The 56,637-nt window shown below is 64.3% G+C and carries 55 protein-coding genes, 1 tRNA gene and 1 riboswitch (1 of these 57 only partly in view); of the genes, 29 read left to right on the top strand and 27 right to left on the bottom strand.

All coding sequences use genetic code 11. The annotated features are described in order from the left end of the window. The 4 genes from D6T63_RS00005 to D6T63_RS00020 form a co-directional block, all read left to right on the top strand. A partial coding sequence (locus D6T63_RS00005; RefSeq protein WP_120147001.1) for a sensor histidine kinase occupies positions 1 to 1,052 on the top strand: 1,052 nt, incomplete at its 5' end. Positions 1,053 to 1,352: 300 nt separating this feature from the next. Then, positions 1,353 to 1,691 carry an ArsR/SmtB family transcription factor gene (locus tag D6T63_RS00010; protein WP_120147002.1) on the top strand — a complete coding sequence of 113 codons (339 nt, stop codon included), beginning with the start codon at positions 1,353 to 1,355 and terminating at the stop codon, positions 1,689 to 1,691. Between the two features lies 1 nt (position 1,692). Beyond that, on the top strand, positions 1,693 to 2,337 hold the full coding sequence (locus D6T63_RS00015; RefSeq protein ID WP_120147003.1) for a dihydrofolate reductase family protein: 645 nt from the start codon (positions 1,693 to 1,695) through the stop codon (positions 2,335 to 2,337). A gap of 8 nt (positions 2,338 to 2,345) precedes the next feature. After that, on the top strand, positions 2,346 to 2,807 hold the full coding sequence (locus tag D6T63_RS00020; protein WP_120147538.1) for an SRPBCC domain-containing protein: 462 nt from the start codon (positions 2,346 to 2,348) through the stop codon (positions 2,805 to 2,807). Between the two features lie 150 nt (positions 2,808 to 2,957). On the opposite strand, the gene D6T63_RS00025 is transcribed toward D6T63_RS00020, so the two are convergent. From D6T63_RS00025 to thiE, 4 genes are all read right to left on the bottom strand, one after another. Further along, positions 2,958 to 4,091 (bottom strand): glutamate--cysteine ligase, encoded by a 1,134-nt coding sequence (locus tag D6T63_RS00025; protein WP_120147004.1) that lies wholly within the window; start codon positions 4,089 to 4,091, stop codon positions 2,958 to 2,960. A gap of 335 nt (positions 4,092 to 4,426) precedes the next feature. Further along, a complete protein-coding gene (locus D6T63_RS00030) occupies positions 4,427 to 5,827 on the bottom strand; it encodes a M20/M25/M40 family metallo-hydrolase (protein ID WP_120147539.1) in 1,401 nt (466 codons plus the stop codon). A gap of 510 nt (positions 5,828 to 6,337) precedes the next feature. Then, positions 6,338 to 6,411, bottom strand: a tRNA-Met gene (locus D6T63_RS00035). A 349-nt stretch (positions 6,412 to 6,760) separates the two neighbouring features. Beyond that, on the bottom strand, positions 6,761 to 7,495 hold the full coding sequence (gene thiE, locus D6T63_RS00040) for a thiamine phosphate synthase (RefSeq protein WP_120147005.1): 735 nt from the start codon (positions 7,493 to 7,495) through the stop codon (positions 6,761 to 6,763). An 11-nt stretch (positions 7,496 to 7,506) separates the two neighbouring features. Then, positions 7,507 to 7,639: riboswitch (TPP riboswitch) on the top strand. On the opposite strand from thiE, the gene thiO reads away from it, so the two are divergent. The 5 genes from thiO to D6T63_RS00065 all read left to right on the top strand — a co-directional run bounded on the left by thiO (position 7,636) and on the right by D6T63_RS00065 (position 11,797). Next, entirely contained in the window at positions 7,636 to 8,889 is a 1,254-nt protein-coding gene (gene thiO / locus D6T63_RS00045) for a glycine oxidase ThiO (protein ID WP_407923693.1), read from the top strand. It overlaps the preceding riboswitch by 4 nt. Continuing rightward, positions 8,886 to 9,122 (top strand): sulfur carrier protein ThiS, encoded by a 237-nt coding sequence (gene thiS, locus D6T63_RS00050; protein ID WP_120147007.1) that lies wholly within the window; start codon positions 8,886 to 8,888, stop codon positions 9,120 to 9,122. The genes thiO and thiS overlap by 4 nt, the downstream gene beginning before the upstream one ends. A 4-nt stretch (positions 9,123 to 9,126) precedes the next feature. After that, positions 9,127 to 9,903: a thiazole synthase gene (locus D6T63_RS00055; RefSeq protein WP_120147008.1), complete on the top strand. Its 777-nt coding sequence runs from the start codon at positions 9,127 to 9,129 to the stop codon at positions 9,901 to 9,903. A 203-nt stretch (positions 9,904 to 10,106) separates the two neighbouring features. Continuing rightward, positions 10,107 to 10,466: a YciI family protein gene (locus tag D6T63_RS00060; RefSeq protein WP_120147009.1), complete on the top strand. Its 360-nt coding sequence runs from the start codon at positions 10,107 to 10,109 to the stop codon at positions 10,464 to 10,466. Between the two features lie 23 nt (positions 10,467 to 10,489). Beyond that, complete coding sequence (locus D6T63_RS00065) at positions 10,490 to 11,797, top strand: RNA polymerase sigma factor (protein WP_235830446.1); 1,308 nt, start codon at positions 10,490 to 10,492, stop codon at positions 11,795 to 11,797. 357 nt (positions 11,798 to 12,154) lie between these two features. Here D6T63_RS00065 and D6T63_RS00070 read toward each other — a convergent pair whose 3' ends face one another. The 3 genes from D6T63_RS00070 to D6T63_RS00080 form a co-directional block, all read right to left on the bottom strand. After that, on the bottom strand, positions 12,155 to 12,925 hold the full coding sequence (locus tag D6T63_RS00070) for a DUF2306 domain-containing protein (RefSeq protein WP_235830448.1): 771 nt from the start codon (positions 12,923 to 12,925) through the stop codon (positions 12,155 to 12,157). A 58-nt stretch (positions 12,926 to 12,983) separates the two neighbouring features. Beyond that, a complete protein-coding gene (locus D6T63_RS00075) occupies positions 12,984 to 13,847 on the bottom strand; it encodes a DUF4389 domain-containing protein (protein WP_328588635.1) in 864 nt (287 codons plus the stop codon). Between the two features lie 137 nt (positions 13,848 to 13,984). Further along, positions 13,985 to 14,992, bottom strand: a complete 1,008-nt coding sequence (locus D6T63_RS00080; RefSeq protein ID WP_235830450.1) for an NAD(P)-dependent alcohol dehydrogenase — start codon at positions 14,990 to 14,992, stop codon at positions 13,985 to 13,987. A gap of 112 nt (positions 14,993 to 15,104) precedes the next feature. On the opposite strand from D6T63_RS00080, the gene D6T63_RS00085 reads away from it, so the two are divergent. Beyond that, complete coding sequence (locus tag D6T63_RS00085) at positions 15,105 to 15,803, top strand: TetR/AcrR family transcriptional regulator (RefSeq protein ID WP_120147541.1); 699 nt, start codon at positions 15,105 to 15,107, stop codon at positions 15,801 to 15,803. A 16-nt stretch (positions 15,804 to 15,819) separates the two neighbouring features. On the opposite strand, the gene D6T63_RS00090 is transcribed toward D6T63_RS00085, so the two are convergent. Next, positions 15,820 to 16,578 carry a DUF4386 domain-containing protein gene (locus D6T63_RS00090; RefSeq protein WP_120147013.1) on the bottom strand — a complete coding sequence of 253 codons (759 nt, stop codon included), beginning with the start codon at positions 16,576 to 16,578 and terminating at the stop codon, positions 15,820 to 15,822. 31 nt (positions 16,579 to 16,609) lie between these two features. After that, positions 16,610 to 17,641, bottom strand: a complete 1,032-nt coding sequence (locus tag D6T63_RS00095; protein WP_235830454.1) for an NAD(P)-dependent alcohol dehydrogenase — start codon at positions 17,639 to 17,641, stop codon at positions 16,610 to 16,612. A 103-nt stretch (positions 17,642 to 17,744) separates the two neighbouring features. Between D6T63_RS00095 and D6T63_RS00100 the strand changes: the two genes are divergently transcribed. The 4 genes from D6T63_RS00100 to D6T63_RS00115 all read left to right on the top strand — a co-directional run bounded on the left by D6T63_RS00100 (position 17,745) and on the right by D6T63_RS00115 (position 21,386). Next, positions 17,745 to 18,428 carry a TetR/AcrR family transcriptional regulator gene (locus D6T63_RS00100; RefSeq protein ID WP_120147014.1) on the top strand — a complete coding sequence of 228 codons (684 nt, stop codon included), beginning with the start codon at positions 17,745 to 17,747 and terminating at the stop codon, positions 18,426 to 18,428. A 228-nt stretch (positions 18,429 to 18,656) separates the two neighbouring features. Further along, the gene (locus D6T63_RS00105; RefSeq protein ID WP_147394273.1) at positions 18,657 to 18,848 is read left to right on the top strand and encodes a hypothetical protein; all 192 of its coding nucleotides are present in this window, start codon (positions 18,657 to 18,659) and stop codon (positions 18,846 to 18,848) included. A gap of 200 nt (positions 18,849 to 19,048) precedes the next feature. Then, positions 19,049 to 20,254, top strand: coding sequence for a hypothetical protein (locus tag D6T63_RS00110; protein WP_235830455.1), 1,206 nt, complete (start codon positions 19,049 to 19,051; stop codon positions 20,252 to 20,254). Between the two features lie 355 nt (positions 20,255 to 20,609). Next, entirely contained in the window at positions 20,610 to 21,386 is a 777-nt protein-coding gene (locus D6T63_RS00115; RefSeq protein WP_120147016.1) for a GAF and ANTAR domain-containing protein, read from the top strand. 207 nt (positions 21,387 to 21,593) lie between these two features. Here D6T63_RS00115 and D6T63_RS20165 read toward each other — a convergent pair whose 3' ends face one another. Next, on the bottom strand, positions 21,594 to 21,890 hold the full coding sequence (locus D6T63_RS20165) for a sigma factor-like helix-turn-helix DNA-binding protein (protein ID WP_120147017.1): 297 nt from the start codon (positions 21,888 to 21,890) through the stop codon (positions 21,594 to 21,596). Here D6T63_RS20165 and D6T63_RS19970 point away from each other — a divergent pair. Then, positions 21,806 to 22,093 carry an ANTAR domain-containing protein gene (locus tag D6T63_RS19970; protein WP_268877998.1) on the top strand — a complete coding sequence of 96 codons (288 nt, stop codon included), beginning with the start codon at positions 21,806 to 21,808 and terminating at the stop codon, positions 22,091 to 22,093. The genes D6T63_RS20165 and D6T63_RS19970 overlap by 85 nt on opposite strands. A gap of 37 nt (positions 22,094 to 22,130) precedes the next feature. Here D6T63_RS19970 and D6T63_RS00130 read toward each other — a convergent pair whose 3' ends face one another. Continuing rightward, the gene (locus tag D6T63_RS00130) at positions 22,131 to 22,352 is read right to left on the bottom strand and encodes a hypothetical protein (protein WP_120147019.1); all 222 of its coding nucleotides are present in this window, start codon (positions 22,350 to 22,352) and stop codon (positions 22,131 to 22,133) included. Positions 22,353 to 22,958: 606 nt separating this feature from the next. Then, entirely contained in the window at positions 22,959 to 23,513 is a 555-nt protein-coding gene (locus D6T63_RS00135) for a TetR/AcrR family transcriptional regulator (protein WP_120147020.1), read from the bottom strand. Positions 23,514 to 23,595: 82 nt separating this feature from the next. On the opposite strand from D6T63_RS00135, the gene D6T63_RS00140 reads away from it, so the two are divergent. Beyond that, a complete protein-coding gene (locus D6T63_RS00140; RefSeq protein ID WP_235830457.1) occupies positions 23,596 to 24,504 on the top strand; it encodes an alpha/beta fold hydrolase in 909 nt (302 codons plus the stop codon). A 147-nt stretch (positions 24,505 to 24,651) separates the two neighbouring features. On the opposite strand, the gene D6T63_RS00145 is transcribed toward D6T63_RS00140, so the two are convergent. From D6T63_RS00145 to D6T63_RS00160, 4 genes are all read right to left on the bottom strand, one after another. After that, a complete protein-coding gene (locus D6T63_RS00145) occupies positions 24,652 to 25,560 on the bottom strand; it encodes a DNA/RNA non-specific endonuclease (protein ID WP_120147022.1) in 909 nt (302 codons plus the stop codon). 67 nt (positions 25,561 to 25,627) lie between these two features. After that, positions 25,628 to 25,858 carry a hypothetical protein gene (locus D6T63_RS00150; RefSeq protein ID WP_120147023.1) on the bottom strand — a complete coding sequence of 77 codons (231 nt, stop codon included), beginning with the start codon at positions 25,856 to 25,858 and terminating at the stop codon, positions 25,628 to 25,630. Positions 25,859 to 25,889: 31 nt separating this feature from the next. Continuing rightward, on the bottom strand, positions 25,890 to 26,081 hold the full coding sequence (locus D6T63_RS00155) for a hypothetical protein (protein ID WP_120147024.1): 192 nt from the start codon (positions 26,079 to 26,081) through the stop codon (positions 25,890 to 25,892). Between the two features lie 136 nt (positions 26,082 to 26,217). Continuing rightward, positions 26,218 to 26,673: an SRPBCC family protein gene (locus tag D6T63_RS00160; protein ID WP_182976818.1), complete on the bottom strand. Its 456-nt coding sequence runs from the start codon at positions 26,671 to 26,673 to the stop codon at positions 26,218 to 26,220. Positions 26,674 to 27,816: 1,143 nt separating this feature from the next. Between D6T63_RS00160 and D6T63_RS18850 the strand changes: the two genes are divergently transcribed. The 3 genes from D6T63_RS18850 (at position 27,817) to D6T63_RS00175 (ending at position 31,451) form a co-directional block, all read left to right on the top strand. After that, positions 27,817 to 28,323, top strand: a complete 507-nt coding sequence (locus D6T63_RS18850) for a hypothetical protein (protein WP_147394274.1) — start codon at positions 27,817 to 27,819, stop codon at positions 28,321 to 28,323. Between the two features lie 74 nt (positions 28,324 to 28,397). Continuing rightward, positions 28,398 to 29,135, top strand: coding sequence for a hypothetical protein (locus D6T63_RS00170; RefSeq protein WP_120147026.1), 738 nt, complete (start codon positions 28,398 to 28,400; stop codon positions 29,133 to 29,135). A 1,626-nt stretch (positions 29,136 to 30,761) separates the two neighbouring features. Beyond that, entirely contained in the window at positions 30,762 to 31,451 is a 690-nt protein-coding gene (locus tag D6T63_RS00175) for a response regulator transcription factor (protein ID WP_120147027.1), read from the top strand. On the opposite strand, the gene D6T63_RS00180 is transcribed toward D6T63_RS00175, so the two are convergent. Then, on the bottom strand, positions 31,437 to 32,921 hold the full coding sequence (locus D6T63_RS00180; protein ID WP_120147028.1) for a sensor histidine kinase: 1,485 nt from the start codon (positions 32,919 to 32,921) through the stop codon (positions 31,437 to 31,439). The two genes, D6T63_RS00175 and D6T63_RS00180, sit on opposite strands and share 15 nt — an antisense overlap. Before the next feature lie 124 nt (positions 32,922 to 33,045). Here D6T63_RS00180 and D6T63_RS00185 point away from each other — a divergent pair, with 124 nt between their 5' ends. From D6T63_RS00185 to D6T63_RS00205, 5 genes are all read left to right on the top strand, one after another. Beyond that, entirely contained in the window at positions 33,046 to 33,783 is a 738-nt protein-coding gene (locus D6T63_RS00185; protein ID WP_120147029.1) for an ABC transporter ATP-binding protein, read from the top strand. Beyond that, entirely contained in the window at positions 33,780 to 34,682 is a 903-nt protein-coding gene (locus tag D6T63_RS00190; protein ID WP_120147030.1) for an ABC transporter permease, read from the top strand. The genes D6T63_RS00185 and D6T63_RS00190 overlap by 4 nt, the downstream gene beginning before the upstream one ends. Next, positions 34,675 to 35,643 (top strand): ABC transporter permease, encoded by a 969-nt coding sequence (locus D6T63_RS00195; RefSeq protein ID WP_120147031.1) that lies wholly within the window; start codon positions 34,675 to 34,677, stop codon positions 35,641 to 35,643. Before D6T63_RS00190 ends, D6T63_RS00195 begins: the two co-directional genes overlap by 8 nt. Before the next feature lie 2 nt (positions 35,644 to 35,645). Beyond that, positions 35,646 to 36,218, top strand: a complete 573-nt coding sequence (locus D6T63_RS00200; protein ID WP_120147032.1) for a hypothetical protein — start codon at positions 35,646 to 35,648, stop codon at positions 36,216 to 36,218. Positions 36,219 to 36,365: 147 nt separating this feature from the next. Continuing rightward, positions 36,366 to 36,581 (top strand): hypothetical protein, encoded by a 216-nt coding sequence (locus tag D6T63_RS00205; RefSeq protein WP_120147033.1) that lies wholly within the window; start codon positions 36,366 to 36,368, stop codon positions 36,579 to 36,581. 870 nt (positions 36,582 to 37,451) lie between these two features. Here D6T63_RS00205 and D6T63_RS00210 read toward each other — a convergent pair. After that, a complete protein-coding gene (locus D6T63_RS00210; protein WP_120147034.1) occupies positions 37,452 to 38,591 on the bottom strand; it encodes a carbohydrate kinase family protein in 1,140 nt (379 codons plus the stop codon). A gap of 108 nt (positions 38,592 to 38,699) precedes the next feature. Between D6T63_RS00210 and D6T63_RS00215 the strand changes: the two genes are divergently transcribed. Then, complete coding sequence (locus D6T63_RS00215; protein WP_235830459.1) at positions 38,700 to 40,115, top strand: family 4 glycosyl hydrolase; 1,416 nt, start codon at positions 38,700 to 38,702, stop codon at positions 40,113 to 40,115. Here D6T63_RS00215 and D6T63_RS00220 read toward each other — a convergent pair. Then, the gene (locus D6T63_RS00220) at positions 40,070 to 40,870 is read right to left on the bottom strand and encodes an HpcH/HpaI aldolase family protein (RefSeq protein ID WP_120147035.1); all 801 of its coding nucleotides are present in this window, start codon (positions 40,868 to 40,870) and stop codon (positions 40,070 to 40,072) included. The two genes, D6T63_RS00215 and D6T63_RS00220, sit on opposite strands and share 46 nt — an antisense overlap. Positions 40,871 to 41,084: 214 nt before the next feature. On the opposite strand from D6T63_RS00220, the gene D6T63_RS00225 reads away from it, so the two are divergent. Next, positions 41,085 to 41,381 carry a hypothetical protein gene (locus D6T63_RS00225; protein ID WP_235830460.1) on the top strand — a complete coding sequence of 99 codons (297 nt, stop codon included), beginning with the start codon at positions 41,085 to 41,087 and terminating at the stop codon, positions 41,379 to 41,381. Between the two features lie 75 nt (positions 41,382 to 41,456). Here the strand turns inward: D6T63_RS00225 and D6T63_RS00230 are convergent, their stop codons facing one another. The 8 genes from D6T63_RS00230 to glmS all read right to left on the bottom strand — a co-directional run bounded on the left by D6T63_RS00230 (position 41,457) and on the right by glmS (position 53,949). Continuing rightward, positions 41,457 to 41,990 (bottom strand): GNAT family N-acetyltransferase, encoded by a 534-nt coding sequence (locus D6T63_RS00230; protein WP_235830461.1) that lies wholly within the window; start codon positions 41,988 to 41,990, stop codon positions 41,457 to 41,459. Between the two features lie 155 nt (positions 41,991 to 42,145). After that, entirely contained in the window at positions 42,146 to 43,321 is a 1,176-nt protein-coding gene (locus D6T63_RS00235) for a GGDEF domain-containing protein (RefSeq protein WP_120147036.1), read from the bottom strand. Between the two features lie 156 nt (positions 43,322 to 43,477). Continuing rightward, positions 43,478 to 45,232 carry a malto-oligosyltrehalose trehalohydrolase gene (gene treZ / locus D6T63_RS00240; protein WP_120147037.1) on the bottom strand — a complete coding sequence of 585 codons (1,755 nt, stop codon included), beginning with the start codon at positions 45,230 to 45,232 and terminating at the stop codon, positions 43,478 to 43,480. Continuing rightward, a complete protein-coding gene (gene treY, locus D6T63_RS00245; protein WP_120147038.1) occupies positions 45,229 to 47,541 on the bottom strand; it encodes a malto-oligosyltrehalose synthase in 2,313 nt (770 codons plus the stop codon). Before treY ends, treZ begins: the two co-directional genes overlap by 4 nt. A gap of 51 nt (positions 47,542 to 47,592) precedes the next feature. After that, positions 47,593 to 49,779: a glycogen debranching protein GlgX gene (glgX, locus tag D6T63_RS00250; RefSeq protein ID WP_120147039.1), complete on the bottom strand. Its 2,187-nt coding sequence runs from the start codon at positions 49,777 to 49,779 to the stop codon at positions 47,593 to 47,595. A 136-nt stretch (positions 49,780 to 49,915) separates the two neighbouring features. After that, positions 49,916 to 51,472, bottom strand: coding sequence for a bifunctional ADP-dependent NAD(P)H-hydrate dehydratase/NAD(P)H-hydrate epimerase (locus tag D6T63_RS00255; RefSeq protein WP_120147040.1), 1,557 nt, complete (start codon positions 51,470 to 51,472; stop codon positions 49,916 to 49,918). Positions 51,473 to 51,516: 44 nt separating this feature from the next. Then, positions 51,517 to 51,888, bottom strand: coding sequence for a holo-ACP synthase (locus D6T63_RS00260; RefSeq protein WP_120147547.1), 372 nt, complete (start codon positions 51,886 to 51,888; stop codon positions 51,517 to 51,519). 120 nt (positions 51,889 to 52,008) lie between these two features. Next, the gene (gene glmS / locus D6T63_RS00265) at positions 52,009 to 53,949 is read right to left on the bottom strand and encodes a glutamine--fructose-6-phosphate transaminase (isomerizing) (protein WP_120147041.1); all 1,941 of its coding nucleotides are present in this window, start codon (positions 53,947 to 53,949) and stop codon (positions 52,009 to 52,011) included. Between the two features lie 61 nt (positions 53,950 to 54,010). Here glmS and coaA point away from each other — a divergent pair, with 61 nt between their 5' ends. From coaA to D6T63_RS00280, 3 genes are all read left to right on the top strand, one after another. Beyond that, positions 54,011 to 54,988, top strand: a complete 978-nt coding sequence (gene coaA / locus D6T63_RS00270; RefSeq protein ID WP_268877993.1) for a type I pantothenate kinase — start codon at positions 54,011 to 54,013, stop codon at positions 54,986 to 54,988. 2 nt (positions 54,989 to 54,990) lie between these two features. Beyond that, positions 54,991 to 55,917, top strand: a complete 927-nt coding sequence (locus D6T63_RS00275; RefSeq protein ID WP_120147043.1) for a D-alanyl-D-alanine carboxypeptidase family protein — start codon at positions 54,991 to 54,993, stop codon at positions 55,915 to 55,917. Between the two features lie 145 nt (positions 55,918 to 56,062). After that, a protein-coding gene (locus D6T63_RS00280) for an MFS transporter (RefSeq protein ID WP_120147044.1) crosses the window boundary here: on the top strand, positions 56,063 to 56,637 show its start. 835 nt of this gene lie beyond the right edge of the window; 575 of the gene's 1,410 nt are visible here — the first part of the coding sequence; it begins with the start codon at positions 56,063 to 56,065; the stop codon falls past the right edge of the window.

The raw sequence follows: 56,637 nt of genomic DNA on the forward strand, positions 1-56,637 counted from the left end.
AATGGGCCCGTCTGCTTCTTGAAGGAGGGCCGGCGACAGCCACCCTTGAATCCCAAACTGCGGAAGAAAACGAGTACGAGGCCGATTCGGGCGAACTCGTCGAAGTCTACGTCCGTTCCACCTCCCAAACCGGCGCCCCGATGATCTTCGAAACATACTCGTCAGGCGCGGGAGTGCGCCGCGAACAGCAATCGGTCCTGGTAGGCATGATTCCACCGACCTTGCTGTCATTGGCAGCCCTACAATTAGCGCAGCTGATTCCGGCCGTCCGCCTGGCACGCAAGATCCAGGACCATCAAGCCACGCGTACCGCGTTGTTGCACTGCGCCATCGAAGCGTCGGATCAGGAGCGCCGGCAAATCGCCACCGAACTCCACGACGACGTCATCCAGGACCTCTCCGGGCTGGCATACGCCCTGGAATCAGAAGAACGCCGCGGTCCACCCTCGCTGGGCCCTGTCTTCACGAACGCCCGGACGATGCTGCAGAACGATATCCGCCTCCTGCGCGCCATGACCAGCGAGCTCTACCCCCCTGACCTCGAGGAGCTCGGACTGAAGGCCTCCCTCATGCGACTGGAGGCACCACTGGTAGAGCGCGGAATCGCCTTCAGAATCGACATCCCGGACAAATTGGTGCTAGATCGGGACCACACAGTCCTGGTCTACCGCGTGGCACGCGAAGCGTTGGTCAACGCCACCAAGCATTCCTCCGCGCAATCGGTACACATTCGGATCCGACAAACGAACCGGCAAACCCTCATCACAGTCTCGGACGACGGTATCGGCTTCAACCCGATCGAGCCCTGCCCGGAAGGCCACTTCGGCCTCAGGATCCTCGGAGACACCATCCGACAAGCCGGGGGCTCCCTCGAAATACGCTCCGCGCCGGGTACTGGCACGTCCGTCACCGCGACCTTCAGCGTCATTGCTCCCACCGTCAATTTGATCGGGAAAACCTTTTCGCGCTCCTCACCTATGAACTCCTCTACACGGAATAGGCGACGAACGAGTGCAGGCCCAGCACCATTCCCCCTGCCGGCCAAACGATGAGCATCGACACTGACCACGGCTGGCCCGGCATCAGACAGGGGGTTGACGAGCCCGATTCTGAACGCTGGAGAACCGGAACCCATCAGGAAATGGGCTCTTTTGGTGTTACTCGGGCAGAAGGAGCCCAAGGTTCAGCGTCGTTGCTAGCCGGGGCTGGTAGTTGAGTTTCTAAGCGTCGGGTCCATCAAGTAGTAACCGCCTTGGTCCGGGCGATCCGGCTTGTTGATGAACTCTAAATTTCAGTTCGTCCACTGGCTGGGCCGCTTGACGACTCCCTACCCTTCGGTAATAGTTAGGCATGTGCCTAACTATTACGACAAGCTCGATTCCGTGCTCCGCGCTCTCGCGGATCCTACGCGCCGGGCCATCGTCGAACGGCTGGCGAAGTCCCCAGCCGTCGTGTCCGAACTCGCGGCACCGTTCTCGATGGCGTTGCCGTCGCTCATGCAGCACCTGCGTCTCCTCGAAAACGCGGGTTTGGTCACGTCGCAGAAGCAAGGACGCGTGCGCACTGTGAGCCTGCGGCCGGGCGCCCTCGACGTCCTGCACCTGTGGCTCGGTGAGCAACGAACCTCCGCCGAACGCCAAGCCGACCGGCTCGGCATGCACCTGATTCGCGCCACCCCAAAGGAAACCTGACATGACCCGCATCCGCATGAGCCTGTTCACTTCGCTGGACGGCTACACCTCGACAACCGGCCTTTCCCTCGAGAATCCGATGGGTGAGGATTGGGGGCGCCTCACGGAGGCGTATATCGCGACCCGCACGATGCAAGAGCGCTTCGGCGAGACCAACGGCACCGGCACGACCGGCATTGAGGACTCCTACGCCGCTGCGTTCTTCGAGGGCGTAGGCGCCGAGATCATGGGCGCAACAATGTTCGGCCTGACCGCATATCCCGGCGATCCGGACTGGAAGGGCTGGTGGGGTGAGCGGCCGCCATTCGGGACCCCGGTCTACGTCCTTACCCACACCGCACCGCGTCCGCCGATCCCGATGGAGGGTGGTACGACGTTCCACTTCCGCAGTGGCTCGATCGAGGACGTGCTTGCCGAGGCGACCGACGCCGCGGGCGGCCTGGACGTGCGCGTGGGCGGTGGAGTCGGCACCGCGCGCGATTTCCTGCGCGCGGGTCTGGTCGATGAGTTGCATCTCTTGATGGCCCCGGTTGTTCTCGGCCGGGGAACTCGACTATGGGACGACCTACCCAGCCTCGACCTGACCCATAAGGTGACGACGGAAGTGGCCGAGAGCGGCACGATCCACGTCACCTTCAGGCGATAGGCATGCACATGACGATCGAACGCCGACTCGCCCGCGCGGAGTTCACCCTTACCCGCGATTACCCCGTTCCCCTCGAGCGCGTTTGGGATGCCTTCGCCATAGAGGACCAGAAGCTGCACTGGTTTGGCGGCGGCGACACCGTCGAGACCGGCGTGTGGGTGTTCGACTTCCGCGTCGGCGGACGCGACATCGACGAGGGTGCGTTTCACGGCGGTCCGGTCTCGCGGTACGAGGCAACCTACACCGACATCGTGGAGCATGACCGGATCGTCACGACGTACGACATGTGGATCGACGGCGCCCACATGTCGACGTCGGTGGCGTCGTACGAGTTCGAACCGATCGACGAGGGCACCCGGTTCACGCACGTCGAGCACGGCGTCTTCTTCGACCAGTTCTGGGCCGACGGGCCGAACCGCGAGGAAGGCTACCGTGGCCTGCTCGAGGCTCTAGGTAACTACCTCGCGTGACGTATCTTCCAGGAGTGTGCGGAGACTGAGCAGCCAGGTTGCCGTCCAGGTCGAATGTTCTCCTGCGGTGATCGGGGTCTCCGCAGGGTGTGGGCTGATCCGCCCTCGCTTCCGCGCCGCTGGCTGCCGCAGCCGTGCCCCGGCCGCGCCTTAGCTGCGGGGAAGTGAGAGCCGGTGAGGCATCTCGTGCCGCCTGCTCAGGGACCCCAGCTGAAGGTTGCTGACGAAAACACTGTCGGCCACGACGTCGCGCAGGTCCCCGTTCTGCCGGTAGGCGGCCCGCTGCCGCCGCGCACCGGTTCCCCGCGCAAGGACCTGCCGCACCAACGATTCCACAAGCACCGCTTCGCCCTGTTCCTTGAGGACCGGACGGACCTCGGCGAGGAGAGCGGAGATGACCGAGGCGGCTTCCATCGGCTCTTTCCGCACAGGATGGAGCAGGTCGCCGTCCATCCCGGACCTGCCTGCACGCCAGGCTGCCAAACGGAGCTGGGCCGTCGGAACCGGAAGGGGCGGCTCCCCGGCGCGCCACTGGCGGGCGGCGGTCTCAACGAGGGCCCGGATCAGCGCGGCCAGGAGCACGGTGTCGTCCGGGTGCAGGCACACATCCCCGATGCGCACCTCGACGGTTGGATGGTTGTGGCTGAGCCTGGCATCGAAGTAGATCTGTCCCAGATCAAGTGGGACCCCCGTGAGAAGGTGGTCCCTGACGCACTGGTGGTAGTTCTCGGCCGTTCCGAAGATGTCACACGGGCCCGCCAGCGGCCACCGGTTCCAGGCCTGGGACCGGAAACTCGCATATCCGGTGTCCTCGCCGTTCCAGAACGGGGAGTTCGCGCTGAGCGCCGCCAGGACCGGAAGCCAGATGCGGATCCGGTCAAGCACCGCCACCCCCTCCTCATCCGAGACCACGGCGACGTGGACATGGCAGCCGCAGGTGAGCTGCTCCCGGGCGGTCAGGGCGAACCTGTCCATCATGGCCTGATAGCGCAGACCGGGGCTCACCCGGGACCGGACCGGAAGCGGGGACATCGCCACCGCCGCGGTCCTCGCGCCGAGGGCCCGCGCAGCGGAGTCCGCAGCGGCCCGGCAGGCGCCGACCTCGGCCGCCAGGTCCTCCAGGGAGAGGTGGGGGCGGGTGCAAACCTCTATCTGCTCCTGCTTCATCTCACTGACCAGGCCACCGCCCACCCCGGACCCCTGAAGGGCCTGCGCCAACGGCAGGGCCTGCCCGTTCACCTCATCGACAATCAGGAATTCTTCCTCCACGCCAACGGTGCGCATCAGCGTCCCTCCGGAGGCCCGGAGTCGGCAGAGAACCGGGAGGAAAGCGCGGGATACGCATCATGCAGCCGCAGGGAGTGGGGCGAGCGAGGCAGAATGGCCATGGGCTACTCCCGAACCGGAGAACCACAGGCCCGTTGCTGAACCTCACGTGGTGGTAGAACACAAAGGATAAGCCCGCTTATCAGTCGGTACAAGGGTGGCCGCATCCCCTCAGCCAGGTTGATCCGCGTCGCCGGACGGCACTTCAGGAGCCGGAGGAATGAGCGAAACGTCCCGGTCACGGCAGGCCACGGTTCAGCCCCGCGCCTCACCCGGCCGGCCGGTGGCCGGAGTCAGGGTCGCTCCGGGTCATGTCGGCCGAGTTCCTCCCAGAGGAAGGCCAGCGTCGCTGCGCCGGCTTTCAGGACGTCCACGCGGACGCTCTCATCGCTGTCGTGCCAGTTGTCTTCCACGAGTCCCGTTCCGAAGAAGACAACGGGAACCTTCAGCGTCGATGAGAGCAGATCGGCGGGTCCGCCGCCGGCGTTTCCCATTCGCCCCACCGCCTCGGTCCTGAAGCCTTTGGCCATTGCTTTCGAAAGACTCTCCAGCACCGGGTTATTCGGAGTTCTATAGAACTCCTGCGCCGTTTCGGTGTCGAGGGACAATCGGTAGGTGTAGCCGTCGCTGATGGGTGCTTCCACCCACCGCCGCACCTGATCCGCCACGTCCTGGACTTTCTGGCCGGCGACAGTACGGATGCTGAGGTCTGCGGCCGCCATGGACGGAACAGCCGCACGCTTCACACCTATTGGATCCCCTGCTGCAAGGGCGATGACTTCCAACGCCGGGCGCTCCCACAGCCGCTCAAAGACCGTGTAGCCTTCCTCCCCCAGAATGCTCCGGGTGTGTGAGCGATCAAGCCAGTCCTGCGGGTCGAACGGCAGGGCCGCCAGCTCGGCCCGGCGGGATGGCGACACTTCTTCGACGTCGTCGTAGAACCCCGGAAAGGTGATTCTCCCCTTGTGGTCATGAAGCCGTCCGAGCAGCCTGCTCAGTTCGAGGGCCGCGTTGGGAGCTGTCCCGGACACGGCGCCGCTGTGAATGTCTGTGAGCGGGCCGTGGATCTCGATGCGTACGCCCAGCATGCCGCGGATGCTGGTGCAGATGGCAGGGCTCTCCGCCTGCCACAGCAGAGTGTCGGAAAAAACCACAGCGTCCGCCTCGAGCCGGGACCGGTTGTTGTGGAGGAGGTTTTCGAGCCCGGGCGATCCAGCCTCTTCCTCACCCTCGATGATCAGCTTGAGGTTTACCACCGGAGCCGAGCGCCCCGTCGCATTCAAGTGGGCGCGGACCCCCCAGAGGTGGGCCATCACCTGGCCCTTGGCATCGGAGCTTCCGCGGCCATACAGCCTGCCATCCCGAAGTACCGGCTCGAATGGGGAGGTCTGATCCCAATTCTCTTCCTTGACCGCCCGCACATCATGGTGGCTGTAGATCAAAATGGTGGGAGCACCAGGAGCATCGCACCATTCAGCGAAAACCGTTGGGCCCTCGGCCCCCTCCCAGATCTCTGTAATCGGGAATCCGGTATCGCGAAGCTCACCGGCCAGCCAATTGGCGGAGCGGGTCAGATGGTGTTTGCGCTCGGCCACCCCGGCAACGGACGGAATGCTGACCCACTGAGCGAGACGCTCCAGGAGCAGGGGCGTGTGTGCGTCAATGTAGTTCCGAACGTCATCGTCAGCTTCCATCGGTGCTCCCGTCGATTCGCTCAGGTGGCTCTTCGCCGGATCCGGCATGCGGGGTTCGGGTCGTTGGGTGCGTGGCGTCCACCGCGTCCAATATCACCGCGTTGACGCTGTGGGCGTTTCTCATCGTTCGGCGTTGCCTGCGGGAGCCGGTGCAGATTTCGTCAGCCTACCTGCCGAAAAAGGTCATCGGAAGAACAAATTTGAATGCACCGGGGGCGGCCCTTTAGGCCTTCGAGCATTCCATTCCAGCAGCAGGAGCGCGAGCAGAAAGCTACTGCTCATCTCGATCCTCAGGCCTTCTCACGCACCGGTCTGATCGGACGACTGGGAGGGCGAGCAATACCTGGCCGTGTGCGGGAGGTGGGCCGTGTAGGCCGAGAACGGAGTCAGTCAGGGAGGACTCGAGTGATCCGTCCCGATTCCGGAATTGAGAGGTCGCGCGTTGTCTTGAACCCGACGTGATTAAGGTAGGGCACCTACTGAACAGAATCGTCAGTAGGTGCCCTGTTGTTGCGGGGACAGGATTTGAACCTGTGACCTCTGGGTTATGAGCCCAGCGAGCTACCGAACTGCTCCACCCCGCGGCGCATGATCGACCTTACGGGCCGCACGGTGAATACACCAATCAGAGGCACCCTGGGACATGGAGCCTCGCGTTTCTCGCTCCGCTGACCGAGCACGAGCAGCGCTCACCTTGCTTGCAAGGAGCAAGTGACCCCTCCCCCGCTGAATGGCCGAGTCGGCAGTGAGGGGGCACCCTTTGGCCAGGGGTCAGGCGGGCTGTGGCGCGCGTTCGAAGGAGCTGACCGGCTGGCTAGGGTCCCGGGCACCCGCTAACCCGTGTGCGGGAAGGCATCAGGCCCATGCTTCGACCCGGGCTGTGCTTTCTTCCACCGACCGATCCTCGGCTCCGGTAGTAGCGGGTGCCGGCGTCTAAGACAGCGGCGGAAGCGCTGATTTGAGGGATTCAGCCGCGGAGCACGGATCATTGGCTTCTGTGATGGCTCGTACGACGACGACTCGGCGGGCTCCTGCTTCGATGACGTGGCCGATGGTGGTGTGATCTATTCCGCCGATGGCAAACCAGGCACGCTGAGAGCCGGTTTCGGTCGTGCGTGCTGCTGCGTACTGCACTAGTTCGAGCCCCGCGGCAGCACGTCCGGGCTTTGTGGGGGTGGCCCAAACAGGACCGGCGCAGAAGTAGTCCAGTTCGTCGATGGTCATGGCAGCGTCGACTTGGGCCGGAGTGTGGGTGGAGAGACCGATCACTGGATGGGGGCCCATCAGGTGCCGCGCGGCAGGTAGGGATACATCGTCCTGCCCCACATGTAAGACGTGCGCGCCACTGAGAAGGGCGATATCGGCCCTGTCATTGGCCGAGAATAGTTTGCCGTGCCGTTGCGCAGCTGCGCGGAGAACATCCAAGCAGGCAAGTTCCTCGGCTGCCTCGATGTTCTTGTCGCGGAGTTGGATGATGTCCACGCCTCCTCTGTATGCGGCGTCGACGAAATCGGCGAAGTCGCCTTTTCCTTTCCGCGAATCAGTGCACAGATACAGCTGCGCACTGGCAAGTCTCTGCCTGTACAGGGCTGCCGTATCGCTCGTGGACGACGCCCCGCCATCAAACGGGTTCGACAGGAAGGGAGCGATACCCGCATTGGAAGCCATGCGCCTTAGACTAATGGCTCCACGGGAGCCCGAGTTTCGGCAGTAGCACCACGCTGACCTTATGAGGGCTGAGAGGGCGTTCGACGCCGACCGTATGAACCTGAACCGGTTGATCCCGGCGTAGGAAGGGACCTGTGACTCTGAAGAACCCGGACCGTACCTGCCATACCGTCGTCGTCGGTGCGGGCATCATAGGACTGGCCATCGGCTGGGAGGCCAGTCGCCGCGGCCACCGGGTCACCCTGGTAGATCCTGCGCCCGCTTTCGGAGCGACCCATGCTGCAGCCGGGATGCTGGCCCCCGTCAGTGAGCTTCATTACCAGGAGGAATCCCTACTGGACCTGATGCTGCCCTCGGCCCGGATCTACCAGGAGTTCACCGAGGAGTTGGAGGCCGCTTCCGGGGTCGGAACCGGTTACCAACGAACTCAGACACTGATAGTGGCCATAGACGCGGCGGACCGGCAGGCCCTGACCGACCTGAGCTCTGTGCAGTTGGGGCTTGGGCTCGAGGTCGAGGAACTCACGACCGGCCGGGCGCGGCGTTTGGAGCCGCTGCTGGGTCCGCAACTGACGGGCGCATGCCTGGTTCCCGGGGATCACCAGGTGGATCCCCGGGCACTGGCTGCAGCCCTCCAAGCAGCATTGGCTAAAAACTCATCGGTGCGCTCGGTGCCGGTTCCAGTTTCCGCGATCATCCACGGCGATGCTGCTGACTCCACGGCTGTAACCGGTGTGCTGCTGGAGGACGGAGAGCGGATCAACGCGGATGAGGTCATCCTGGCCAACGGAATCGGCACGAAGGACATCGCCGGCCTACCGGAGGGGCTACGACTACCCTTGCGCCCGGTGTACGGGGACATCCTCCGAATGCGCGTTCCCGAACATCTCAGACCGCTCGTAACCTCGACGGTCCGCGGACTGGTCCGCGGCTCCCCTGTATATGTGGTGCCTCGGCAGGACGGGACGGTGGTGATCGGCGCCACTCAACGCGAAAACGGGTCCGCCGGTCTCTCTGCCGGCGGTGTGTATGAGCTGTTACGGGATGCGCAGGTGCTGATCCCCGCCGTCGCGGAGCTGGAACTGCTGGAAGCCCTCTGCCGGCCCAGACCCGGGACCCCGGACAATGCGCCTCTGCTCGGCCGGTGCACGAACCCGGACGGTTCCGACGTGCGCGGGCTTGTTATCGCCACCGGCTTCTTCCGACACGGAGTACTACTGGCACCGATTACTGCTCACCTCTGCGCTGACCTGATCACCCGGAAAACACCGCAGATCGACATCAAGCGATTTCGGCCCGGCCGGTTCAGCTCTTCCATGCACATGCCTGAAAACTCTCGGCACAGGGCTTCGCGCCACAACAGTTCCCCTGACACGGTAAGGACCACCACATGAGCTACACACTGAATGGGCGGGCCAGGGACACTGTGCCGGTTTTCACCCTCAAGCATCTGGTCGCCGAGATCACCGGGCGGGAGCTGAGCGATACCGGGCAGCCACTGGATGAGCGGCGACTGGGGGTAGCCGTCGCGGTCAACGCCGAGGTCGTACCCCGTCACCGGTGGGCCGGAGTAACCATCAACGACGGAGACGACATCGAAGTTCTGACCGCCGTCCAGGGAGGATGAGACGATGCCTGACAACGACGCGTTAGAGATCGACGGGGTTGCCTTTACCTCGCGGCTGATCATGGGGACCGGCGGAGCGCCGAGCCTGGAAGGTTTGGGGGCGGCACTGGCCGCATCGGAGACGGAACTGACAACCGTGGCACTACGGCGCTACACCGCGGAGGCCGGCAGTTCGCTCTTTGAACTACTCGATGAGCAAGGGATCCGGATCCTCCCGAACACCGCGGGGTGTTTCACTGCCCGTGAGGCGGTCATGACCGCTGAGATGGCGCGGGAGGCACTGGCAACGGACTGGGTGAAACTGGAAGTCATCGCCGACGAACAGACCCTGCTACCGGATGCGCTGGAACTTGTCGAGGCTACCGAAACGCTCGTAAAGAAGGGCTTCAAGGTCTTCGCCTACACGAACGACGATCCCGTTCTTGCCCGACGGCTGGAACAACTCGGAGCAGCAGCCGTGATGCCATTGGGATCGCCCATCGGAACGGGACTGGGCATCCTCAACCCCCACAACATAGAACTGATCGCCTCGAGGGCAACAGTTCCGGTAGTTCTCGATGCAGGGATCGGTACCGCATCCGACGCCGCCCTCGCCATGGAACTGGGCTGCGATGCGGTTCTGCTCGCCACAGCAGTAACCAGAGCACAAGACCCAACAAGAATGGCGACAGCCTTCAAGCACGCCGTCATCGCCGGCAGGCTCGCTTCGCGAGCCGGCCGGATACCCCGACGGACCCACGCACAAGCCTCCTCCCCCATCAGGGACCGCGCCGACGCCTGACATCGCGGGATTCGCCATCGGGAGTGCAGGTTCGAGACCGCCTTGTCCTGACCGAGGAACAGGTCGATCAGGTCGCAACAACGTGCTTCGAGTCCATCGCAGATGAATGCGCGGAAGATGGGTGCGGTTGCATGTCGAGAACCGACCATCCGGCTCCGACCTCTTCATGTAGGCACCACGGAACCCCAACCAAGGAGTCGAAGATGAAATACATGATCATGATGTTCGGATCAGCCGAAGGCATGACGCAAACCGCGGACCCGGCATGGATCCAGGAGATGATCGGGTTCATGATCCAGATCGACAAGGACCTGACAGAATCCGGCGAGTTGGTGTTCAACGCCGGCCTGGCTGACGGCAGCACCGCGAAAACCGTCAGAAAGACCGACCACGGCGTGATCGCTACCGACGGTCCCTACGCGGAGTCCAAGGAATCCCTCATCGGGTACTGGGTGGTGGATGTAGCAAGCGAGGAAAGGGCACTCGAAATCTGCTCCAGCATCGTCAAGTATTCCGGCACGGTGGAGTTGAGGGTTGTTCAGGACGGACCCCCGGATGTCTGACGACCGATAAGGGCGGCCACATCGTGACACAGGAAAGCCCGCCCCTGGAGGACCTGCTGCGCACGCTCGCGCCGCAGGTCCTTGGCGTGCTCACCCGCCGCAACGGCCAGTTCGACGCCTGCGAGGACGCCGTCCAGGAAGCACTGCTGGAAGCATCCCTCCAATGGGCGCAGGGTGGCCTTCCGGATAATCCGTACCACTGGCTGATGACCGTTGCCCAACGGCGCCTGGTGGACCAGTGGCGAAGCGAAAGCGCCCGGCGCCGTCGAGAGGGAACGTTCACCCTGCAGTTCTCCACCCGGCAGCCTGCGGGAGGCGCGCCCGACTCCTGGCCAGGCGACGAGGTGGTGACACCGGATGCCGATGACACCCTGATGCTCCTGTATCTATGCTGTCATCCGGCCCTTTCACCGCCCTCACAACTTGCCCTGACGCTGAGGGCCGTGGGAGGCCTGACCTGCGCGCAGATCGCCAGCGCCTTTATGGTTCCCGAGGCAACCATGGCCCAGCGGATCAGCCGGGCAAAGGGCAGCATCACACGAGCAGGCGCCCGTTTCGAAGTCCCCACGCCCGCCGAAACAATGGCGAGGACCGCCGTCGTGCAGCAGGTTCTCTACCTCATCTTCAACGAAGGATACGCCGCAAGCTCAGGACGATCCCTGCAACGGACGGACCTCACCGGTGAAGCCATCCGGCTTACCCGGCTGCTGCTGGACGTAACTCCGGCGACGAACGTGGCCCGGGCAGAGACATGTGGCCTGCTTGCCCTTATGCTGCTGACCGATGCCAGGCGATCCGCCCGCACCTTGGCCGACGGCGCCCTCGTCCCGCTCTCTGAGCAGGACCGAAGTCTCTGGGATGCCGGCCAGATTCGTGAAGGGGTCCTCCTCCTGACAAGTACCTTGGGCAAGGTTCCGATTGGTCCATACCAGGTGCAGGCGGCTATCGCAGCCATCCACGACGAAGCCTCGAGTGTGGAGGATACGGACTGGCCCCAGATCCTGGCGCTCTACGAAGTACTGGAGCAGGTGGCACCGAGCCCGATCGTGACACTGAACCGTGCCGTCGCCGTCGCCATGGTCAAGGGACCCCTCGCGGGATTGGCAGTGCTGGGTACGGTCGAGAAAGACCCGCAGCTGGCCCGCAGCCACCGCCCCCTCGCAGTCCGGGCGCACCTGCTCGAGCTCTCCGGACACGTGGTGGCCGCCCGCGAGGCCTACCTCGTGGCAGCAGCCGCCACGGCGAGTCTCCCGGAGCGCCGCTACCTCGCTGGGCGGGCCGCGCGGCTGACCCAGCAGCCCCACCGACCTCAGGACCACAGCGAGGGTTGAGTCTGATCACGAGTTCGCCCGGCGGCGACTCGTGCAGCGGGCCGACCCGTCCGACCACCCTCACGACACAGCCAGAAGCGAATCCGCACCCGTAACTTCGCTCTCCCGCGGCCGCATCAAGGGGGTGCGACAAGGAGCATGGCAGTAAGGATCCCGGCGGATCCCGGCGGGCGAAGAACCGGCCACGACCCACCCGATACGCCACCTCCCTTCGAATTTCAACTGCGCCGCCGTTCAGGGCCGTCGTCGTCAGGGGCAGGGTGGGAGCCCGGGAACCGAGTACGGGGGCCACCGTGCGGAGGAGCTTCGGTGGGTCACGAAGATGAGGCACCTGGATGAGCCCGTCCGTTTCTGCCCCTAGAGAGAGGGCTCCGGTTCGGGCTCGACAGGGAGGGCGGGAGCATGAGGGATCCGGGGCGACGCTAAGGCCCGCCGATGAATGACGTATTCGCCCACCGCCACGCTGATGACCCATGATGCTCCGATGAGAAGCGCGCGGGTCAGCTCGTCCACCGGGCCGATGAGGAGAACCCATGGAATCGTCACGACGACGATGGTTCCCTGGGCGATGCCGATGGCGTAGGCGCGGGTCATCCACTCGCTGTGCCGAACGTAATCATGACGGCGGACGGCGAGGAATCCCAGGACGAGGCTCACGACCATGGCTGACCCGAAGATCAGCCGAAGGACCAGCAGGAGCGGCCCGTCATGAGGTGGGAGGTCGTAGAAGACCGCCATCCACAGACCCGACAGGGCAGCCAGCAAACCGGTGGGAACGAGGATGCGACCGGCCCTCCGGTGCCAGCTGGTCCTGCCCCTCTTACCCCGGCGCAGTGAGGGAACGAACTGGAACGATCCGAGCAGCAGGTAGATGGTGACCGTGGGGATGTGTAGCAGCACGGGAATCGGAGAGTCGAAGAAGCGTGCGTTCTCGGGTGTGATCACGCCTCCGGCCAGTTGGGTCAGGCGCACGGACCCGGCGAGAACGGGGACGAGGCTGAGGAAGATCAGGCTGACGGGTACGAGCCACCGTATCCAGTGCATCCGATCTGGTTTCGGAGGTGGGCCCGGATTCGGAGTGGTTGCGGGGTGCAGCGGTGCGATGACGGGTTTTCTGGTGGATTTCACCGGATGTCCTTTGTCGGATAGGCCGGCGAGGAGATTGTCGGCTCCTGCGAAGTGTCCATCAGATGGCACTACTCAAGGCTTTGGCGGGCGGATCGAGGGGGCCCTGATCCAGCCGGAAGGGTGGGTAGTCGTCGCGCATCAGCGCCGTGTAGGTGATCGTTCGGTAGGCCCACCGATTGATGCCCATGATCAGGTTGAAGAGCCCCAGGCGGTAGACGCCGGTGAACAGCAGGATCACCGCGGTGATGAACACCAGCAAGCCCAGCAGCGACATCCCATTGGTGCCTCCATTAGCTGAGGATGCCCATACGCTGCCGGTCAGTGCCGCGACGATGAGCACATGGGGCAGGGCAAGGAGCCAGGACTTGATCAGGACCTTCCAGTGGGAGAGTTTCTCGGGATAGTCCACCTCGAAGGTGGCCGGGTAATCGGCGTGCGCGAGGGTGAACGGCGGGTACTTGTCCGTGCCCAGGACTCCGTTGGCGTAGAACGCGACCCTCCAGTTCCAGCGCATGACGCCTACCGTGAACTGGAAGAGTGACGCCGGGTAGCGGCCCGTGAACAGGATCATCACCCCTGCCGCGACTGTGACGACCACGAACGCAATGCCGAGAAAGGCGAGCACGATGTAGTGGGGAATGGCCAGGATCCACTTGACGAGCCACATCCACCTCGTGAGGTTGGGATCCAACTGCCCTTCGAGTCGAGCGGGGTAGATTCCTCCTGCGTTTTCGCTGGGCGCAGAGTGGGCTGGGGGAAGCAGTCCACGGCCCAGGCCTGCGGCTCCGGTGATGATCAGCGCCAGCCCGGCGGCAAGTAGGGCAAGGCCGGCGAGGACGGGGCCGGAGTTGGCAAAGACTCCAAGGGATCCTCCGGTCAGCAGGACTCCCGTGATGAGCACCAGCATGTAGGCCGGACTCATCCTTTCGGGCTGTGGACGGGAAGGTTCAAAAGTGTTGGTCGGGACAGTGCTCATGGTCTTGATCCTGGGTTTCTCAATGATCGAACCGGGGTGGAACCTGATGCCACCCCGGCGCTAGCGGCGGGTGGCGGATGCCATCAGACAGTGATGGCGATTTTTGCTCTGGCGTGGTCCTCGACGAAGTAGCGGATCGCTTCAGGGACTTCGCTCAAGGGGTACATTCGGTCGATGGCCGGTGTGACCTGACCGGTTTCGATGAGTTCCCGCAGCACGTCCAGGCTCTCCCTGGCCGACTTCGCGGGGACCGTACGCAGGTTCTGGCTGATGAACCGGGACAGGAGCAATGCCTTCACGATGCGTCTCATCGGTCCGAGGAAGTGGCCGCCGGTGCCGCTGGAGAGGACCAGTGTCCCTTCAAGGGTGAGTGCCTGCCGAAGCGCGGAAAGCGGGTGATTCCCGATCGAGTCGAGAATCAGGTCATAACGAGGTCCGCGCTCCGTGAAGTTCTCCTGCGAATAGTCGATGACATGGTCCGCGCCGAGCGACCGGACCAGCGCGGCATTCCCTGCACTGCACACCCCGGTGACCTCTGCGCCGAGGGCTTTGGCGATCTGGACGGCGAATGTGCCGACGCCACCTGAAGCACCGTTGATCAGGACTTTCTGGCCCGGTTGGATGTTGCCGCCGTCTCTTAGCCCCTGGAGGGCGGTTCTGGCAGATAGAGGAACCGTGGCGGCTTGCTCGAAGGTCAGGTTCGCCGGCTTCAGTGCCAAAAGATGGCTTGGTACGGCCGCGTACTCGGCGAAACCTCCCGCCTCGACTTCGCCATACACCTCATCGCCCGGGAGGAACTCGGAAACGCCCGTGCCTACAGCTTCCACGCGTCCTGCAATGTCCTTGCCCCGCACGATGTTCTTCGGACCGCGCACTCCGAAGGCCAGCCGCGCGATCAGCGGATGACCGCTTGTGTAGACCCAGTCAGCGTGGTTGATCGCGGCCCCATGGATGCGAACCAGTACGTCGCCCTCCTTAACTACCGGCTTGTCGACGTCCTGGTAGGTGAGGACGTCAGCGGTCCCGTACCTGTGCTGCACCACGGCTTTCATGGCGGTGGCCGTTCTGACTGGGCTGGTGCTCGAATGCATAGCTTCCGCCTCGATCGATCGATGAACCTAACAGTGTAAGGTAGCGATTTGAAGTTACCATACGGCGTAAGGTAACGTCTAGGGGATCCCGCGGGGTGCGGATCTGATGGGCATGTCCGAGCCGAGGAGCGTCGTGGGACCAGCGAAGTCGAAGGCAGCTTCCAGGCAACCTGTAACCAGGGATCGGGCAGTCCAGGTAGCTGTCGGTCTCGCCGATGCCGGTGGCCTGGAATCGCTTAGCATGCGCAAGCTCGCCCAGGAACTCAGGGTCGAGGCGATGTCGCTCTACTATCACGTGAAGAGCAAGGACGACCTCATCGATGGAATGGTCGACGTCGTCTTCAGCGAAATCGTCCTGCCCTCCCCCGGGGACGATTGGAGATCGGCCATGCGGCAGCGTGCGGAATCCGCCCGCGCCGTCCTCGCCCGGCACCCCTGGGCGATCGCCCTGATGCGCTCCACACCAGGGGCTGCGACCTTGAAGCATCTTGACGCCACGATCGGGTGCTTGCGCAGTGCTGGATTCTCCCCGGCCATGGCCGGCCACGCCATGTCCCTTCTCGACAGCTTCGTCGACGGTTTTGCCCTCCAGGAGGCCGCCCTGCCACTGGACCCGGCCGGTGGCATGACTGCCGCAACGGAAGACATCCTGGCGCAGCAACAGATGATGACGGACGCCTTCCCGCACCTGGCGGAAATTGCCGAATCGTACATCCTGCAGCCGAACTACGCCTTCGGGAACGAGTTCCTGTTCGGGCTCCGCATCATCCTTGACGGCATCGACGCTGCCCAGGCCTCCGAAGAACCGTGAGGAGACCCGGCCGACGTCAGGCATCTGGGACACCCGCCGGCCGTGTGGGGGCTCCTGCGAGGAGCTGCTGTTCTTTCATGATCGGGCCCACGGTGGTTCGGAGACCCTTGATGAGCAGCCAGAAGATGAGCGCGACTTCACCTATGAAGACAAAACGGGCGACGCCGATCGTGAGATCCGGGGCCAGCACAGCTCCGAAACCATCTGCGAGGTAGCCGAGTCCGGCAATCCCGAGCAGAATGCCGAAGATCTTCGCCATGAACCCCGATCGGAAGGCAAGGTAGCCGACCAGGAGCAGATGCACCGCGAAAAGAACGAGTCCGATGTCCCAGATCCGGTTGAATGACTCGACTGCGAGCAACATCTGCTCCCCTTTTCCGAGGAGCACCGGTACTTCCAGGAGCTGGACTATCGCCACCAGGAAGACCGCGGAGTATGCAAGCCTGAACCAGGCCGCAGTCATTGAGACTGCCCGGTTCACGGAGGCGAACACCTCGAAGAGTGCAGCTGCCACGATGACATCCAGAATGACCACGATGATCAGGCAGGCGATGCCTGAACGGAAGAGTGTCTCCGAAGCGGCGACGTCGACTGCCGTTCTTGATGGGTCCCCGGCCGTCACAAGGGTCTCCACCGGCCCGAAGACACCGTAGATGGAGAAGACGGTCATCAGCAGGAGCGCGCTTCCCGCGATCAAGCTGGGCCTTCGCAGGGAGCCGGAAGCCGGGTGTGCGGGAACCTGCCGGGCGGATTCGCTGGGTGTCAGGACGGACATGATGCCTCTACTTCCAATAAAAGGGGGCGGGTCAGACGGTGATGGCTATTTTTCCGCGCACCGTTCCGGATTCGAGATGGCGCATGGCTTTCGGGACGTGCTCCAGCGGGTATGTGCTGTCGATGCTCGGCGTCACGGTGCCGGCTTCCATGAACTCGGCAAGGAGCTTCAGGTCGCTGATGCGCTGTTGAGCGATGATCATGACAAGGCGCTGGCGGATGAATGGAGAAATCACCGTGGCGCGTACCTGCCGGCCCATGCCTGTCCAATCGCCGGCTCCCTCCCCACCGATGATGACGGCGGTACCGAGGGGTTCGAGCGCGCGGCGAAGCCTGGAGAGGTTGGGGTTTCCTCCGATGTCGAGAATCAGGTCGTAGCGCCGTGCGCCGTCGGCGAAGTCATCGCAGGTGTAATCGACGACGTGATCAGCGCCGAGGGAGACCACGAACTCGCGTTTCCCGGTGCTGCAGACTCCGGTGGTCTCGGCACCGAACAGCCCCGACAATTGAACGGCGTAGCTGCCGACGCCCCCGGAAGCGCCGACGATCAGCACCTTCTGTCCCTTCTGGATGCGCCCGACATCGCGAAGGGCCTGCAGTGCGGTGAGCCCCGAGGTAGGAACCACCGCGGCCTGCTCGAATGTCAGGTTCGCCGGTTTGAGGACGAGTCGGTCCTCACGGGCTGTGGCACATTCAGCGAAGGAGCCTTTGCCTGTCCCGAACACCTCATCGCCGACCCGAAAGGATGTTACTTCTGCGCCGACATCGGTGACCGTGCCCGCCAAGTCGGAGCCCACGACAGCGTTGCGTGGACGACGCAATCCTGTTCCCAGGCGGATCAAGTAGGGCTTGCCCGTCATCAGGTGCTCGGCGCCCCGGTCGAGGCCGGCCGCATGGACCCGGATGAGCACCTCGTCGCCTGCAGGCGTCGGTCGCGGAACGGGCCTAATGTGCAGAACCTCCGCGTCACCGTAGTGGTCGCGCAGGACGGCACGCATGGTGGTGCCTTTCGCCCCGCGGTTCTCCACGGGGCCCAGTACCTTATGCTGCCCGTCACGTGTCATGGCTGTTTTCTCTCGCTGATAACCCTCGAAGAGACCACGAACGTACTATGTACGGGTAGGGTAACGTACAAAGTACGGAAAAGCTATAGATCCGAGGGCCGGAATGACCGCAGAATCTGTCGGGGCCAGTACACAGGGACGTGTCCGACTCAGCAGGGAAAAAGTGCTCAACAGCGCTTTGGCCCTGGTGGACGAATCCGGAATCGGATCGCTGACGATTCGCTCGCTCGCTCAGGCTATGGGAGCGAAACCGATGGCGATCTACCATTACGTCGCGAACAAGGATGAGATCCTCGATAGCCTCGTGGACCTGGTCTTCAGCGAAATCGACCTGCCGTCCGACCACGGTGGCTGGCGAGTGGGGATGGATCGGCGGGCGAACTCGGTTCGAGCGGTTTTGCAGCGCCACACCTGGGCTATCGGCCTGCTCGAATCCCGGACCAGTCCGGGACCTGCAACGCTGGATCACCACGAGGCAACCCTGGGCGTCCTGCGCAGGGCAGGCTTCTCAGTGGCCATGACAGCTCACGCCTACGCGCTGCTGGACAGTTACATCTACGGGTTCGCACTTCAGGAGTCCGCTCTTCCGCTCAGTGGTCCAGAGCCCGTCGCTGACATAGCCCAGCCGATGAGGGAGCTGTTCTCGGGCGGCAAGTACCCGTACCTCTACGAGATCGCCACCGAGCGTGTGCTCCAACCTGGCTACAGTTTCGGCGATGAGTTCGAGATCGGGCTCAATGTCATCCTCGACGCTCTCGAGGACTGGATTTCCCACCACTCACAGTGACAACGCTTCCTCGGCCGTCCACGCAGGGTGAAGGAGGTGTGTTCTCTTGTGATCTGTGCATGCTTATGGTATTCAGACAGGAGGAAGACGGAACAACGCTCCAGTACATTCTGGTAGGCATCGGTGCTCTGGGGAGGGCCATCCGCGCGTCGTCGTGCTCCGAACGGAAGTCAGTGCGAAGCCGGATCCGGACTCGTTCTCATCGCACAGTGAAAGATCATGTATCCCATGAATAAGAAGACGCGTCTTCTCGCCGTACCGGCCCTCGCCATCCGCGCCGTCGCCGTCGCCGTGGCAAGCTCCCCGGCACTGGCCGGTCAGGACCGTACCTACTCCTCAGCCCTGAGCACGCAACAGCAGCCCAGCGCTAGCACGATCCAGCAGTGCACACTGATCGGACCACGGAAAAAAACCTCATGATCAGCTCGCTCAGCGGCCGCCGCAGATACCTGGTGTCTGCGGTGATCGCTCTCCTGCTCCTCACCGGCTGTTCAATCCCAGCCGACCCCGACACCGGCTTTCCGGCTGCACCAACGGCCACACCCTTTTCAGCAACCGGCCCCTCAGCTACACCGGCTGACGTGCCTTCGCCGGCGGTGACACCGCCACCAGCGCCTACCGTGCCAGAGCCGGGCGATGTCGGGGTCGAGGACCCCTCGCACGTGGGGACGCCGTCGCCGACGGGTACGAAGCGGGCCACGAGCGCATTGTGGTTCAACGACGGAATCTGGTGGGGGAACCTGTGGGACACCGACAGCTCGGACTTCCATATCTTCAGATTCGATGCCGCGACGATCTCGTGGGTCGATACGGGTGTGGCGACGGAGACGCGGGCAAGCACGCATCATGACGTGCTGTGGGATGGAACGACGCTGAACGTGGCCAGTTACCGGTTCGTCGCCGACGGACTGCCGGCTGAAACGGGCTTCCCGACGACGATGCGACGTTACAGCTACAACTGGAGCACGAAGGCGTACACGCTGCTCAGTGCTACCCAGATCAACAACCAGCGCGTCGAGGCCCTGACCATCGATAAGGACTCGACCGGTCGGGTATGGGCGACCTGGCAGCAGGGGAATCAGATCTACCTGAACGTCACCGGCACCGATGGCCGGTACTGGGGGGAGCCGTTCGCGCACCCCTCGCCATTGAGCAATGTGTCCGTGGACGACACGTCGGCGGTCATCGCCTTCGACGGGAACAAGATGGGTGTGATGTGGAGCCGGCAGGTCGGCGATGCCACCGACGGCAGGTACTGGAGCTACCACGTCGATGGAGCATCAAATACCGACTGGACCACCCCGGTAGCGGCGGTCCTGGGACAGAACAGCGGTGATGACCACATCAACCTGAAGACGCTGAGCTCCTCCGATGGAAGGGTTTTCGCCGCCATCAAGACCTCGTTCACGTTCGCGTCCGAACCTCTGATCCAACTGTTGGCACTGAACGGTACGACGTGGACGGCGCACACCATCGCGACCGTGGCGGAGTGCCCGAACCGGATGATCGTCATGATCGACGAGAGCACCCGGATGCTGCGCACCTTCGCCACCTATCCGAAGCCCGATGGCACAACCGACGCTGGTGCCTGCACCAGCACGGGAGGCGCGATCTACGAAAAATCCACACCGCTGGACGCCATCGACTTCACCACCACGAAGACACCTCGCATCGTCGACGCCGACCAGTATGCACACAACGTGACGTCGATGAAGCAGAACCTCAACAGTGCCGCGCAACGGACGACCAACAGCGGTCTGCTGGTGCTCGCGGATGTGAACGCCACAAGCCGGTACTGGCACTACTACGAACTCAGCGGACGGTGATAACGGTGATACGACGGCTCTGACGACGACAGGTACGTTCTCATTAAGGATGAGCCTGAGAAGATTGAACACCCCCTCACTCGAAGCCAGTCATGGCCGTGAAGCGGACAGCCGCATCAAGGGATCCTTTTCTGAGACGCTGCCACAAGACCGAACCGCCTTGCGGGCCGGATGCCTTGACCTTTTGTAGAAAAGTCTTGGGTCGGGCCCTGCTGAGCCGAGTGTGACTCCCGGCGCCTGCGCCTATGCGCCGGGTAGAATTGTCCTAATCATCTAGCGAATCCGGGGTTCACCCGGTGGTGGCCGGGCCATAAGCATGGCTGCGACGGTGAGAATCGCTGAGAACTGGAACGGTATGTCTGACAACGACGCACGCCCTGATACATCAGCTGATGGCCCTGTCGATGCTTTCACTGACGTGTCCGTGGCTGGGGTGCTGCAGGACATGGTTTTGGAGAGCACCGATGTCGAGGAATTCCTGACGAATCTTGCAAAACTGGCCGCAGGAAGGTTTTCCTCTCCTGACACCGAGGTCCTCGCAGCCGTGACACTGCTGCGCCCTCGAACCAAGACGACCGTGGCCAGCAGCAACGACCACGCGAAAAAGATGGACGAGATTCAGTACGCCTTTGATGACGGGCCCTGCCTGCGAGCTGCACGCGAGGTGCAAACCCACACGGTCGCGGACTTCCGCACTGAGACCAGGTTCGGCCGGTACCCGGCGGCCATTGCTGATCACGGCATTCTCTCAGCGATCGGTGTCCCCATCCCGCTCGACGGCGACGCTAACGCGGCGATGAACCTCTACGCCTTGGGTGCGGATCACTTCACCGCTGAGGACATTGCCGATGCCGAGATGCTTGCATGTCAGGCAGCGAAATCACTGCGTACGGCAGTACGGATCGCGAAGGCCACTGACACCAACGATCACCTCAAAGCAGCCATGGATACCCGCACCCTTATCGACGTTGCGGCCGGCATCATCATGGGTCAGAACAGGTGCAGTCATGACACGGCCATGACCATCCTCAAAGCCGCGTCCAGCGGACGAAATATGAAGCTCAACGCAGTAGCTGCCGTCGTCGTCCAATCCATCGGACAAGACCTCCCCAACACCCACTTCGACACCTGATTGCATCTAAGCAACGACCACAACGACCAAACCGTAAAGATGGTGATCACACTTCGACGGGCTTAGCGAAGGATCCTTCGCTGAAATGCCAACACGTCGTGCCGATCATGATTGTGGGGAGCCTTTTGGACACGCACCCCGCCACGTCGGGCGCGTGTCGCCGTCAGCACCGCAGCGATAGCAACGACAGCAACGACAGCAACGAGGTCAGTTGGGGTTGTGCTCAGCCATGCAGGCGCTGAGCTTTTTGAGGCCGTCCCTGATGCGGGTTTTAGCAGTGGGTACGGGTATGCCGAGCCGGTGGGCCACATCGGTGTAGGTAAGGCCCGTGTAGGAGGCGAGGTTGATGGCTTCTTGCTGAGCCGGTGACAGGATCTTCAGGTAGGCCCTGACCGACGCGGCGTCTTCGTTGTTGATAACTGTTTCGGAGACCTGATCGTAGTCAATGTCCCGGTGGCGTATCCCCCAGTTGGAGTCCCGGACCCGCCGGGGCGGATCAGGCAGCGCACCTCACCTCGGCGATGGAATCCCGGACCGTCATCAATCTCGCCACGGGCATCGTCATGGGACAGAACAGGTGCAGCCAGACAACGGCCATGAATATTCTGATAGCCGCCTCGAATAGCCGGAACATGAAGCTCCGTGATATCGCCGCACACGTCGTATCAACTGCCAGCGACGAACCCCCCACCACCCACTTCGACTAAAAGCCCGTCTTCAGCTGATCGACCCGTAACCAGCACCTCAGGTGTCCGCGTACATCTCTGCTACGGCGACAGCGAGCAATTCCTCATCCAGTACCGGCAATGGCATCAGTCCGTGCAGGTACGCGTCGACTTCCACCTCGTCGATGTTGCCGCCGATACTGAAGTAGTACGCCCACAACCCATGGGTGCTGATGTGCCCCTGCCTCATGACATCGGTGATCAGGGCACGCAAGGCCTCATCTGAGTCGTCGTGACTCATCGATGTACACCAACTTGTCCTCCTCGGGAAGTAACTGGGTGACATCACAAGCCTAAACAGGCCTGCCAGCACTCCGCAGGATGAAAAGGTCCTTGCCTACAACAGCCCCCACGGGATGATCAGTTACTAGCCGCCGAACACCCCAACAGGAGATCACCCCGCTAAAACGTGGCGCAAGAACCCCGCCACTTCCAGAAAAGCTCACAAAATGGGCAGCCAACCAGGACGAGGCTGCCAAGATACCTACTACTGAGCCTGCTGCCCATAGATGCACGGCACAAGCTCCCCACGTTTCGCTGCTTGTCCCGCACACAGATGGACAGCAGGAAATCACGGTCCCGCCGGCGCACTCCACCATGTCTCCGACACGAAACATCTCAACTCGAGCAAGCGGTGGACGTTAACAGCATGGCATCGGGTCCATCCGGCCAAGGGATCCTTTGACTGGATGCGAACTGCCCGTGCCGGTCGTGGTTGAAGGCCGGGACATCGCTTGTGAAGTAGCCAAGTTATCGAGAAGGCGTGACCGGTGCTTACGGCCTCGAATACTCGACCTCGCTATGAGGTTTGCCGCGGCGGTGTAGTTTTTAGCGCCAAGGCATCAGGTCAGGACTCTACGAGGGCACGCATCGCGCGTTCGATGGCAGGGCGCACATCGAGTTCGGGGTCAACGGTGAGTCGATGCAGGAGCAGTCCATCGCAGAGTGCCATGAGCGCCCTCGTCGCCGGCAAGGGGTCGGCGATACCGACGGCGATCACCATCCGCTCAGCCCACCGCTCGAACTCGCGCCGCTGCCGCCGCAACGGCTCACCAAGCTCAGGGTCCTGTGCGAGCTCGAGGAAAAGGGCGTACCGCGCCCGGGTGCGCCCCGCATATCGTCCGGTCTGCATTTCGGCCATCTCACACAAACCCTCAATCAGCTCGTCGACTCCGGAGATCACAGGCATTGCGGCTGGATCCATATCGGCACGCTCACGCTCGGCAATCCAGTCCACCACACCGGCAAGCAGGGCCCTGCGGGTACGGAACCAATTCGAGGTCGACCCCGACGGCAGGCCCGCCCGATCATCAACTCGCGCATGGCTCAACGCGCGCACACCCTCCGCGCCAAGCAGTTCTACAGCCGCCTCGAGTGCACGCTCCCGGGTCACCGACGCCATCGACGCTTCTTTACAGGCATGGACGCCCCCTTCCACGAGGTCTACTATGAATGTAGTATTTTACTGCACGAAAGAGGTCGCCGTGGCCACGTCCGAGCCCAGCAGCACAGGTTCCGTCGAAGCTCCAACTTGGTCGCCTCCGCTACCGGAGGCCCCCGGCTTCGAGCACCTCATCATTGAAACACCCGGCCTGCGAACCCACCTCGCCGCCATTGGCGAGGGCGAACCGGTCATGCTGTTGCACGGGTTTCCCCAGCACTGGTGGCAGTGGCACGCCATAGCCCCGGTCATCGCCGAACACGGCTACCGCGTCATCTGCCCCGACCTACGCGGGGCCGGCTGGACGGTCGCCCAGGATCCGCGGGTCGAACGCGAGACCCGGCTCCACGACCTGCTCGCCATACTGGATGCCCTCCACATCGAGCGCACCCACCTCGTCGCCCACGACATGGGCGTCATCACGGCCTGGCAACTGACGTATGGCCACCCCGAGCGGGTGCGCACGGCCCTGCAGCTCGCCGTGCCACCCGCCTTCATGAAGTTCAGCCCACGATCCCTCCCAGGCTTCCGGCACCTACCTCAGTTCATCTGGCACTCCCCCGGTACCTCATTGCGCGGGATCTTCTCCGAGGAGTACGTTGCCCACCCGATGCCAGAGCCGGTCATCGAAGCCCACCTCGCCCCGATGCGCCGCCCCGACATCGACAGCGCGGTGCGTCCACTCACCCGCCACATGATCCTGCCCGAAGCCGCACGCCTGACCAGCGGCGTCTACAGCCGCCAGCGGCTCACGGTGCCGACCCTCGTCGTCTTCGGCCGCCGCGACCGGCCCTGGACCGAGGAGCTCATGGGACGTACCTGCCGCAATCCGCACCGGTACGCCGATCGCATCGAGTTCGCCTACGTCGACGACGCAGCGCATTTCATCACCGACGACGCCCCCGCCGCAATCGCCAACCTCGCAATCGACTGGTTCGAACGAGCAGCCTGACACAGGACCCACCACTCACCTGTCAACACATCCTGCGAAAACGGGACGACTACCCTACTGGCCGCCATTGCCCTCTTCCATGATCGGCCGAAGGATCCTTTGCTGAGATGAGGGCGATGCTGGCAACGGCCTCCAAGTGGCCTCTAGTCAGCTGCCGAGGTCGAAGTCTAGGTCGAGGCACTCGGGGCTGGATAGCTCGCGCCAGGTGGAGGTGACGCGTGCGCTGGGTAGGGCCGCGGCGATCGGCATCCGATCAACCTCGGCCAGCTGCTCGAGGTCCAATCCGGTGAGCGCGGCGATGTCGCCAATTGGAACCTGGAAAGTCCGGAACGGCCCCAACGGTGGCGCATTATCCCCAACAGCGCCGGGCTTTGGTACGTCGTCGAGGTCATCCAGCTGCGGCGTCTGATCAACGACGTACCCGGTCGCCGCCAATGAGCCTTCCTGCAGGAAGACGGCGACTTTGAAGTAGCACAACGGGATCTCCACGCCCCGGTACACGGGGTCGACGTCGCTGAAAATCGGGCCCGTGAAGACGATGAGGCGCCGCCCGTTGTCCGCGGCGTTCTCCAGCAGATACGACTCCAGGCCCAACCAGAGCTCCAGGCCCTGGTTGAACTTCGCGGCCTGCGGGGCAGCGTTCGTGTAGTGGAAGGTGTCCTCATTGGCTCGTTGGGCCTCTGCCCGGGTCTCACCCCACACAGCTGATGCCCGACGTACGAGGTGTCCGCGGTCGATGTCGTTGCGCGCGTAGACCCGCTCCCCTGTCTGCTGGTCCTCGGGCAACCGCGGGTCCAGCCGCCACTGGATCCCGGACCGGTCCAGGTCCATGAGCTTCGCACCGTCGATGCCGAGCGCCGTGATCGCGGCCAGGCGCTTGTCCGGACGCATCAGCACGGAGAAGTGCGTGTACGGGAGCAGGACCGTCTCGACCCCGGCCAGGGCCGGCACGAGCACCGGAACACCCAGGAACTGCTCGTCGAAGCCCCCGCGACCGGCAAGACTCGCGGTCGTTACGGTGTGCACGGTCTGGGGCGTGGGCAGGGTGGCGTCCATCCGGTGAAGCTACCAGCGACAGGTGACAACACGATGAACGGTGTCCTCTAAAGCGAGATAAGACCAGCTACAACAATGGCAAGGCCACAGAGCCAGCTACACCAATGGCAAGGCCACAGATCAGCAACAGGACTACCATTGCAGCCCAGATCGCAGCCAGACCGGCCGCGATCTCGGGCTGTCGGTCCTCGCCAATATTGAAGGCCTCCCACAACACGTTCGCTTGGAAACGCCCGATGACATGCCGGTCACGATAAGCGGCCAGTGCCAAGAGCATCATGACGAAACCGGCACCCACACGAACCTCACCTACACCACCGGCACCGCGGCTACTTCTGGTCCGGCTCAGCCGTGGGCGTGCCCAAGCTCCATGGTTCCTCCGGCTCCATGGACTCTGCAGCCTGAGCAGTGTTCACCTCCCACTGCTCCGAAGCCTCCGTCAGTGGAAGACGAACCGGGTTCCGATCGCCCTGATCATTGAATTCCGGGTAAGTCAGCGGCACGTTCTCAGCGCTAGTCATCCGCCGATCCTACTCACCACCCCCACACGTCCGACATGGGGATGCAACCTGCCCGCCAGCTGGCCCTGTGTGAGCCGAGCAGCAACCCGACGTTACACCAGGTCTAGACCCTCCGCCGCTCGTGTCACCGTCCGGGTCAATCCGCGGCTTGAGGGTTTTCCATCAGGTTCTTTAGCTTGGCTAATGCCTTCTTGTCGTCGCGCTTGAAGAGCAGCTTCAGAAGGGGTGTCGCGAACTGGGCTAGTCCGACCACTTGGAAATCCACCTTGCTGATGAGTTGACAGGTGTTCGCACCAGTGGGCTCGACCAGGTAGGAAGCCACTCCGTTCATCTTGCCGGAAGGAATCTCGAAGGCGACAAAGCGGCCAGGCTTATAGGCGATGTAGCGGTTACGGCCGACGATCTTCATCCCTGCGAATCGCCGCGTTAACTCATGCTCTGTGCCAACGCCGATAGGACCCGGAGTGATGCGTTGTATCTCATCGATACCGCTTTGCCACCGGGGCACGTTGGTGTTGTCCGCGACGAAGTCGAAGACCTTCGAAGCCGGAGCCTGCAACTCGGTGTGCGTTTCCAGTTGGATATCCCTCACGGTGCCCCCTTTTCTCGGGGTAGGCAGCACACAAACAAGTATGAAACCCGAATGCCCCGAATCGTAGGTTATGGAAAGCATCATCCAGCCAAGGGCCGGCGGAGCCTCTTCTTTGTTCCCCGAGGTCGAGCACCCAATCTGGTGCCAGCGGCCACCGCGATCAGCAGGAGGATCCCAACGGCGAATGCGACGGTTGTCCCTATTCCGTAGGACATCGCTTCCTCGCCTGATCCGGGCAAGAGGTGTCCCCGCCAAACGTCTAGCCAGATCGCCGCAGCCGACAGCAGAACCATCAGAGGCACCTGGGGCAACCCAGCCAACAGGGACAACGCCATACTCAAGGCGATACCCCTGAGGCGGCTGACCAGGTAAGCGGACAAGGGCGCAGCCAAAATCAAGGCCACGAGCCAGCCGGGCGGAACTGCTTGTGTCGTGGAGGGACTGCGGACAAGTATCGGGAGGATCACCAACGTTGTCGCGGCCGCCGCCGCGGCGGCCACCCATCCGACACCTCTGAGAGATTTCCTCCCAGCCGGCCGACAACCGTCACCAAAAGCATCCATGTCGGGCCCGTCTCGCTCATGGGTTTCAGAGTTCTCAGTTTACGCCCCTCAGCCCAGCAACCGGCTTGCAGCTCTGATTTCTGCCGGTGCCGTTGCGGGAAGGTTTTCCTCGGTCGTTGGGACGCGTAAGACCCGCCCGACAAAGGGCACGGTGGAGGATCATCCTAGTTGTGTTGCGATGCACGGGAGCACACCTAGCGGAACTGTCTCGTACTTTTGTCTTGCATCACTTGGGATGCGAGTCGATGCACCGATCTGACACGTCAGATAGCGGTGTGAAAACCCGACCATTTAGCGTTGCGGTCCACACCCCAACTGCCCGTCGAGGTGTCCGATTCGTGCAGTCAAGGGATTCTTTGATGAGAGGGCACTCGTGGCCGTAGTGGTGAGCGCGAAGACGCCATTGCTAACCCGACTCCCCCGCTGCCTCAGCGGTGTCGCAGAACGTGGGTGCACAACCGGTCGTTAAAGAACCCCCCTCGCACGCCCACTCAGGTTGAGGATCAGTTTGCTCAACGACATGGGACCGTAGCGCGGTTAGGGAACCTCTGACGGATCAATTGCATGCGAACATTCGAGGATGGAGACGATTCTTGTTCCGTCCTTAATCACAGGCTTGGTTACCGGTCTGATCGCATTGGCCGGCGTGGTTCATACCCAACGTCAAGCAACCGCTAGAGAGGCTGAAAAGTGGACCCGAGATCAGTCTCAATCAGCCGCCGAGCAGGAGCGACAACGCCGGTCGTGGGCTAAAGAGCACCGATACAAGGCACATGTGAGCTTCATGGCCGAACACCACCGCCTTCGGCACTGGATGTCCATTTACACGAACGTTGGTGTTCCAGGGACAGAGGTCCCAGGGTTTGACTGGAATAAAGACCTCGTAGCGAAACTCATGGATGTCGAACTGTTCGCCAGTGCTGAAGCTGCGCAAGCAGCCCGCAGCCTTCTCGGGGCGACAACGGGCCTTCGCGAAGGAACTGTTGGAGCAGCAATGCAAGCCGACGATGCTTTCACGGCATACAGGACACTCGTGCAACGTGATCTGGAGCTGGACGAAACCCAACTTCCTAGGTGGCGAAGTTAGAGCTAGTTCTTCTCCTGTCGAGACTCCCGGTGCCTTGCGTCTTCAACGGCACAGCAGTGACATAGGGTCATTTCATGTATCCCGGGTTTGACATCGTTCCGCTCGACGGAGCTCCCTCCGACAGCTTCACAGGAGTGGACTTCACCGCTTCCGTTCGCGGTCCTTCCATCTATGACACGAGTTCAGTTCAAGATCAGGTCCTGGAAGCTGTGGAGGAGGAGCTGACAAAGGCAGGATTCGCCACGCGCCGTTGCCGACTTCCAGGTGTCGGGTCTTCTGCCACCGGCGCGCCCGCCTTCTACGAGTTCCTTAAATGGGTTCATGAGAACTGGGACTTCCTTAAGGGAGTGACCTCCACCATTGTGAGTTGGGTCGTCTTCGTTCAAGGCAAGGCACATCTTCTCGAGAGGACACTCAATGATCGTCTGCTCGACCCTTACAGACCCTCGGTTTTCGTTGACTTACTGGTTCGGACTACAGCAGACGGGAGCGAGAAAGTAGAAGATGCAGCTACCTCGCTTGGGGCCTTCCTTCAGTACTTGCCGCGCCTTAGTGCACGTTTAGTTGAGGAGTTCCGTGAACAGAGCTTCACACTACGAGTATCGAACAAGAGCGGGATCCTGCCTTATACCCACTTTAAAGTCGCAAAAATCCGTCGCTCAGACGCCGCCAAGATGGTGCGCTACATGAACGCTCATCGTGAACTGACTGGCGTCAAAGCAGTCCTTCTATACCGTCAATTCGGTGTCATCACTCGCCTTCGACCGGTTAGGTCAATGGAAGAATTTTTTCGGCTGATGATGGGCCGATAGATAGACGGCTCCAAGCCGCGCTGCGTTAGGACATCACCAGCCCTGGCTCAACAAGCTACAGGTCGGTGTTGCAGACGGACCCGACCTTCACGCCACCCATCTGCGGTACAAGGTCGGGCTAGGTTCTAGAGGTAACTTCGCCTGAGAGGTCCCGCAAGCCGATCGATCACTGAACGTTTACTGAAGGATCTCCGGCTAGGATTTCAGACTTAGTCAGCAGTTGTAGACAATCCGTAGTACGGGTATGGCCTGGGCAGGTCGTAATGAACAAAGACATCGTGCTCACGTTCTGAGAGGTGCCCCCAGTTGCTGCGAAACCACGTAACACCTTGGGAGTCGCGGAAGGTGATGTCATAGGAGGGGGCCAACGACATGCCTTCCCACCCTTTAGGGGCTGGAAACTTCAGTGTTTGCTGAGGTGGGACGACTCGAAGCAATCGTCCGAAAGGACTTGGTGTGCCAGAAGATCCTTCTGATTCGCCCCGGCCGTTAACCAGTGCGAGATAAACGTCGTAGATGGTTGCTTCCGATCCATTTCGGATACAGGTGAGCCCGGATGGGCTGACACCTCTGGCATCCTCGTGCCATGCCGACACTTTTGACGCTTGCGCAGATCTGTCCAAATAGTCTCTAGAAAGCTGCTCATCGGACATTCGCTGGTTCAGCTGTCGGTCACGTTCCCGTTCACCACGGAGTCCGAGGAAGGCAAATATCACCGCTGCCGCTGTTGCAACTCCTGAGACCCAGTCGGCCAAACTTCCCCAGTCCATACGTCACTCCTACTCGTGGACACCTGCGGCGTCGATCTTCAACTGTTGCCCCGCCACTCAACCACAGCTAAGGAGCGAACGACGCGAAGTGCTCGAGATAGGCCGGGTCCTTTCTCGAGCACTTCGCGACTCATTGTTCATGGCGGCTGATTTTAGCAATCAGCTGAGGCCCGTTGTTTCGAACTGATCCGACTTCCTTGCCGACAATCCACGGGATGAGGTGGGGTTCGGGGATGTTCCGCGCGCTAGAAATCCCTCGTTGACGATCGCCTCAGTTGTGACGCGTCTCGCCTTGACGCATACCCCCCGGGGGTATACCTTCGGTACTACCTCAGAAGGTTGCCCCCCTCCCCCGGGATATACGCCGTAAAGGTCCAGCTGCACCGCTCGATGAAACCAGGGCCTTACAGAGGCTCATCCTTTCTTCGCTGCGACTACCTCAACAATTCGCTGCTCACCGACTGCAGGAGACACCATGACTGACACTGTCAGGACCACAATGACCCTCACCGACATCAGCGGGACCCAGAACTCCGACGCGGACCCTCCCACGGGAGGGTCATGTGGGTGCTGCGCACCCCAGCAGGCCACCCCGAACCAGCCATCACGTGAGACTGCAGTGTCGGCCGACTACTCGGTGAGCGGCCTGACCTGCGGTTCNCACTACGAACCCAGCGGGCAGTAGAAGCAGCCGACAGTCGGTGAGCGCCGTCGTGATGGGCTTGGTGCGGCAGCTCAGCGCCACATTGGATCGCGCGGTCCGTCCGTAACCCTGACCCAAGGTTTATACAGGGGCGCAATCCTACCCTTGAAGAAGCAAGCATATAATTCGTCTCTGGCGAAGAAGGCGGGGCCTATGCGGGTGCTGATGGTCGAGGATGAACAGATGCTCGGCGAAACGGTGCGCCGAGGCCTGTCCAACGAGGGGTTCGTCGTGGAGGTCACCCATGACGGCGTCAGCGGACTGTGGGCTGCGACGGAGAACATCTATGACGTCATCCTCCTGGACGTCATGCTGCCGTTGAAGAACGGCTATGAAGTCTTGAAAGAGATCCGGGAACGGAGAATCTGGACGCCGGTGCTGATGCTGACGGCGAAGGACGGGGAATACGACCAGGCCGATGCCTTCGACCTCGGGGCTGATGACTACCTGACGAAACCGTTCAGTTTCCTGATCCTGGTGGCCCGCATCCGCGCCCTGATTCGCCGCGGCGCCCCCGAACGGCCTGCTGTGCTGTCGCTGGGGTCGCTGGTCCTGGACCCTGCCCGGCGGACTGTCTGCCGGGGTGACCGCGCGATCGTATTGACCGCCCGTGAATATGGACTGCTGCAATACCTGATGCGGCGCCATGACCAGGTGGTGTCCAAGGCGGAGATCCTGGACAACGTGTGGGATCCGGCCTTCGAGGGCGGCGACAACGTGGTGGAGGTGTACATCGGCTACCTCCGGCGGAAGATCGACATCCCATTCAATCTCCATACCCTGACCACTGTTCGGGGAATGGGTTACGTCCTCACCGCGGACGCAGCTTCACAGCGGACCTAGCTTAGGCAACGGAGACTGCAGCCGGTCACCGCGATCATGGTCCGGAAGCCCGATTGGGGCGGCCCACGGGAAGACGAGCTCGAACCGGCACTCGCCAGCCGGGCTTTCGGTCGCACTGATGGTCCCGTGATGCGCGGCCATAATGCTTTCCGCGATGGCCAGTCCCAGGCCGCTGCCCCCGCTTCCGCGCGCCCGGCTTTCATCCAGCCGGACGAAGCGGCCGAAAATCCGGAGACGGTCGCCTTCCGGCACGGGGTCGCCGTCGTTGTCGACGGCGAGGACGGCCTCGCCGGGGCGCGTATCGAGGGTGATCCTGATGCGGGAGCGGGCATGCTTGTCCGCGTTGTCCAGCACGTTGCGCAGCACCTGCCCCAGCCGCATCGGGTCACCCGTGATCCGTACGGGCCGGAGGTCCGCCTCAATGGGGTGTGCGCTTGTGGCACGCAGGCGGCGAATCTCATCCTGCACCACGTGGTCCAAGTCGACGTCCGTCAGGTCGATGCGTAGCCCGCCGTCGTCGGATTTGGCCAGTGTCAGCAGGTTTTCGACGAGAAACCGCATCCGGGCTGTTTCACCGGCGAGGACATCCTTCAGCTCATTCCATGTTGCGCCGGTGGAGTCCGCGGAAGCCACCTCAACCGCAGCACTGAGGGTTGCCAGGGGACTCCGGAGCTCGTGGCTGGCATCGGAGACGAACCGCCGCTGCTCCTGTTCGGAGGCCTGGAGCCTGTCCAGCATGCTGTTCATCGTCAATGCCAGGGCAGTGATTTCATCAGCCGTCGGCGGCACGTCCACCCGTCCGCCCAGCCTGTGAAGGTTGATACCTGATACTTGCCGCCGGATCTGCTGCACCTGGAGTAGGGAACGCCCCACGAGCTCCCACACCAGCAGGCCAACAGCCACGAGCAGCACCGGCATCAAACCCAGCATGAACCAAGCGACGGTTGAGACGGTATCCGCCTGGACCTGGACTGTTGACGCAATCGCCACCGTGTAAGTCTCCCCGTCCACCGGAACCCCCTTGGCGACTATGAAGAAATCGTCACTGTCGCCCAGAGCGGGCAGTCCGGACGCTTTCTGCATCAGGGTCTCTCCCGCTGGTGGCCGCAAGGCAGTAACAGGCTGTGCAGTTCCGGCGGAATCAGAGGAGGCGAAGACAGTTCCGGCAGGCGTCAGGATCTGCACGTATTGCCCGGCATGAGCGGTGTTCATGATGTATTCGGCGGCTTCTTCCACGTCATCATCCGCCATCTGGGCAATCACGTCGTCAGCCTTGCGCCGGGCCGCAGTCTCAGTGGATGCGCTGAGATAAGTCTGCAGCAGGATCAGCAGGATGGACCCGGCGACGAGGAGCGCACCTGCCACCACCATCACCGCGCTGGCCGTGGCACGCTTGCGGACGCCCCAGCGTGTCCTGCCGGGACGGAACCGCGCCGCAAGGCGGCGGGGACCCGTGCTTTCGGGATCCATGGCTCAAGGATGGTCCGTTCCGGGGCAAGGGACAAACCCCATTCTCTGGCGTGCGGAGAAAGTCCGGTCTCGCGGAGGTGAATTCTCAGCTTCCTCTTATCCAGCACGGCGTACCGTCCTCTTCATGACGGACATGGCGATTCAAATCACAGGCCTGGTCAAGCAGTACGGTGAAAAAACAGCACTCGAGCAGCTCACGCTCTCCGTCCCCCGGGGTGAAATCTTCGGGCTGCTCGGACACAACGGGGCAGGCAAAACGACTGCGGTGAACATCCTGACGACGCTGCTGCCCCCCAGCTCGGGAACGGCATCGGTAGCCGGGCGTGACATTCAGACACAGCCGGCAGAGGTCCGCCGGGTCATCGGATACCTTCCGGAAAACGTCCAGTTCTATGACAACCTCACGCTGCACGAGAACTTGATGTTCTTCGCCCAGCTTTCCGGTGTGCAGCATCCAGCCGCCAGGATCCGCGTGGTGCTGGACATTGTCGATTTCCCCGGTCACGAACGAGAGCGCATGGGCACCTTCAGCAAAGGCATGCGCCAGCGTGCCGGCATAGCCCAGGCCATCCTGCATGAACCGGAGGTCCTGTTCCTGGATGAACCGACTTCCGGCCTGGACCCGCAGGGCGTGGCCACACTGAGGAACATCATCATCCGGCTCAACCGGGAACTGGGGGTGACAGTCTTCATGAACACCCATCTCCTGGGGGAAGTGACGCGCACCTGCACGAGCATCGGCATCCTCAGCGCGGGCGAGCTCATCTACCAGGACTCCATCGCCGCGACTATGAATTCCTTCCCTGGGCAGGACTCCCTTGAGGAGATCTACCTGTCGATTGCAGCCGGAACCCCATCATGAGCGTCTGGGTTGCCACCATCAGGCAGGAGACCGTCGCGGCCAGGCGGGAACGGCTTCCCCAGTTCCTGCTGGTGGTTTTCATGGCCATGATCGCAGCGTCGGCATTTATCGGTTCCGCCGCCAAAGGCACTGTCACGGAGGTGTACCAGGAGGCCGTCAGGGAGGGGCTGACGTCAGCTCCGAATCCCTTTACAACAATCTCGCCGTTGTACTATGCCAGGAACACGGTGATCTACATCATCCTGATCGCCGCCCTGCTGGCCATCGTCATTGGCGCCCAATCTACCCTGCGTGACCGGCGCGCCCGGACCATTGACCTGGTGCTTTCCCGGGACGTACCCCCCGTCAAATACCTTGCGGCCAAGCTGGCCGGAACCGGCTTGCTGCTGCTGTTCATCCTTGCCGTTGCCGCCCTTGTGAACATTGCCTGCATTGCAGTCGCCATTGGCTCCTTTCCCACGCCAGCCCAAGCCGCTCGGATCCTGGCCCTGTTCGGGGTCGCGTGGCTGTTCCTGATCCCCTTCGTCACGCTCGGAATGCTCAACGGCATCCGCTGCGCGACCGCAACCTCCGGGCTTCTGCTCCCTATCGTGGTCTGGAGCATCGTCATCTTTATCCTGCCCCTGCTGGGTACCGCGGCACATCCCGTCTCGCTGCTGAACCCTGTATCCAAATCTGCGCCCGCGGAGTCCCGTTTTTTCGAGCTGACCAGTGCACTGACGGGGCCGTTGTCCCTGGGCGAACAGTTCAAAAGCACCACAGCGCTGATCCTCGAAGATCCCCAGGCAGCGGGCACTGCGGAAGGCGGCCTGCTGGTCATTCTTGGTTTCTTCATCGCAGCCTGCCTTGCCCTGCTGATGGCGGGTCCGAATCACATGAGGAGGGAACTTCATGGCTGAGGTCGGAGTCCTTTGCCGGAAGGAACTGAAGGACCTTTCCCGTAGCAGGGCAATTGCGATGCTCCTCGTTTTCCTGAGCGCGGTCATCCTCCTCTCCGTGCTGGTCGCGGCCGCGGACTACCGCGTGAAACTGGCGGAGTACACCGCCTATGCTGACGCGCTGAAGGCCGCAGGTGGCTCTCCCACCCCTCCCCCCAACCTCTTCCCCCTGCAGATGCTTCGGGCAGGCATCGAATACCTGGAAATCGTTGGCGGCCTTTTCGCGGTAATCCTCGGCTACGGGCTCGTGGCGAAGGAAAAAGGCAGCAACACCCTCCAGCTCCTCTTTACCCGGCCGCTTGGCAGACACGCCTTTGCGGGAGGAAAAATCCTTGCAACAGTCATTGTCTGGCTCGTGGTGGTCGTGGCGCTGTTTGCCGTGATCGCCCTGGCAGTCCTGCTGGCCGGCCGGGCACAGCTGGGGGGCCAGGACTTCCTCCGTCTGGCCATCGCTGCAGCACACACCTGGGTCTACTTCATCATGTGGTCGCTTCTAGCCCTTACTCTGGCCTCGCTCACCCGGCAGCCAGCCAGCGGGCTAGTCCTGGCCCTCGTGCTCTGGCTCGTTATCGTCCTAGTCATCCCGCAGATCGGTGACACCATGGACCCGGACAACCAGATCCCCGGCGGTTTCTTCGCCAGCCTGCAAATCGACAGGACCAACGAGAAGGCACTCCTCACGCACTTTGCCAGCTATGAAACCGGGCGCGATTTCGTGGAGCAGACGTCCGCCACCAAGCAGTACGAGCGTGCCGTCTTTGCCTACCTGGGAGTCAAATCCCAGTACAACCAAATGCCTCTCGGCGCCGTCTGGGACGCCACCTCCCACAACAGCCTCTGGCTGTTAGGTACCTCCGTCTTTACAGTGGCGGCAGCTTTCCTTTCCACTACCCGCGAAACCCTACTGAGAAAGCTCCCCTAAAGATGAAAAAGCTCCTTTCCCTGTTATTCATCGTTGCGGCAGCCCTCGTCGGCCTCGTAGCCTGCGAGGCGTCGCAGGGCACCGGCAGCGAGGCGCGGACGGAAGCTCCCGCCGCCTCCGGTTCCACAGCCGGCCCGGCTGTGCTGCCCGTCGCGAAAAACCCGATCACCAATACCGGCACAAAAACAGGCCTGGCCATCAGCGAGACCATGGTGGAGAACAACGTGGACAAGGCGTCAGGCAAGGAGGTCGGCGACAGGCTGCAGTTCACCATCAAGAACTCCTTCACTGAACAAATCACCGGGGTGGAGGTCTACTACACAATGACCGAGACGCCGACCGGAAAGACCGAGTCTTACTACCAGAAGCTCGAGGGACTGGCCATTGCTCCCAACACGGAAGCAACGGTCTATTTCGACAACGAATCGGGAGAAGGCCACTACCCGGAGAACAAGTTCAGCATCTACCGGACTTCGCCCAACGAAGTGAAGTTCGATATTGAGGCTAGCGCACCAGGTTTCGCGGCGGCACGGGGAACGGCCCTCAAGGAGGAAGGCCTCGAGGAAGCGGACTAGAGCTGTGTAAGCCTCCGCCGTCAGACCCCTCCGTTCTAAGCCTTCAGCCCCGCCCTGCCCTCACCGAGTCCAACTGTCTCTGAACCACGTGGCAGGGATGCCGGTAACTTGGGCCCCTGCCGACAGCGGTCTACGACCGAGTTCGTCATGCGTGAGGAACTGATCATGCTCACCGCGGCCGAGCTTCACGGCCAGAACTGCCGGCCCACCGACTTCCCCGAACCACGTCGGGTGTATGCGTGGGTCCGCTACCCGTCGAAGGCCATCCGCGTCCGGGCGCACGCGATCGCGTACACACGCACAGCGGTAAAAATCCGGTTCCTCGAACCCCTCATCAAGATTCAACGTGAGGGCGGGGTGTAGCTAGGTGCAGTCACGCCCGCTGAAAACCTGACGAGATAAGCAGGCCAGCGGGGGTTCACGAGTACGACAACCACGTGGAGCAAGTCACCTACGAGCTATCGCGCAACCATAGCGCGGAAACCTCCAGCATCTTCAACTACACCTTGCAGCCTTTTTTCTGCGTGCGATTTCGGCGATACCCGACCATTCAGGGCGACGACGGTAGCGAACTGCGGGCGATGATGCGCAGAAAAGGGTGCGGGGGCGGTCTCGGGTGGAGGAATGGTCACGGCTGTAGTCTTCCGGTGCAGGGTGAACGGCAGGTGACCGGATTCGTCGGCTGTCCACGGGTCCGCGCAGTCTACCGGGCACCGGCTGGGGTCAGGGGCTGCGCTCGCCCTAGAATGGCTCGGTGAGCACCCCCAATCCCCACCCTTCGGGTCTCACCCCTGAAACGAGAGAAGGCCCCGCGCCAACGGGACCTTCATCTTCGCTCAGGGTCGAATCCGAGCTAGGTATACGGCTGTAGATGCACGTGATACACACCTAGGTTAGGTCCAGTTGGACGTCAAGTCGAACGGGCCCCTTACCTTGCGGTGCTTTGTCATGTGGTGACGTACCTGGCTCCTCTGTTCGCGCTAGCGAAAGGAGCACAACCAGATGAACCGCAAGAGGCGCCTGACGAACTGGGCGAAGTTCTCCTTCTTCACCAACGTGATCAGGCTGACTATCACCCTGATTCACGACTACTGGCTCGACAGCTAGACACCAGCAGTGGGTCGCCGGGCGTAACACTCACGCCCGGCAGCTCGACGCGCCGCTATTCTTCGGTATCGCGTTCTGGCGCACTCGGGGTCTCCCCTCAATTCACCTCAAGGCTGTCGGCGCCGCTCACCCCAGGTCCCCTAGTCCGTCCCACCGGATCTCGGCAGGACCCGACGCCGGTGACGCGTCGGACTGCCGTGCGATCGTCGCCGTCGCCCGGCGCACGTCCTCGGTGGGGACGCCGGACACCAGGTGCTCGAGGAAGGCGTAGCGGCGCAGCCACTGCTTCCGGACGCCGTCGCGCCCTGTGTTGACCCGATGCCACCAATCCGCGATGTCGCCCCAGCCCGGCGCAGCGAGGGAACCGCCGACATGCTGCACGGACAGAGAAGCGCACAGGTTCGCGAAGCTGAGCCGGTCGGCGAGCGGGAAGCCCGCGAGGTCGCCCATGACGAAGGCTGCACCGAAGCAGTCGCCCGCTCCCGTCGGGTCATAGGCCGAGACAGGCAGTGCCGGAACCCACTCCTCCTCCCCTGTCAGCGAGTCGATGGCCATCGCACCCTGCTGGCCCACCGTCACGACGGCGACGGGGACACGATCCGCGAGCGAGTAGAGGGCTGCCCACGGATCATCCGTCCGCGTGTACGCCATGGCCTCGGCACCGTTGGGCATGAACGCGTAGAAGTGCTCGAGTGATACCAGCGTCTCAGGGGCCCACTTCCCCGCGGGGTCCCAGCCGACGTCGCCGAACAGCTTCGTCCCGCCGGCCGCGGCGGCCTGCGCCCAGGGCTCCATCTCCTGCTCCACCCCGACGACGGCGGCCCTGCAGGACGGCGGCGTGCCCATCAGTTCGGAGGCGCTCAGCGGAGATGGATGGCCGTGCGTGACCATCGACCGGTCCTGGTGCACCGACAGGGACACCGTCACGGGCGAGTGCCACTGCTCGAAGACACGGGACCGCGAGAGGTCGACATGCTCCTGGTCCTGCAGCACATCCCAGTTGAACTGACCGTAGCCGTCGTCACCGAACGCTGCTGCGAGGGTTGTCCTGAGCCCGAGCCGGCTCGCCGCGATGGCCTGGTTGGCGATGCCTCCCGGGCCGGAGCCCATGCCGTCCGTCCAGACCTCCGTCCCGGGCGACGGCAAGTGCTCCAGACCCGTGAAGATGATGTCGAAGAAGACCTGTCCGGCGAGCAGGAGGTCGAAATCGGGGCCGTCCGGGCCGCGCGTGGCCGCCAACGGATCGAAGCGGAGCTGTGGGGACATGTACGGCACAATACTTGCAAGACCCGGGTTACGGGTCCCGAACCATCGCATCTTCACCACGGCCGGCGGTAGTCCAACCCGCCGGAACAACGGAAAGCGGGACCAGCAGTGGGCTCATCGACAGGCTCCGGCGCCACCCTGGTGGTCGTGGGTGGTGGAGGTTTCCGCGTGCCGCTGGTCTATCGGGCCCTCGCCGACGGACCGTTCGCAGGGCTCGTGTCCGACGTCGTCCTGTTCGACGCCCAGCAGGAGCGGTCCCATGCGATCGCCCGCGTGCTGAAGGCAATGCCCCGTGCAGCCGGAGGCCCGGCGCTGTCGGTCCGTGTGGAGACCCGGCTCGAGGAAGCGCTACCCGGAGCGGACATCGTTTTCGCGGCGGTCCGCAGTGGTGGAACCGAGGGGCGCGTGCTCGATGAGCGCGTCGCCCTGGCCGCCGGACTGCTGGGGCAGGAGACCATCGGTGCGGGCGGTATCTCCTACGCCCTCCGCTCCATTCCGGACATGATGCACGTCGCTTCCGCGATCCGCGACCTTGCTCCCGACGCCTGGCTCATCAACTTCACCAATCCGGCAGGCATGGTCACCGAGGCGGTCTCGGCGGTACTGGGTGGTCGGGTCATCGGCATCTGTGATTCGGCATCCGGGCTCGTGGCCCGCGCCGCTCAGGCTGTGGGTCTTGAGCTGGGTGATTCCCTCGCCGGCGTCGATTACGTAGGCCTCAATCATCTGGGCTGGCTCCGTGGGCTCGACGGCGGCGCAAAGAGCGGGCTCGACGGCGGCGCGGACGGCGGCGCGGACGGCGGGCGCGACCTTCTTCCCGGTCTCCTGGCTGATCCCGTTCGCCTCGCGGCATTAGAGGAAGGCCGCCTCTTCGGCCCCGACCTCCTCCGTACTCTCGGCGCCCTGCCCAACGAGTACCTGTTCTACTACTACTTCCATCGGGAGGCGCTGCGCTCCATCCGGAGTGCGGACCGGACCCGCGGCGAGATCCTGCGGGACCAGCAGGAGAACCTCTATCCACGCCTCGCCGCGGCCGGTGATCCCTTCGCTGTTTGGGAGGACGCGCGGTGCGAACGGGAGTCCGGTTACCTGGCCGAGGCACGCTCGGCGGACGAGGAGCGCGATGAGGCCGACCTCGCGGGCGGCGGATACGAGCGCGTTGCCCTGCAGGTCATGCGGTCGCTGTTGACGGACCAGCGGGCGGACCTGATCCTCAACGTGAGGAACGGGCGGACCTTCCCGGGGCTGCCGCAGGACGCCATCGTCGAGGTGCCGTCCGTGGTGGATGCGGCCGGCGCCAGGCCCCTTTCTACGGCCCCCCTGACGCCACACCAGCTGGGGCTCATGTCCACGGTGAAGGCTGTCGAGCAGGACACCATACGGGCCGCGGTGCACCGTGACCGCGACGCAGCCCTCCGGGCTTTCGCCGGGCACCCACTGGTCGACTCGTTCCACGCAGCATCGGCGGTCCTTGCCGGTTACGAGAAGGAATTCCCGGCATTGCGGGCATCCTGGGTCGGCTGATCGGACCCCGCCTGGCGTAGCCGCTGTCGAAGCGCGCCGACGCCGAGCGACAGCAGGGCTGCGTCCGTGGTGGAGGCGATCCAGTCGAATCCCGCTGCTGCAAGGAGTGCTGCACGTTCAGGAGTGCCGGCGTACGCGCCGGCCAGGATGCCCGCAGCACGGCAGGCCCGGACGATCCTCGGAAGTGGTGCGTCGTCGCCGGTCGACGCGAGCAGGCCATCCACCTGCAGGCCCAGTGCGAGCGACAGGTCGAACGGACCCACGAAGACCATGTCCACGCCGGGAACCGCGGTGATCGCCTCGACGGCGTCGAGTCCGGCAGCGGTCTCGATCATCACGGCGCACAGCGGGACCGCGTGGTTGCCTGCGTCGGCTCCAGGCGCATACGCGGGCCGGCTGCCATGCAGCGGCCCCCAGCTGCGCGCACCGAGAGGCGGATAGTGGCTCGCAGTCACGGCCGCCGCGGCGTCGTCCACGCTGTCGACGAGTGGGACGATGACGCCGTCCGCTCCGGCGTCGAGCGCCCGCCCGATGAGCGCGGCATCATTGATCGCCACCCGTACGAGCATCGGGGCGGCGTCGATGCTCCGGCGGCAGAGGGTATCGCGGAGCGACCTGTCGTCGAAGTGCCCGTGCTGCGCGTCGAGGCCCACCCAGCCGAGGCCCGACGTCGTCAACTCGTTGGTGAGGCGGGGTTCGCCGAGCGTAGCCCAGGCGCCGAGCAGCGGGTCATGGAGGAGTGCCTGATCAGTCATGACCCCATTGTTGCCCGGCTGCACCCGCCGCGTCCCCCACGGGCAGGGACCCGCGGGTCAGGGTTCACCCGGAGAAGCGGAACTCCGGCAGTGCAACTCCGGGTCCCCACTGCACGACCTCCTTCGGGCGAGCGGAACAGCAGAGGATTCTGGACGAAGTGTCGTGCCTCAGGCTCTTGGCGCCTTGTTCCCATGTCCTGCATAAAATGCAGGTGTGCGCTATCCCATGCCGACCCCCAGGAAGGGCGGCAGTCTCCTGCTGTACTGGGTGATCGCCCTGCTTACTGCGGTCGCGCAGCTCATCGCGGGATATTTCTATCTGGTCAGCGGTCTGGCCGCCCCGCTGTGGGCTGTGGCGTTGTTCCTCGTGTGGTGGGTGGTTCTCACACGAGTCGGCGTGAAGTTGGCGTTACTCCGGTCGTACTGGTTGGTCCTTGTTCCCCTCGTGGCGGTCTCCACGTGGTTCGGCGCGATGTGGGCCGGCGACGCATTCCTGGGGTGGATGGCCTGAGCACCATCGAAGGGGATCCGCCGCGGCCTCGCTGCGTGCATGCCTTCATCCGGACCCGGAGATGCCGGACACGTGCTAGAGGAATCGATGCATGATGTGCAGTCCGGTGGGCCCGGCGGTGGGGTGGAGGAATGCTCCCGGCACGGTCCCGACGACGGCGAAACCGAGAGACATCCAGAGAGCCACCGCCCGCTCGTTCGTCTGCACGACGGCGTTGAACTGCATCGCGGCGTAGCCGGCGAGCCTCGCTTTCTCCAGTACATGACCTGCAAGCGCCCGGCCGATACCCCTTCCTCCGGCGTCGGCCGCGACCAGGAAGGACGCGTTGGAGACGTGGGCGCCGTTACCGCCACGGTTGGCATGTAGCTGTGCGGTGCCGACCACGCGGTTCGTCGAGGGATCGACGACGACGAAGACGACGAGCGTCGGATCCGGGCCCTCGGAACCGGGGAGCCATTCGAGCCGTGCGGCCACCTCGTCCATGGACGTGTCCCAGCAGTAGGTCTCCCCTGCCCGCGCCACCGGCTCCATGATCGCCCAGATGGCGGGCCAGTCCTCGTCACGCGCCACCCTGAACCGGAACATCAGCTCCCCTGTGCCCTGGTCCATGCATCGAGGTCCGGTTCGACGGCGAACTCGCGATACGGCACTCTCTCGTAACGGTCATCGGCGGGGTAGAGAACCATTTCTTCATCCTAGGCCAGCAGGTGGTCAGCGCCGGAGCGCACGGAGACCGCTCGCGGAACCCGAAGCACTTGCGGTGGTCATGCCGACCGACTGCCCTTCGAACCCGCGGGCCGGGTGGCCCTGACCGCCCTGTCCCGCCCGCTCGCCTTCGCCGCATAGAGCGCCTGATCGGCCGCGGCGATCGTGGCATCGAGGTCGTAGTCGTGCGCGTCCAGGGCGGCAATACCGTAGCTCACCGTCGGCATCTCGAGTCGACCAGGTGTCGTGTGCTCCTGGAGCGACAGGCTGACGTCGCGGGCGATGTCCTCGCTTCGGGAAACCGTTGCGCCGGGCAGCAGGAAGATGAACTCCTCACCGCCATAGCGACCCACGAGGTCGGTGGAGCGGACGGTCTCGGTGGACACCTCGGCAAAGGCCTTGAGCACCGTGTCGCCCGCCGCATGTCCGTAGGTGTCATTGACCGCCTTGAAGAAGTCGAGGTCCGCGAGGATCAGCGCGCCCGGGCGGTTGGACCGGGCCAGACGATCCACCTCCTTCTGCGCGAGATCGATGAAACCTGAGCGGTTGAACAGGCCGGTGAGCGAATCACGGTCCGCCCGGGCGCGGAGGTCCGTGGCGATCTGCTCGGCGCTCAAGGCGGCGGCGCTGAAGGAGACGACGACGAGCAGGACCATGGTGATGAGCGTGGTGATGCCCGAGCCGAAGTAGGCGGTGAAGACGTAGCCGTCCTGTCCGCCGGCGATGAACGCGATACATCGCCCGGAATACAGGACTGCTACAAGGGCGGAGGCGACCGCGAGCGGCGCCTCGACACGGCTGTAGCTGCTCGGCAGCCGCCACAGCTCCCAGGATGCAAGGCCGATCGTCAGCGACATCATGCCCAGGTAGACGGGTCCGCCGGACCACGTGTTCGTGGCGGGGTCGTCCAGTACGGAGGCGAGCAGTGTCAGCAGGGGCGCGGCAGACAACTGCAGCCAGGCGGGTTTGCTGGTTCGGAGGGTCCTCGCCCCCGCCCACACGCTGACGGTCCCCATGACCAGAAGGGTATTGCCCATCGGGTTGGCCCACACCTGATGAACGGTGCCGTCCAGCAGGTAGCCGCAGGTCCCCGTGAAGAAGAACGCGATCGCGGCGCACCACCAGGCACTGTAGGCGGACCGTGTCTGGCGGAAGGACACCGTATAGAACAGCACGAAGAGGGTGATGGCGACGGCGCCGAATGCCACCCGCAGTGTCGTGGTGTCCAGGGTCATGGTCTTGTCGCCGCCTCGTGTCTGCTGGACCCCTCACCGCTCGGTGACGGGGCCGGCCTCCCTCCGGGAAGGGCCTCCAGCCCAGTATGCAGCAGCGTACCGACCCTTCACCCGGTCGGTATGCCAGTTCGGTCGACGCCCTTGGGGAGTTCCGACCTAGGCGGCGGCCAGGCTCAGGACGAGCGAGGCGTGCGCCGGAAGCTGCACCGTGTCGGCAAGCAGCCCCACCCCCTCGACCGTGGCAAGCAGGACCTCGGCGTCGACGCCGCCCACAGGAACGCTCACCATCCGGTCACTCAGGTTCAGAAGGACGGCGGTGCTGCCCCGGTGGAGGACGATCCAGCGGTCGTCCTCGTCGAACTCCACCGAGACGCTACCGAAGTCGGCGTCGCGCAGTTCCGGACGGGAGCGGCGCAGGCGGATGAGGTCGCGGTAGGTCGAGAACAGGTCTGCATGGTGGCCCTGCCCCAACTCGTTCCAGTCGAGCTTCGCCGAGGCGAACGTCTCCGGGTCCTGCGGGTTCGGAACGTCTTCCGGGCGCCAGCCCATGCGCTCGAATTCCTTGAGGCGTCCCTCCGCGGTCGCCTTGCCGAGCTCCGGCTCGGGGTGGGAGGTGAAGAAAGGCCACGGAGTCGAGGCTCCGTACTCCTCGCCCATGAAGAGCATCGGGGTGAAAGGACCGAGGATGTTGAGCACGGCCGCCTGTGCGAGCTGCGCCGGATTCAGGGTGGCGCTGATGCGGTCACCCGCGGCCCTGTTGCCGATCTGGTCGTGGTTCTGAGTGCAGACCACCAGTTGCAGCGGCGTGACGCGGACCGGGTCGATCTCGCGGCCATGGTGCCGTTCCCTGAAGGAGGAGTAGGTCCCGTTGTGGAAGAAACCCTTCCCGAGGACCTTCGCGAGCGCTCCTACCGAGTTGAAGTCGAGATAGTACCCCTCGGTCTCACCCGTGAGGTTGACGTGCACCGCGTGGTGGAAGTCGTCGCTCCACTGGCCGGCGAGGCCATAGCCGCCCACCTCGCGGGACTGGATGAGCCGCGGGTTATTGAGGTCGGATTCGGCGATGAGGAACAGCGGCTTGCCGAGTTCTGCGGCGCAGGCGTCGGTCCGCGCACCGAACTCCTCGAGGATGTGTACGGCGCGCTCGTCATGGAGGGCGTGGACGGCGTCCAGCCGGAGTCCGTCCACGTGGTAGTCCGTGAACCACATGAGCAGGTTCTCGAGCACGTAGTTCCGCACCTCGTCGGACTGCGGCCCGTCCAGGTTGAGGGAATCGCCCCACGTGTTGGACATCCCCTCCGTCAGGTACGGACCGAACAGTCCGAGGTAGTTCCCGCTCGGGCCGAGGTGGTTGTAGACCACGTCCTGGATGACGCCGAGGCCCTTCTGGTGGGCGGCGTCGACGAACCGCTGGTATGCCGCCGGCCCGCCGTAGGTCTCCTGTACCGCGTACCAGAGGACACCGTCGTAGCCCCAGTTGTGGGTGCCGTTGAAGGCGTTGACGGGCAGCAGCTCCACGTACTGCACGCCGAGGTCCACGAGGTGGTCTAGCTTGCCGATCGCGGCGTCGAGCGTTCCCTCGGGCGTGAAAGTTCCCAGGTGCATCTCGTAGATGACACCGCCGTTCAGGCCTGGGGACTGCCACCCCTCGTCCTGCCACGCGTGAGCCGCGGGGTCGAAGGTCTGCGAGAGCTTGTGGACGCCCTCGGGCTGGCGGCGGGAGCGGGGATCCGGCACGGGGGTGTCGGATCCGTCGACGAGGTAGCCGTAGGAGACGTCTTCGCTGGTAGCGGGTTCTTCTACCGGCCGCCACCAGCCGCCCTCGCCCTGCGTCATCGGGTGTCGAGCGCCCTCCACGACGAGCGTGAGGGACTCGGCGCGGGGCGCCCAGACATCGAAGTTGGAACTCATGATGCGTCCTCCTGGACCAGTAGCGCTGCGGGGAGAGTGGCGAAAAGATCGGCTGCGCGGACTGTGCCGCCGGTGACCGGAGATCCCGTCAGCGCGCAGGTGTAGCGTCCGGCGGGAATCTCCACCGTGGTGTCGCCCCATCCGCCGCGCTGGGCGAGCCCGTACGGCAGGCGCGTGATGAGGGTTACGGCACCGCCGCGGTCGAAACCGAACACGTGGTTCGCGGCTTCGCCTGCCGGAGCGATCGCGATGTACCCGGTGAACAGCTCCGGGCGGTCGCGGCGCAGCCTGAGGGCCCGGGCCACCACGAGCAGCTTGGCGTGGGCATCCGCTCCGAGCTGCGGCAGGGCACCGAAGTCGATGTCCGTCAGCACCTGGCGGCGCGCGTCGTAGTCGACCTCGCGTCGGTTGTCCGGGTCCACGAGGGACGTGTCCCAGAACTCCGTGCCCTGGTACACATCGGGTAGGCCGGGCATGGTGAGCTGGAGCAGCTTGAGGCCGATGGAGTTCGACCAGCCCGCCTGCTGGATCCGTTCGACGAAAGCGGTCACGAGCGCCGACACGGCAGCGTCGTCGAACGCCGCGTCGACGGCAGCGTGCATGCCGCGCTCGAAGTCCTCGTCGGGGGCGGTCCAGTGCGTGCTGAGGTCGGCTTCACGCGATGCCTTCTCGGCATAGGCGTGGGCCCGCTCGCGGGTGAGCGGCCATGCCCCGATGAGCGACTGCCACAGCAGGGGCGCGAACGTCGGGTCGCCGATGGGCGCGAGCTCCTCGAGCTGGGCGAGGATCCGCGTCCACTCGTCCGCGAGCTCGGAGATCACCGAGATGCGCGTCCGCGTGTCCTCGCTCCGCTTGGTGTCATGCGTGCTGAGCGTGGTCATGGCCAGGGGGCTGTCCGTCTCGCGCTCCAGCAGCCGCCGGTGGAGTTCCAGCGGATCCAGCGAGAAGATGCCAGGATCCGCGCCGACCTCGTTGAGCGAGACGAGACGCGAGTACCGGTAGAACGCCGTGTCCTCCACGCCCTTGGCCATGACCATGCCGGAGGTCTGCTGGAAGCGTCGCGCCAGCTCGGTGAGCTCGCCCTCCCCTTCGAGGAACGGATTCAGGAGCGGGTGGAGCGCGGCGATGGTGTCCGCGAGGTCGGGCCGCCGCACCTGGGCGTCCCGCACGGCCTCCGCGAGGTACTCGGCACCGCCGGGGAGGTAGCTGCGGTAGACCGGGAAGCACGTGAGCAGTTCGGCGATGGCGTCCGCTGCCGACCCGGCGTCGAGCCCTGCAGCGGAAGGGACGAGACGCGCCAGCCTCAGTACCTCGGAGCGGAGGATCCCGTCGGCGATCCCGCGCTTGGTCCCGTGGATCATCTCGTGGAACGGATCGACCGGCACCGAGGCCGTCAGGACGTGCTCGCCGGCAGGGTCGGTGAAGAGCCTGTCGATGTCCGCCAGCGCGTCGTAGCCGGTGGTCCCCTCGGTGGCCCAGTCCGTCGGAAGCTTCTCCCCCGGCTCGAGGATCTTCTCCACGAGCACGTAGGCGCCGCCGGTCAGGGTACGGAGGTCCTCGAGGTAGCCCTTGGGGTCCGCGAGGCCGTCGGGGTGATCGATCCGGAGACCGTCCACGAGCCCCTCGTCGAACCACCGCTTCACCTCGCTGTGGCTCTCCTGGAAGACCCACGGCACCTCCACGCGAAGGCCCGCGAGGCTGTTGACGCCGAAGAAGCGCCGGTAGTTGAGTTCGCTGTCCGCGCGGCGCCAGTTCACCAGCTCGTAGTGCTGGCGGGCGTGCACCTCGGCGCCCGTGTCGCCGGGATGCGCTGTGCCCTCGGCGATGGGATACCGGTTGTCGTAGTAGTGCAGTTCACCGTCGACGACGACGAGCTGCTCGAGTTCGCCGTCGCCGTCGCCGAGGACCGGCACGCGGATGCGCCCGTCATTGGCGTCCCAGTCCACGTCGAACGCCTCAGCCATGCGCGAGGAGCGGCCCTCCTTCAGGAGCTGCCACCACCACGCATTGTCGGCGGGTGTCTCGATACCCATGTGGTTCGGGACGATGTCGACGAGGACCCCCATGCCGGCCGCCCGCGCGGCCTCGCTGAGCTCGGCGAGGCCGGCGGGTCCGCCGCGGTCGGGGTCGACGGTGGTGGGATCGGTCACGTCGTAGCCGTGGCCCGACCCCTTCTCCGCCGTCAGGATCGGCGACAGGTACACCCAGTCCACCCCCAGGTCCTGCAGGTACGGCACCAGGGCCGCAGCCCGATGCAGGTCGAACTCGCTCCGGATCTGCAGCCGGTACGTCGATGTCGGTGTCAACACGTGGGGGTCCTCCTGGGACGGTGGGTGTGGGTGTACCTGTCGAAGGTGGTGCTAGGCGGTGCCGGTCTTGGAGGTGACCTCGTTGGCGAGGATCGCCAGCGATGCCGCCACCGAGTGGTCGAGGTCCTCGACCTCCGAGTGCGCCCTCAGGACCACCATGGACTTCCCCTCGACGGTGACGACCGCACCGGACGGGATGGCCTCGGTGTCGGCGTACTTGCCGGCGGTGTCGATCACCTCGTCCCAGGACGCGCCGTACTCCTCCGACGGAACGGTGAAGTCCACGGCCTCGTCGTGCGCGTTGAAGTACAGCAGGAAGTTGGCGTCCACGATCCGCTGGCCGCGGGCGTCGCGACCCTGGATGCCATGGCCGTTGAGGAAGACACCGATCGAGCGGCCGAAACCGCTGTCCCAGTCCTCGGGGGCCATGAGCTCACCGGTGGTGTCCAGCCATACGATGTCCGGCAGCGCCTCTCCCTCGCCGCGGCGGACCGGGCGTCCGTCGAAGAAACGACGGCGGCGGAAGGTCGGGTGCTCGGACCGCAGGCGGTTGACCGCTGCCGTGAATTCGAGCAGTGGCTGGTCCATCTTGTCCCAGTGCACCCAGCTCAGCTCGGAGTCCTGGCAGTAGGTGTTGTTGTTGCCCTCCTGGGTGCGTCCCAGTTCGTCGCCGTGCAGCAGCATCGGAACGCCCTGCGAGAGCAGGAGCGTCGCGATGAAGTTGCGCTGCTGGCGCACGCGGATCGCCAGGACCTCCGGATCGTCCGTGGGGCCCTCGACGCCGGCGTTCCACGAACGGTTGTGCGATTCGCCGTCGTTGTTGTCCTCGCCGTTGGCCTCGTTGTGCTTCTCGTTGTAGGACACGAGGTCGCGCAGCGTGAAGCCGTCGTGGGCGGTGACGAAGTTGATCGATGCGACGGGGCGCCGGGCCGAGTGCTCGTAGAGGTCTGCCGAGCCCGTGAGGCGTGAGGCGAACTCACCGATGCTCGAGTGCTCTCCACGCCAGAAGTCGCGGACGGTGTCGCGGTACTTGCCGTTCCACTCCGTCCACTGCGGCGGGAAGTTGCCCACCTGGTAGCCACCGGGGCCGACGTCCCACGGCTCGGCGATGAGCTTGACCTGCGAGACCACGGGATCCTGCTGCACGAGCTCGAAGAAGGCCGAGAGGCGGTCCACCTCGTAGAACTCACGCGCCAGGGCGGAGGCGAGGTCGAAGCGGAAGCCGTCCACGTGCATCTCGGTCACCCAGTAGCGCAGCGAATCCATGAGCAGCTGCAGCGCGTGCGGGTTGCCGACATTCAGCGAATTCCCGGTGCCGGTGGTGTCCATGTAGTACTGCTTGTCGTCCTCGACCAGTCGGTAGTAGGCCGAATTGTCGATGCCGCGCATCGAGAGCGTGGGGCCCATGTGGTTGCCCTCGGCCGTGTGGTTGTAGACGACGTCGAGGATGACCTCGATGCCTGCGAGGTGCAGCTCGCGCACCATGGCCTTGAATTCCTGGACCTGCTCGCCCTGGTCGCCCGTGGAGTTGTACTTGTTGTGCGGCGCGAAGAACCCGATGGTGTTGTAGCCCCAGTAGTTCGAGAGGCCCTTCTCCTGGAGGGTGCTGTCATTGACGAACTGGTGCACGGGCATGAGCTCGATCGCCGTCACGCCGAGCTTCTGCAGGTGCGCGATGACGGACGGGTGGGCTATACCCGCGTACGTTCCGCGCTGGTCCTCCGGGATGTCCGGGTGCAGCTGGGTCAGCCCCTTGACGTGCGCCTCGTAGATGACCGACTGGTGGTACGGCGTGCGCGGCATGCGGTCGCCGTCCCAGTTGAAGAAGGGATTGACGACGACGGCGAGCATCATGTGCGGCGCGGAGTCCTCGTTGTTGACCGAGTTCTCGTCGCCGAAGTTGTAGCCGAACAGTGCCTGGTCCCAGTCGAGATCGCCGGAGATGGCCTTCGCGTAGGGATCGAGGAGGAGCTTGTTGGGGTTGCAGCGGTGTCCCTCGGCCGGGTTGTTGGGGCCGTGCACCCGGTAGCCGTACTTCTGTCCGGGGTTCACATGGGGGAGATAGCCGTGCCAGACATAGCCATCGATCTCCTTGAGTTCGACGCAGGTCTCGGTGCCCTCGTCATCGAAGAGGCAGAGGACAACGGAGTCCGCGATCTCGCTGTAGAGCGCGAAGTTCGTTCCCGTGCCGTCGTAGGTTGCTCCCAGGGGGTACGCATCGCCGGGCCATAATTCCATGAGTTCTCCTTGGTGTCTTCTGCCGCAGCCGCCACCTGGGCGGCCGCGGTCATACTCGCGGCGTCGGGGTTCTTGTGCCCCGGTCGCATACTTCATACATAGCGCATTGATCTGTCGGTCAGGTTGACCGCGTCCCTCACATCGCTAGGCGACGCTCCTCGAGGAGTTCCGCTATGACCGCGCCGATGTCGGCCCGAAGGTCTGAAACCACTATGGGGCCACGCCGGGCAGCACGCTGTCCGGCCCGACCGTGGATCAGGGCTCCCGCCGCGGCAACGGCAGCCCACAGGTCCTCCTCCGCCAGGCCCAGGCGGCTCGCCGCGTGGTCGTCCCCCGCCACGCTTGCGGCGAGTGCCCCGATGATGCCCGAGAGCGTGTCACCGGACCCGGCGCTCGAGAGCCACGGGGTCGCGTCGGTCTGCGCAATGAGGATACCTGACGGCGCTGCGACGACGGTCGTGAAGCCCTTGAGCAGGACGGTGGCCCCCGTGATCTCGGCGGCGCGGAGCGCAAAATGGGCCGGTTCCGCCTCGATGTCCGACCGCTCGGCGTCGACGCCGCGTTCGGCAAGCACCTGGCGCAGCTCACCGGCGTGCGGCGTCAGGATGACCTGTGGCCCCACGCGCTCGGGGATTCCGGCCAGCGCGCCCGCGTCGACGACGACGGGGAGCCCGGACGTCATGGCGTCGACCGCGCGCCGGCGCTGGTCATCGTCGTCCACCGCGCCCGGGCCCACGACCCACGCCTGTGACCTGGCTTCCGCGACGGAACCGGAGGAGGCGACCGCCTCGGGGTTCCGCTGGTGGATGAGCGACGCGACCGCGTCCGGACCGAGGTAGCGCACCATGCCGATGCCTGTGGCCAGGGCGGCGCCGACGGCCAGCGCGGCTGCGCCCGGGTAGCGGGCCGACCCGGCGGCGACGCCGAGGACACCGCGGGAGTACTTGTGGTCCAGCGGTGTCGGCAGGCGCAGGAGGGCTGCGACGTCCGCGTCGAGCAGGCGGCGGGCGGCGGGGGTGAACACCGCGAAGTCGAGTCCGATGTCGACGACGTTCAACTCACCGGTCGCGACGGCGCCGTTGCCGAGGAGGAGGCCGGGCTTCGCGGCACCGAAGGTCACGGTGGCGTCCGCGGCGAGGACCGGACCGTCGACCAACCCGGTATCGACGCCGATCCCGCTCGGCAGGTCACAGGCGACGACGATCGTGGAGCGCGTGGCCCGGGGTCCGGCAACGTCGTTGAACGCCTCGACGAACGCCCGGGCGCCCCCGCGCAGGCCGCCGGTGGCTCCCGTGCCGAGGATGCCGTCGAGAAGGATGTCAGCGCTGGAGGCGTGGGTCGCGAGGGCCGCAGGGTCCACGCCGTCGTCGAGCCTGACGCTGGCACCGCCTGCTCGCGTGAACGCAGCCAGCGACGCGGTGTGGACGCGGTCGGACAGGAGGATCGCCGTCGCTCCGACGCCCCGGCGCAGGAGCCGCTCCCCCGCGTAGAGGGCGTCCGCGCCGTTGTTGCCACCGCCGGCAAGGACGACGGCGGTAGCTCCATAGGTGCCTCGTCCGGCCTCGCGCAGCAACCCGAGGACGACGCCGAACAGGCCGTGTGCCGCCTTCTGCATCAGGGCATCACCCTGCCCGGCATCGATGAGGGGTGCCTCCGCAGCGCGGACGTCACTCCCGGAAAAGGCTTCAAGCATATGGTCGAGCTTAGCAATAAGCCGGGCGATAATCAGTACGGTTACTATCTGTTGCCCGCCGGGGGCATGCCTTCCGCGACGACCATGGCTGTGGCAAGGCCGCCGTCGTGGCTGATGGACAGGTGCCACGTCTCGACGCCGCGGGCCCGCGCTGCATCGGCTACGGTCCCGTCGACGACGACGGACGGAGCGCCCGCCTCGTCCACGTCGATGGTGCAGTGCTGCCAGTTCATGCCCACGGGAGCACCGAGCGCCTTGGCAATGGCTTCCTTCGCGGCGAAACGCGCGGCCAGGGACCGGGTGTGGAGCTGGCGCTCCGAGGGCACGAACAGCCGCTCCACGAGGGCCGGTGTGCGCTCGAGTTGCTGCCGGAAGCGTTCGATGTCGACGACGTCCACACCGATCCCCACGATCACGTCGCTGCCCCGCAGGCCGCCGCGGCATGGAACCGCGGCGACGACACGGCGTGGCACCGGAGCGGCGCGGCGTGGAACCGCAGCGACGCGGCGTGGCACCGGAGCGGCGCTGCGAAGCGACTACTCAACCGTGACCGACTTCGCCAGGTTGCGGGGCTGGTCCACGTCGTAACCCTTGGCGCTGGCGAGGGCGAGCGCGAAAATCTGCAGTGGAACGGTGGTCAGCAGCGGTGCGAGGAGCGTCGGGGAGGCCGGCACGTAGAACACGTGCTCGGAGTAGGCCTCCACCGAGGTGTCGCCCTCCTCCGCGATGACGATCGTGACGGCTCCGCGCGCGCGGACCTCCTGGACGTTGGAGACCACCTTCGAGTGCAGCGAGTCGCGCGCTCTCGGGGACGGCATGACCACCACGACGGGCTGGCCCTCCTCGATCAACGCGATCGGCCCGTGCTTGAGCTCGCCGGCAGCGAAGCCCTCCGCATGGATGTAGGCGAGTTCCTTGAGTTTGAGCGCGCCCTCCATGGCCACGGGGAATCCCACGTGGCGGCCCAGGTAGAGCACCGACTTCGCGTTCACCATGTCCGCACCGAGCTGCTTGATCTTGTCGGCGTCGTCGAGGATCGCCTGGATCTTGGCGGGGATCTCCGAGAGGTCGGCGAGCACGTCGGCGATCTCGTCGCGGTATTTGTTACCGCGCAGCTGCGCGAGGTAGAGGCCCAGCAGGTAGGCGGCGGTGATCTGGGCGAGGAACGCCTTCGTCGAGGCGACGGCGATCTCCGGGCCCGCGTGCGTGTACAGAACCGCATCGGACTCACGCGGGATGGTGGAGCCGTTCGTGTTGCAGATGGCCACCACCTTGGCGCCCTGTTCGCGGGCGTACCGAACGGCCATCAGGGTGTCCATGGTCTCCCCGGACTGGGAGATGGCGACCACGAGCGTCTTCTCGTTTACGATCGGGTCGCGGTAGCGGAACTCGTGGGACAGCTCGACCTCGGTGGGGATGCGGCACCAGTGCTCGATGGCGTACTTGGCCACCTGCCCGGCGTAGGCGGACGTTCCGCACGCGAGCACCACGATCTTGTCGACCGACCGAAGGATCGACTCGTCGATGCGCAGCTCGTCGAGCATGAGGTTGCCCCCGACGTCGGAACGACCGAGGAGGGTCTGGCCCACGGCGTCCGGCTGGTCGTGGATCTCCTTCTCCATGAAGGAGTCGAAGCCGCCCTTCTCCGCAGCGGCGGCGTCCCAACTGACATGGAACTCCCTACCCTCGGCGGGGGCCCCGAAGAAATCGGTGATGGCGACGTCGTCGGGCGTGATGGTGACGATCTGGTCCTGGCCGAGCTCGACGGCGCGACGCGTGAAGTCGATGAAACCCGAGACGTCGGAGCCGAGGAAGTTCTCGCCGTCGCCCAGTCCGACGACGAGCGGGGAGTTGCGGCGGCCCGCGACCACGGTGCCGGGCTGGTCCTGGTGGATGGCCAGGAGGGTGAAGGCACCCTCGAGGCGCTGGCACGCCTGCTGGAGCGCGAGCGTGAGGATATCCCCATCGACGCCGCTCGCCACGAGGCCTCGGTAGACGTAGCCGACGAGGGCGGCGGCCACCTCCGTGTCGGTGTCCGAGATGAAGGTCAGGCCCTCACCGGTCAGCTCGGCCTTCAGCTCCGCGTAGTTCTCGATGATTCCGTTGTGGATGAGGGCGAGCCTGCCATCGTCGGCCAGGTGCGGGTGCGCGTTCTGGTCGGTCGGTCCGCCATGCGTCGCCCAGCGAGTGTGGCCGATGCCTGTCAGCGACCGGGGCAGCGGGTTCGAGACCAGCTCCCCGATCAGGTTGGTGAGCTTTCCGGCCTTCTTCCGCGACTCGATTCCCGTCGGCGTGATCACAGCGACACCCGCGGAATCGTACCCGCGGTACTCGAGGCGCCGGAGTCCCTCCATGACGACGTCGAGCGCGCCATGCTGCGCATCTGCCGGTTCCTGATCGAAGGCCGGAGCGACCACATCAAGCGCCGACGTTCCCTGGCCGCGTTCCCTGCTTACATAACCCACAATTCCACACATGTCATCAAGCGTACCGGGGGCTGTGTTTGTTAATGCGCAGGCCACCGGGCAGAATCATCAGGTGAGTGACAGAAGCACGGGCACGCAGCAGGCCACCAGTGCCGAAACCTTCACCCCCTTCGTCGAACTGGACCGCCAGATGTGGTCCCGGCTGTCGCACGAGATCAAGAGCCCGCTCAACGTCGAGGACGTGCAGCGCCTCCGAGGTCTCGGGGACGCGCTCAACCTCGATGAGGTGCGCGAAGTCTATCTACCCCTCTCCCGCCTGCTGAACCTCTATATCGCTGCAGCCGGCCAGCTGCATGCGGCCACCAACACGTTCCTCGGCGAGACGACCACCAGGACGCCGTTCGTGATCGGTGTGGCGGGATCGGTAGCCGTCGGCAAGTCGACGACGGCGAGGGTGCTCCGTGAGCTCCTGCGCCGCTGGCCCGACACCCCGAACGTGGAACTCATCACCACGGACGGCTTCCTCTATCCGAACGCCGAGCTGGAGCGGCGCGGCCTCATGCAGCGCAAGGGATTTCCGGAGTCCTACGACCGTCGTCGTCTGCTGCGGTTCGTCAGCGAGGTCAAGAGCGGTGCCGCCGAGGTGCGCGCGCCCTGGTATTCGCACCTCACCTACGACATCGTGCCCGAGCGGGAGATCGTGGTGCGGAGGCCCGATGTGCTGATCGTGGAGGGCCTGAACGTCCTCGCGCCGGCCCGCCCGCGGCCGGACGGCATCACCGGACTGGCACTGAGCGATTTCTTCGACTTCTCCATCTACGTCGATGCGAAGACCACCAACATCAAGGAGTGGTACATCCACCGCTTCCAGTCACTGCGCTCGAGCGCGTTCGCCGACCCGGAGTCCTACTTCCACCGGTACGCGGACCTCAGTGACGAGGAGGCGCGCCGGACGGCGTCCCGTATCTGGGAGAGCATCAACGAACCCAACCTGCTCGCCAACGTGCTGCCGACGCGCGGCCGCGCTCAACTCGTGCTGACCAAGGATGCCGACCACTCGGTCCGACGCATGCTCCTGCGGAAGACCTGACCATGCGCCTCCTGCCGTCGGTGGCGGTGGCGCTCCTGACTGTCACCCTCACGGCGGCCGCCCTCTCGGCGTGCGCGGCTCCGGCGCCGACGGCGGATACGGTCACCAGTGCCGCCTCCACGCCGTCATCGGCACCGCGTCCCGCGGGAGACCTGCCCACGCCGCCCGGGGTGCTGCCTGCCCCGGAGCAGCGCGAGCCCGTTCCCTCTGTCACCGGCTCGGGTGCGGCTGCGAGGCCGCCGACGGTCCCCCCGGCGTCCGCGCCCGTCACGACGCCGGCCCCATTGCCGCCTCCATCGCCGGCTCGATCGCCCTCCGCGACGGCTGACGCTGCCGGCCTGCACACCGATCCCGGCGCCGTCGACGTCGTCGTCAACAAACGCCGCCCCCTCACTCCGCCCGACTACGCCCCCGCCGACCTCCGCCGGCCGGACGTCGCCACCGCCACCGACAACGCCCTCCTGCGCCCCGACGCTGCGACGGCTGTGGAGGAGCTGTTCGCGGCGGCGGGCGAGGACGGCGTGGGACTGGTCGTCGTCAGCGGGTACCGCTCGTACGCGAACCAGGAAGCGACCTACGCCTACTGGGTCGGCGAGTACGGCGACGCGTCGGGCGCGGATACCGTGTCCGCACGGCCGGGCTACTCGGAGCACCAGACGGGACTCGCGTTCGACATCGGCCAGGCCGACGGCGCCTGCACACTCGTGCTGTGCTTCCGCGACAACCCCGCAGCACAGTGGGCTGCGGCCAACGCGGCCGAGTTCGGGATCATCCTCCGCTACCCGCAGGGCTTCGACGTGATCACCGGATTCTCGGCGGAGTCCTGGCACTTCCGGTACGTGGGCAGGGACACGTCCCTGGCGATGAGGGCGGCCGGCACCGAGACGCTCGAGGAACACTTCGGCCTGTCGCCCGCGCCGTCGTACTGATCACCGGGCTCCACCGAAAGTTCTCACCATGCAGTACCGCTCCGGATAGGTGAACGTCACGGAGCGTTTACGCAGCAGGTCCGGACCGGAAACGCGCGCTCATTAGCCTCGGGGGAAAGCAGGAACACCATCCCTGGAGGACTCCGTGAGCATTGACGAAGCAGCATCCAAATTGGCCCTGGCCCCGGCGCCGGCCGGGACCGCCCCACCGCTGAACCATCGCCCCGGCCGCTGGATCGACAACTGGGACGCTGAGGACCCGACGCAGTGGAACAGCGTCGGCAAGTCCATCGCCAAGCGCAACCTGCAGTGGTCCATCGCCTGTGAGTTCCTCGGTTTCGTGGTCTGGCAGCTCTGGTCCATCGTGGTGGTCTATCTCCCCGCCGCGGGCTTCACGTTCACCACGTCGCAGATATTCTGGCTGATCTCGATGCCGTCCCTGGTCGGCGCGACACTGCGCATCCCCTACACCTTCATGGTGCCGAGGTTCGGCGGCAGGAACTGGACGATCATCTCCGCCCTGCTCCTCCTGATCCCGTCCATCGGGCTCGCACTCTGCGTCTCGAACCCGGAGACACCGTTCGGCGTCATGCTCGCCGTCGCTGCGCTCGCCGGCTTCGGTGGCGGCAACTTCGCCAGCTCGATGGCGAACATCACCTTCTTCTACCCGGCCCGCGAGAAGGGCTGGGCGCTCGGCCTCAACGCAGCGGGAGGCAACCT

The sequence above is a fragment of the Arthrobacter cheniae genome (assembly GCF_003602275.1).
Classification (GTDB): Bacteria; Actinomycetota; Actinomycetes; order Actinomycetales; family Micrococcaceae; genus Arthrobacter_D; species Arthrobacter_D cheniae.

What these genes read in the sequence shown, in the direction of transcription:
- D6T63_RS18850 (WP_147394274.1), top strand. Translation starts at nt 27,817, where the DNA reads ATGGAGACGATTCTTGTTCCGTCCTTAATCACAGGCTTGGTTACCGGT.
- D6T63_RS00025 (WP_120147004.1), bottom strand. Translation starts at nt 4,091, where the DNA reads ATGCGCACCGTTGGCGTGGAGGAAGAATTCCTGATTGTCGATGAGGTG.
- glgX (WP_120147039.1), bottom strand. Translation starts at nt 49,779, where the DNA reads ATGGAATTATGGCCCGGCGATGCGTACCCCCTGGGAGCAACCTACGAC.
- D6T63_RS00020 (WP_120147538.1), top strand. Translation starts at nt 2,346, where the DNA reads ATGACGATCGAACGCCGACTCGCCCGCGCGGAGTTCACCCTTACCCGC.
- D6T63_RS00275 (WP_120147043.1), top strand. Translation starts at nt 54,991, where the DNA reads ATGCGCCTCCTGCCGTCGGTGGCGGTGGCGCTCCTGACTGTCACCCTC.
- D6T63_RS00030 (WP_120147539.1), bottom strand. Translation starts at nt 5,827, where the DNA reads ATGGAAGCTGACGATGACGTTCGGAACTACATTGACGCACACACGCCC.
- D6T63_RS00095 (WP_235830454.1), bottom strand. Translation starts at nt 17,641, where the DNA reads ATGACACGTGACGGGCAGCATAAGGTACTGGGCCCCGTGGAGAACCGC.
- D6T63_RS00060 (WP_120147009.1), top strand. Translation starts at nt 10,107, where the DNA reads ATGAAATACATGATCATGATGTTCGGATCAGCCGAAGGCATGACGCAA.
- D6T63_RS00235 (WP_120147036.1), bottom strand. Translation starts at nt 43,321, where the DNA reads ATGACCCTGGACACCACGACACTGCGGGTGGCATTCGGCGCCGTCGCC.
- treZ (WP_120147037.1), bottom strand. Translation starts at nt 45,232, where the DNA reads ATGAGTTCCAACTTCGATGTCTGGGCGCCCCGCGCCGAGTCCCTCACG.
- thiS (WP_120147007.1), top strand. Translation starts at nt 8,886, where the DNA reads ATGAGCTACACACTGAATGGGCGGGCCAGGGACACTGTGCCGGTTTTC.
- D6T63_RS00185 (WP_120147029.1), top strand. Translation starts at nt 33,046, where the DNA reads ATGACGGACATGGCGATTCAAATCACAGGCCTGGTCAAGCAGTACGGT.
- D6T63_RS00220 (WP_120147035.1), bottom strand. Translation starts at nt 40,870, where the DNA reads ATGACTGATCAGGCACTCCTCCATGACCCGCTGCTCGGCGCCTGGGCT.
- D6T63_RS00255 (WP_120147040.1), bottom strand. Translation starts at nt 51,472, where the DNA reads ATGCTTGAAGCCTTTTCCGGGAGTGACGTCCGCGCTGCGGAGGCACCC.
- D6T63_RS00085 (WP_120147541.1), top strand. Translation starts at nt 15,105, where the DNA reads ATGTCCGAGCCGAGGAGCGTCGTGGGACCAGCGAAGTCGAAGGCAGCT.
- D6T63_RS00230 (WP_235830461.1), bottom strand. Translation starts at nt 41,990, where the DNA reads ATGGACCAGGGCACAGGGGAGCTGATGTTCCGGTTCAGGGTGGCGCGT.
- D6T63_RS00100 (WP_120147014.1), top strand. Translation starts at nt 17,745, where the DNA reads ATGACCGCAGAATCTGTCGGGGCCAGTACACAGGGACGTGTCCGACTC.
- D6T63_RS00015 (WP_120147003.1), top strand. Translation starts at nt 1,693, where the DNA reads ATGACCCGCATCCGCATGAGCCTGTTCACTTCGCTGGACGGCTACACC.
- D6T63_RS00205 (WP_120147033.1), top strand. Translation starts at nt 36,366, where the DNA reads ATGCGTGAGGAACTGATCATGCTCACCGCGGCCGAGCTTCACGGCCAG.
- D6T63_RS00080 (WP_235830450.1), bottom strand. Translation starts at nt 14,992, where the DNA reads ATGCATTCGAGCACCAGCCCAGTCAGAACGGCCACCGCCATGAAAGCC.
- D6T63_RS00115 (WP_120147016.1), top strand. Translation starts at nt 20,610, where the DNA reads ATGTCTGACAACGACGCACGCCCTGATACATCAGCTGATGGCCCTGTC.
- D6T63_RS00105 (WP_147394273.1), top strand. Translation starts at nt 18,657, where the DNA reads ATGAATAAGAAGACGCGTCTTCTCGCCGTACCGGCCCTCGCCATCCGC.
- D6T63_RS00135 (WP_120147020.1), bottom strand. Translation starts at nt 23,513, where the DNA reads ATGGCGTCGGTGACCCGGGAGCGTGCACTCGAGGCGGCTGTAGAACTG.
- D6T63_RS00170 (WP_120147026.1), top strand. Translation starts at nt 28,398, where the DNA reads ATGTATCCCGGGTTTGACATCGTTCCGCTCGACGGAGCTCCCTCCGAC.
- D6T63_RS00195 (WP_120147031.1), top strand. Translation starts at nt 34,675, where the DNA reads ATGGCTGAGGTCGGAGTCCTTTGCCGGAAGGAACTGAAGGACCTTTCC.
- D6T63_RS00055 (WP_120147008.1), top strand. Translation starts at nt 9,127, where the DNA reads ATGCCTGACAACGACGCGTTAGAGATCGACGGGGTTGCCTTTACCTCG.
- D6T63_RS00175 (WP_120147027.1), top strand. Translation starts at nt 30,762, where the DNA reads ATGCGGGTGCTGATGGTCGAGGATGAACAGATGCTCGGCGAAACGGTG.
- D6T63_RS00145 (WP_120147022.1), bottom strand. Translation starts at nt 25,560, where the DNA reads ATGGACGCCACCCTGCCCACGCCCCAGACCGTGCACACCGTAACGACC.
- D6T63_RS00180 (WP_120147028.1), bottom strand. Translation starts at nt 32,921, where the DNA reads ATGGATCCCGAAAGCACGGGTCCCCGCCGCCTTGCGGCGCGGTTCCGT.
- D6T63_RS00155 (WP_120147024.1), bottom strand. Translation starts at nt 26,081, where the DNA reads ATGACTAGCGCTGAGAACGTGCCGCTGACTTACCCGGAATTCAATGAT.
- D6T63_RS00190 (WP_120147030.1), top strand. Translation starts at nt 33,780, where the DNA reads ATGAGCGTCTGGGTTGCCACCATCAGGCAGGAGACCGTCGCGGCCAGG.
- thiE (WP_120147005.1), bottom strand. Translation starts at nt 7,495, where the DNA reads ATGGCTTCCAATGCGGGTATCGCTCCCTTCCTGTCGAACCCGTTTGAT.
- glmS (WP_120147041.1), bottom strand. Translation starts at nt 53,949, where the DNA reads ATGTGTGGAATTGTGGGTTATGTAAGCAGGGAACGCGGCCAGGGAACG.
- D6T63_RS00075 (WP_328588635.1), bottom strand. Translation starts at nt 13,847, where the DNA reads ATGAGTCCGGCCTACATGCTGGTGCTCATCACGGGAGTCCTGCTGACC.
- D6T63_RS00200 (WP_120147032.1), top strand. Translation starts at nt 35,646, where the DNA reads ATGAAAAAGCTCCTTTCCCTGTTATTCATCGTTGCGGCAGCCCTCGTC.
- D6T63_RS00130 (WP_120147019.1), bottom strand. Translation starts at nt 22,352, where the DNA reads ATGAGTCACGACGACTCAGATGAGGCCTTGCGTGCCCTGATCACCGAT.
- D6T63_RS00090 (WP_120147013.1), bottom strand. Translation starts at nt 16,578, where the DNA reads ATGTCCGTCCTGACACCCAGCGAATCCGCCCGGCAGGTTCCCGCACAC.
- D6T63_RS00210 (WP_120147034.1), bottom strand. Translation starts at nt 38,591, where the DNA reads ATGTCCCCACAGCTCCGCTTCGATCCGTTGGCGGCCACGCGCGGCCCG.